This is a genomic window from Streptomyces sp. BK340 (assembly GCF_007827595.1).
Lineage (GTDB): Bacteria > Actinomycetota > Actinomycetes > Streptomycetales > Streptomycetaceae > Streptomyces.
This window is the reverse complement of sequence record NZ_VISR01000016.1, coordinates 57,672-113,713: the sequence shown is the minus strand read 5'-3', so window position 1 is coordinate 113,713 and position 56,042 is coordinate 57,672. Positions and strand designations below refer to the sequence as shown.

The following is a 56,042-nucleotide window of genomic DNA, read 5'->3' as shown; positions in this document are numbered from 1 at the left end:
GAGGTCACCCTGGACGAAGCGCTCGCCATGGCCGAGGCCAAGACCGGAGCTCTGCTGGGCTGCGCCTGCGCGCTCGGCGCGCTGTACGCGGGCGCCGACGCGCAGGACGTGGCGGCGCTGGACGGCTTCGGCCGCCAGGCGGGGCTCGCCTTCCAGCTGATCGACGACGTGATCGGCATATGGGGGGACCCGCAGCACACCGGCAAGCCGGCCGGCGCGGATCTCGCGGTCCGCAAGAAGTCCCTGCCGGTGGTGGCCGCGCTGGTGTCCGGCACCCCGGCGGCCGCGGAACTCGCCGCGCTGTACGGGAAGCCGTATGCGCAGGGGGAGTCCGGGGGCGGCGGGGAGATCGCGCGTACGGCCCTCGCCGTCGAGCGGGCCGGCGGCCGCGACTGGGCGCAGGCCGAGGCGGCCGACCGCATGGCCCTGGCCATGCAGGAGCTGGCCCGCGCCGTGCCCGCGCCGGAGGCGGCGGGCGGTCTGCTGGCCCTGGCCGAGTTCGTGACCCGGCGCAGCAGTTGAGGCCGCGGTGACACGCGGCCGGTAAGGACCCCGGAGCCACCGGGACCGTGCGGCTCCTGACCCCGCACGACCTCCCGGGGGCTCCGGCCGGAGGGCCCCGCACATCCCCACGGTGTGCGGGGCTCGCCCACTGCCCGGTCCGGGGGCGGGCCCTCGCTGCCGGCGCCGGAGGGTGCCGCTCTCCTGGGGGCGGGCTGCTGCGGTGAGCGGTGCGCCGGGCTACCCCTCCGGCACGATCGTCGTCACGATCCTGTCGACCAGCCCCTCCGGCACGCCCACCCCGTCCAGGACTCCGTCCAGGACACCCGGCAGGGTCAGATGCTCCAGGATGAGGCCGAGCATCGCGAGGTAGAGCACGGTGACGGTCTCGTCGCCGCCGGGCAGGCCGGACCGCCGGTGGAATTCGATGCCCTGCTCCAGGTCTCCGCGCACCGACTTGGTGAAGGAGGCCCGCAGTTCGGGGCGCCGGGTGGCCTCCAGCCGCATCTCCAGCAGGGCCAGATAGCCGGTCCGGTCACGGGTGGCCCGGTCCATGATGTCCTGCATGAGGGTCCTGACCAGGGAGCGGTCACGGGGCCGGCGCAGCAGCGCCTCCATCACCTCGGGATCCGGCGCGAGCCGTACGTGCAGCCGGGCGTCGATCTGGCGGAGCAGGTCCTCACGGCTGGCGAAGTAGTTGGACGCGGTGCCGGTGGGCACGCCCGCCTCGCCGTCCACCGCGCGGAACGTCAGCCCGCGCGCGCCCTCCCGCGAGAGCACCTCGATGCCGGCGTCCACCAGCGCCGCCCGCCGTTCCGGATTGCCCGCCATACGGAACCCCTTCTCTTACTTGTCCTCGGTGCCGACAGCATCCCGGAAAAAGCTTGCCACCACTACATCCGGAGTACTACAACTGAAGCACTACAGGCGGAGTGGTTGGTTGATCGCTCCGCAGCCTACGGAAAGAGACCGGCTTGCGAAAGCTCACGTACTTCATCGCCTGCTCGCTCGACGGCTTCATCGGCGACGAACACGGCGACGCCACCGCGATGTTCCGCTTCCTGGACGAGGAGTACATCGACTTCCTCAAGGCGGAGTTCGCGGAGACCCTGCCCACCCATGCCCGCAGGCAGCTCGGCATGGACCACCTGGAGAACCGGCGGTTCGACACCGTCATCCAGGGCCGGGCCAGCTACGAGGTGGCGCTGAAGGAGGGCATCACCAGCCCCTACGCCCACCTGCGCGAGTACGTCGCGTCGCGCACCCTGGGCACCTCGCCCGATCCGAACGTCGAGATCATCGACGGCGACCTGACCGGCCGGGTCCGCGAACTCAAGGCGCAGGACGGCGGGTTGGACATCTACCTGTGCGGCGGCTCCCAGCTCGCGGGGGCGCTGCTCGACGAGATCGACGAACTCGTCATCAAGACCTACCCGATCGTCTACGGCACCGGCATGCCGATGTTCGGCACCGGCCTCGACATCAAGGAGTTCATCCTGGACTCGGTGCGCACCTTCGGCAACGGCGCGCTCGTGCGCACGTACCGCAGGAAGCGCTGAGGCCCCGCCCGCCCTACCCTGGGGTCATGGACAGCGAAGAACACGTCTGTCCCGTATGCGGACAGCCTGTCGACACGGTCGTCCGGCGGCACAAGACGCTGGGCATCTGGGTCCCGCTGTGGGGTCCCGGCCCCTGCTACAACCCGAAGTGCGCGGCCCACGCCGACCTCACCGTCGGCCTGGAACGCCCCGCCCCGCAGGACTCCGCCGCGAAGAAGTCCTGAGCCTGCGGCGAGAATCCGGCCCGGCTCCGACGTCCCCGTGCGAGCCGCCCGCAGGGGGCGGCCCCGAGCCGAAGGAGCGGACCATGAAGTACCTGGTCATGGTGCAGGGCACGCAGGCGGACTACGACGCGATGGCAGGCCGGCCCTCCGAGCACGCCCCGTCCTGGACCGAGGTGGAGCTCAAGGCCATGTACCTGTACATGGGCGCGATCAGCGACGACCTCGCCGAGTCCGGTGAGCTCGTCGAGGCCCAGGGGCTGGCCGAGCCCGCGCGGACCCGGCTGGTCGCGCGCGGCGGGGACGGCCGGACCGTGATCACCGACGGCCCGTACGGCGAGACCGAGGCGCTGATGGCCGGCTACTGGGTGGTGGACTGCGCGAGCCTGGACCGGGTCACCGAGATCGCGGAGCGCGTCACCCGCTGCCCCGGCCCCGAGGGCCTGACCGACTACCCCGTGGTGATCCGGCCCGTCATGGACGGCGCCGGGGACATCCGCGCCGGATGACCGGCCCGAACGACACCGAGGACCGGGCGGCCGGCTGATCCGGTACTGCCCGCAGCCGCGCGCGGCCCGGCCGAGGCCGTAGCGTGGCCGCATGCCGAAGCTTCCGCACATCGTTCACATCACCGAACTGGTGGTGCCGGCCGTGGAGCCCTGGGGGTGAGCGAACAGCGCGGTGCGCGCCGCCGGTTGTGGCGCTGGGTGCTCTGCACCTGGGCCGTGGCGGTGGTCGCCGGGGGCGGGCTCACCCTGTGGCTCCAGGACTCGGTCCGGCCGCAGGGGCCGTACGGGTGGGAGAACGGGGACGGGGCGACGCCGCGGAACGCGTACGGCGGTACGCCCGGCCCGCTCCACACCTCGAGCGGGGACGACGACGCGTGCCCGCCCGGCCCGGAGCCCGGGCCGGCGCAGCGGGCGGGCCGGAGCGCCGTCCTCTGCCTGTACGCGACTACGCGTCACTGACCGCCGACGGCAGCCCGCCCGTCTCGGGGTCCCGGCCGGTCAGGCAGTACGTGCCGCCAGCCGGGTCGCGCAGTACCGCCCAGTGCGGGCCCTGGTGGACGCGGACGGCGCCGAGGCGCTCGTGCCGGGCCCGGGTCGCCGCGATGTCCGCGCAGGCGAGGTCCAGGTGGGCGGAGGCCGGGCGTTCGTCGTCGAGCCGCTGGAGCAGGATCCGGACGGGCAGGCCCGCGGGCGGCCGGAGCACCCGGAACTCCGGCAGGGAACCCGCCAGCAGCTCCCAGCCGGTCAGCGCGGCCCAGAACGCGGTCTCGGCGTCGTACACCGAGGGCGGGACGTCCAGGCACACCTGGTCCAGACGGCTGCCGTCGACCACCGGTGGCCGTACCGTCTCGCCGTTCCAGGCCCCGACGCAGAACGACTGCCCGCCGGGCGAGCGGAGCACGGCCCAGTCGCGGTGTTCGGCGACCGGAGCCGCGCCGAGGCGGGTGGCCGTCTCCACGAACGCTCGCACGTCCTCGACGAAGAGGTCGAGATGGGCCCCGCCGTCCCCGTCGAGGGTGCCCTGGAGCTTCACACAGGGGTCCGCCCCGTCCGGCAGCAGCGTCACGAACTCCTGTCGCTCACCGCGGAATTCGGACAACCTGGTGCCGGTGACGGCCGTCCAGAAGGCGCGGGCCTCGGCCAGGCGGGCGGCGGGGCGGTCGATGAAGGCATACGTCCAGCGGATGGTGTTCATGGCGGGGATCGTAAGCAGCCGTCCCCGCCGCACCGGGGGGAATTTCAGTCCGCGGGCCGCTCCAGGAACCGCAGCATGTTCCCGGCCGGGTCCCGGAAGGCACAGTCGCGGACCCCGTACGGCTGGTCCGTCGGCTCCTGGAGCACGTCGCCGCCGGCCTCCCGGACCCGTGCGTACAGACCGTCGCAGTCCTCGGTGGTGAAGATGACCCCGCGCAGCAGCCCCTTGGCGAGCAGCTCGGCGATCGCCTGCTTGTCGGCGGGGGAGATGTCCGGGCTCGCGCCGGGCGGCTCCAGCACGATCTCCACGTCCGGCTGGAGCGGCGAGCCCACGGTGACCCACCGCATCCCCTCGAAGCCCACGTCGTTGCGGACCTCCATGCCGAGCACGTCACAGTAGAAGTGGAGCGCCTTGTCGTGGTCGTCAACGGCGATGAAGCACTGCTTGAGTTTCAGGTCCATGGCTTCACGCTAGGCGAGGCCCGGCCGGAGTGCTTCAGTACGGGCGGCGGCGTGGACGGGTGAAGGAGCGGGCCACGCAGGACGGGATCACCGCGCTCTCCTCGTGCGGGCGGGCCCGGTAGGCGCTCGGCGTCTCGCCGACCAGCTCGGTGAACCGGGAGCTGAAGGAGCCGAGGGAGGTGCAGCCCACCGCGAAGCACACCTCGGTCACGGTGAGGTCGCCGCCGCGCAGCAACGCCTTGGCCCGCTCGACCCGGCGGGTCATCAGATAGCTGTACGGCGTCTCCCCGTACGCCTTGCGGAAGCTGCGCTGGAAGTGCCCGGGCGACATGTGGGCGCCACGGGCCAGCTCGGTCATGTCGAGCGGCTCGGCGTACTCGCGGTCCATGCGGTCACGCACCCGCCGCAGCCGTACCAGGTCCTCCAGAGTCACCTCCCCAGCTTGGCACAGAGCGCCTCGGGCCCGGCCCGGACGTCCACGGCCCGGCCGGAACGCGTTCACACAGGAACGCCGGCCGCATGGCGGCCGCCTGGCTGATCACGCTGCCCGCGGCCGCGCTGGTCGGAGGGCTCGCCGCGAGCGTGGTCAAGCACGGCGGCAACGCCGGTACGGCCGTGATCGCGCTGGTCGCCGTCGCCCTCGCGACGGTCATCGTGCTCGCCTCGCGCCGCAACCCGGTGCACGCGAACAATGTGAACGACCACCACGAGGTCACCGTCCGCACCACCGTGTCGACCGACGTCGACACGGCCGCCTGAGCCACGGAGAGCCGACATGCATCTGGACTGGACCGCACTCGGCCAGGTCACCGCGGTGAGCATCGTCGTCAGCGTCGCGGTGGTCGCCGTCTTCGCCCTCGGCGTCCTGGGCCTCGCCCGCGTCGAGGCCGCACGTGAGCAGCCCGGCGGCAGCTCGCCCCTGGGCCTCGCCCAGGCGGGGCCGTGCTTCCTCGCCTGTGCGGCCGTGGTGGCGTACGGGATCTTTCTGATCGTGCCTCAGTTCCACTGAGCGGCGCCGAGGGGACGAGACGACACCTCTGATGACGGACGGCCTGCGGGTCGACGACGGGCTTCTGCTCGGACGACGAGTACCGGCGCTTCATGCGCCAGGCACCCCTGTTCGAGCGGATGCTCGTCGACGACGGCGTCGACCTGGTCAAGTTCTGGTTCTCCGTCTCGCAGAGCGAGCAGCGCACCCGCTTCACGATCCGTCAGGTCGACCCCGTACGGCAGTGGAAGCTTCAGCCCTATGGACCTGGCCTCGCTGGACCGCTGGGACGACTACACCGCCGCCAAGGTCGCCATGTTCCGCGAGACGGACACCGAGCACGCCCCGTGGACCGTCGTGAAGAGCAACGACAAGAAGCGCGCCCGGGTCGAGGCCATGCGCAGTGTCCTGGCGCGCTTCGCCAGCACCGACAAGGACGACCAGGACCACCAGGCCCACCAGGCCCGGTCCCAGGGGCGGCCCTGGGGCGGGCGGGCCGAGTCCGAAGGCCGCCCGGCCGGGCGCGGAAAAACCACACCCGGCCCCCGGGCGTGCCGTGTTCGGCGGCCCCGGGACCGGGTGTGGGAAGGCGGGACGCTCAGGCCTTCTTGGTCTCCCAGAAGATCTTGTCGATCTGGGCGATGTAGTCCAGAGCCTTCTGGCCCGTGGCCGGGTCGGTGGACGCCTTGGCGGCCGAGAGGGCCTTCAGGGCGTCGTTCACCAGCTGGTGCAGCTCCGGGTACTTCTCGAAGTGCGGGGGCTTGAAGTAGTCGCTCCAGAGCACGGAGACGTGGTGCTTGGCCAGCTCCGCGCGCTGCTCCTTGATGACGGTGGCACGCGCCTGGAAGTGCGGGTCGTCGTTGGCGGCCATCTTTTCCTGAACGGCCTTCACGGACTCCGCCTCGATGCGGGCCTGGGCCGGGTCGTACACACCGCAGGGCAGGTCGCAGTGCGCGCTGACCTTGACCTTGGGGGCAAACAGGCGGGAAAGCATGGAGCATTCCTTCCTCGTGATCGTCTTCTCAGGTGCGACATTACTCCCTGGGGGACGGGTTTTCGTGAGTGCCCCCTAGGGCTTAGGACAAAAGTCCAGGGTCAGACTGAGACTGGTGGAGGAACGGACCGGGGAGGTGCCGGGGATGCCGGAGCTGTCGCAGGAGACCGAGCGGGGGAGGGCCGGGGCGCCCTTCGGGCTGGCCGAGGTGACCGGCCCGTCCATGGTTCCCACGCTGCATCACGGGGACCGGCTGCTGCTGCAGTACGGGGCCGCGGTCAGGCCGGGGGACGTCGTCGTCCTGCGTCATCCCTTCCAGCAGGACCTGCTGGTCGTCAAGCGTGCCGTGGAGCGGCGCGACGGCGGCTGGTGGGTGCTCGGGGACAATCCGTACGCGGGCGGGGACAGCACCGACTACGGGGTCGTGCCCGAGGAGCTGATCCTCGGCAGGGCGCGGTTCAGGTACCGGCCGCTCAGGGACGGTCAGCGCTCGCCGCTGGCGCTGGCGCGCTGGGTGTTCTCGGCCGTCAGGCCCCTGCTGCCCGACCGGTCGGCCTCCAGGCGCTTGCGGGCGCGGTAGGCGGCCACGTTGGCGCGGGTCGCGCAGCGGTCCGAGCAGTAGCGCCTTGAGCGGTTGGTGGACGTGTCGAGGTAGGCGTTGCGGCAGGGCGTGGCCTGGCACAGGCCGAGGCGGTCGACGCCGTACTCGGTCAGGTGGAACGCCAGGCCCATCGCCGCTATGGCCGCGTAGCCCGCGGTGGCGTTGGACGGGTGGTCGGCCAGGTGCATGTGCCACAGCGGGCGGCCGTCGTCGTCGCGGTAGTCGTGCCCGGAGATCTGCGGGCTGACCGGGAACTCCAGCAGCAGGGAGTTCAGCAGGTCCACGGCGAGCGTCTCGTCCCCCTGGTCCGCCGCCTCGAAGACCGCGCGCAGCCTGCCCCGTACCGAGCGGAAGCGCGTGACGTCGGCGTCGGTGGCGCGGCGGGCCGCGGACGCGTTCACCCCGAAGAGGTCGCGGACGGCCTCGACCGAGGTCAGTGAGTCCTTGCCCCGGACCGGTTCCTCGCTGTTGACGAGGCGTACGGCGTAATCCGAGTAATAGGCCAGTTCCACTTGTAGTCCTTACGGAGGCGCTCTATGGTCATGTCTGCGGTCGGGTAACAGCCGATCGTGCTTCCAGGGTATTACGCATGCATGAGGGGACGGGGAATCCATGACCACCAGCACCGGAACCGACTGGGCCGCCTGGCAGGAGAGCTGGGACCGGCAGCAGGAGTGGTACATGCCGGACCGTGAGGAGCGGTTCCGGATCATGCTCGACATGGTCGAGGCGCTGGCCGGCACCGCCCCGCGCGTGCTCGACCTCGCCTGCGGCACCGGCAGCATCACCGCCCGGCTGCTGGCGCGGTTCCCCGGGGCCACCAGCACCGGGGTCGACCTCGACCCGGCCCTGCTCGCCATCGCGCGCGGCACCTTCGAGGGCGACGACCGCGTCTCCTTCGTCACCGCGGACCTCAAGGACCCCGACTGGCCGGCGCTGCTGCCGTACGACACCTACGACGCGGTCCTGACCGCCACGGCCCTGCACTGGCTGCACAGCGAACCCCTCGCGGCCCTCTACGGTCAGGTCGCGGGGCTGGTCCGCGACGGCGGTGTCTTCATGAACGCGGACCACATGATCGACGAGAGCACGCCCCGGATCAACGCGGCGGAGCGCGCCCAGCGGCACGCGCGTATGGATCAGGCCAAGCGGGACGGTGCCCTGGACTGGGCCGAGTGGTGGCAGGTCGCGGCGAAGGACCCGGTGCTCGCCGAGCCCACCGCCCGGCGCTTCGAGATCTACGGCGAGCACGCCGACGGGGACATGCCGTCCGCGGAGTGGCACGCGCGCGTGCTGCGCGAGAAGGGCTTCGCCGAGGCACGGCCCGTGTGGTGCTCGCCGTCGGACACGCTGCTCCTCGCACTGAAGTAGCCGCACCGGAGCGGGCGCGCCCAAGGAGAAGGGCGGTACGGGGAGCCCGTACCGCCCTTCTCCTGGTGGTGTGTCAGAGCACCTTGGACAGGAACGACTGCGTCCGCTCGTGCTGAGGGTTCGTCAGCACGTCGCGGGGATGGCCGGATTCGACCACCACACCGCCGTCCATGAAGACCAGGCTGTCGCCCACCTCGCGGGCGAAGCCCATCTCGTGGGTGACGACGACCATCGTCATGCCCGACTCGGCGAGGTCGCGCATGACGTCCAGGACGTCGCCAACCAGCTCCGGGTCGAGGGCCGAGGTCGGCTCGTCGAACAGCATCAGCTTCGGGTCCATGGCGAGGGCCCGGGCGATGGCGACGCGCTGCTGCTGGCCGCCGGAGAGCTGCGAGGGGTAGTTCCCGGCCTTGTCGGCCAGGCCCACGCGCTCCAGGAGCTGCATGGCGCGCTCCTTGGTCTCGGCCTTGGAAGCGCCCTTGACCTGGACCGGCGCCTCGATGACGTTCTCCACGGCCGTCATGTGCGGGAACAGGTTGAAGCGCTGGAAGACCATGCCGATGTCCCGGCGCTTGAGCGCGACCTCGCTGTCCTTCAGCTCGTACAGCTTGTCGCCCTTCTGGCGGTAGCCGACCAGCTCGCCGTCCACGTACAGACGGCCCGCGTTGACCTTCTCGAGGTGGTTGATGCACCGCAGGAAGGTCGACTTGCCGGAGCCGGAGGGGCCGATGAGGCAGAACACCTCGCCCGGCTTCACCTCCAGGTCGATGCCCTTGAGGACCTCGACGGGACCGAAGGACTTGTGGACACCCTCGGACTTGACCATCGGGACGGACGAGTGCACGGGGGACGAGTCCGTCTTGCTCAGCTTGTCGGTCATGCCGTGACCTTCCTGCTCGAGAAGGTCGTCAGGTGTGCCCTGACCTTCTGCCACGGGGTGGGCGGCAGGCTGCGGCTGGAACCGCGGGCGTAGTACCGCTCGATGTAGTACTGGCCGACGCTGAGGATCGACGTCATGATCAGGTACCAGGCCGCGGCCAGGAAGTACATCTCCACCGGGGCGCCGGAGTTCTGGCCGATGTCCTGGGCGTAACGGAACAGCTCCGGATACTGGACGGCCGCCACGAGCGAGGTCGTCTTCAGCATGTTGATGACTTCGTTGCCGGTCGGCGGCACGATCACCCGCATCGCCTGCGGGATGACGATCCGGCGCAGCGTCTTGCTGTGGCTCATGCCCAGCGCGTGGGCCGCCTCGGTCTGGCCCTCGTCGACCGCGAGCAGGCCGGCACGGCAGATCTCCGCCATGTACGCGGCCTCGTTCAGGCCGAGGCCGAGCAGCGCCGTCAGCAGCGGCGTCATGAAGTCGGACCACTCGTCCTTGTAGAGCGGACCGAGGTTGATGTAGTGGAAGACCAGGCCCAGGTTGAACCAGAGGAACAACTGGACCAGGACCGGGGTGCCGCGGAAGAACCAGATGTAGAACCAGGCGATCGACGAGGTCACCGGGTTCTTCGACAGGCGCATCACCGCGAGCAGGATGCCGCCGACGATGCCGATCAGCATCGACAGGACCGTCAGCAGGAGGGTCTTGTAGACGCCGGTCATGATCCGGTCGTCGAAGAAGTAGTCCGGTACCGCGTGCCAGTTGATCTGGCCCTGGCCGAACGCGTAGATGATCGCGACGAGGAGCGCGATCGCGATGACGGCGGTGACGTACCGCCCGTAGTGGCGGACCGGGATGGCCTTGATGGCCTCCGGGCCGGCCGGCGGGGTGTCCGCCGGCTCCGCCGTCTTCTCGATGTCAGTCACGGGTGTTGCCTCTCGGTGGCCGCTGGGGTGCCGCGGGTCACTTGCCGCCGTTGATCGCGGACTCCTTGACGGCGCCGTCCTGGGCGCCCCACTTCTCGAGGATCTTCTGGTACTCGCCGTTCTTGATGATCGCGTTCATCGCCGCCTGGAGCGCGTCCCGCAGCTGGGTGTCGTTCTTGGCGACGGCGATGCCGTACGGGGCCGCCTCGACCTGGTCACCGACGATCTGGAAGTCCTTGCCGCCGCCCGAGGTCTTCACCGCGTACGCGGCGACCGGGAAGTCGGAGGAGGCCGCGTCCACGCCGCCCGAGCGCAGGCGCGTCTGGGACTGCTGGTCGTCGTCGAACGCCTCGATGGCGAGCTTCTTGCCGCTCGGACACTTCTTGGCCTCCTGCTTGGCCAGGTCCTCCGAGACGGTGCCGCGCTCGACGGCGATCTTCTTGCCGCACAGGTCCGCCCACGACGTGATGCCCTTGGTGTCGCCCTTGCGGGTGTAGATCGAGACACCGGCGGTCAGGTAGTCGACGAAGTCGACGCCCTCGCCGACCTTCTTGCCGGTGTCCGGGTCGACACCCTCCTGGCGGTTCTTGTTGTCCGTCATCGCCGACATCGCGGTGTCGTAGCGGCCGGAGCGCAGGCCGGTGAGCAGGGCGTCGAAGGTGCCGTTCTCGAACGTGAGCTTCACGCCGAGCTGCTTGCCCATCGCGGCCGCCAGGTCGGGGTCGAGGCCGACGACGTTGCCGGAGGAGTCCTTGAACTCGACCGGGGCGTAGGCGATGTCCGAACCGACCTTGATCTCGCCCTTGTCGCGGATCTCCTTGGGGAGCTTGTCGGCGAGCGGGGCATTGATGGTGGACGCACTGCCGGAGCCGTTGTCCTTGCCCTTGGTCTGGTCACCGCAGCCGGTGAGCAGCAGGGCGCCTGCGACCGCGATCGCACCGGCCGCGGTGAGCCGGGAGTACGCGGCGGTCGTACGACGGGTGGAGCTTGCGGTCATCGTGGTTCCTCCGGCGGATGGGAAGAGGTGCCGATGGGTCGACGGAAACACACACCATCGGGTGTCGCGACCTCGTGGGTTTACCGCATCTTGCCATTCGGACTACGCCATTCAGGGGCGTGACTATGTCAAAATCGCATAACGGGTGACCCCCGAACCGCGTCAGGTCCCGCCAGCACGGGACTTCACGGCCGCAGATCTGCGGAAATCCATCACTCCGGCCGGAAAATCTTCGGGTCATCTCACGATGCGGTCCCCCCGTTGCGCGATGATCGATCAAGTCCGAGTTACCCATGAGTCACATTCGTGTTGTGCTCGTGTCAGCCGCGTGTCATCCACGTGTGGCCTTCTGGTCGCGAGATGTGACCTTGCACCTAATGGACTCGTCGTGAGCGCCGTCCGTCCGGTAAGAAGGTTCTTTACACCCCTCATCCGGGGCTCAGGGCGCGTGTGCGGCGCGCCCGTCGCGTATGCGCTCGTACGAATCAGCAATCGGGCCTTGCGCGGTGCCCGCCCACCCCTCACCAGGAGTGGTCGACCCTCAAACCATGCATACCTAAGGGGTAAAACAAAGTGGCAGCGGAGATCGTCAATCCTCGCAGCGACAGCAGTACGGATCAGGACGGGGCCGAGCCCCTCGATTCCTTCGATCCGGCGTTCGCGCTGCACCGTGGCGGCAAGATGGCCGTGCAGGCCACCGTGCCGGTCCGCGACAAGGACGACCTTTCCCTCGCGTACACGCCCGGCGTCGCGCGCGTGTGCACCGCGATCGCGGAGCAGCCGGACCTGGTCAACGACTACACCTGGAAGTCCTCCGTGGTGGCTGTCGTGACCGACGGTACGGCCGTGCTCGGGCTCGGGGACATCGGTCCCCAGGCCTCCCTCCCCGTGATGGAGGGCAAGGCGATCCTGTTCAAGCAGTTCGGCGGCGTCGACGCGGTGCCGATCGCGCTCGACTGCACGGGCGTGGACGAGATCGTGGAGACCGTGGTCCGGCTCGCTCCCTCCTTCGGCGGAGTGAACCTGGAGGACATCTCGGCACCGCGGTGCTTCGAGATCGAGAAGCAGCTCCAGGAGCGGCTCGACATCCCGGTCTTCCACGACGACCAGCACGGCACGGCCGTCGTGACCCTCGCGGCGCTGCGGAACGCGGCGCGGCTGAGCGGGCGCGAGATCGGGCAGCTGCGGGCCGTCATCTCGGGCGCCGGTGCGGCCGGTGTCGCCATCGCCAAGATGCTGGTCGAGGCCGGCATCGGTGACGTGGCGGTGGCGGACCGCAAGGGCGTCGTGTCCGCGGACCGCGAGGACCTGACGTCGGTCAAGCGCGCGCTGGCCGGATTCACGAACAAGGCCGGCATCACCGGCTCGCTGGAGGACGCCCTCGCGGGCGCCGACGTCTTCATCGGCGTCTCCGGCGGCACGGTCCCGGAGGAGGCCGTGGCCTCCATGGCGGAGGGTGCCTTCGTCTTCGCGATGGCCAACCCGAACCCGGAGGTCCACCCCGACGTGGCCCACAAGTACGCGGCGGTCGTCGCGACCGGGCGCTCGGACTTCCCGAACCAGATCAACAACGTGCTGGCCTTCCCGGGCATCTTCGCGGGCGCGCTGCAGGTGCGGGCCACTCGGATCACCGAGGGCATGAAGATCGCTGCCGCGGAGGCGCTGGCCGCCGTGGTCGGGGACGACCTCGCCGCCGACTACGTCATCCCGTCGCCGTTCGACGAGCGGGTGGCTCCGGCCGTGACCGCGGCGGTTGCCGCCGCTGCCCGTGCCGAGGGCGTTGCGCGTCGCTGACGTTGCGCTGAATGGCCCCGTCCGTTCGGACGGGGCCATTTTTTTTACGCACCCGCCCGCCTGTTCGAGTGCCGCGAGGACGCCCCTGAGGGCGTGGGCTGCGGGCTGCGCCGCACGGGTGCCGTCACGCAAGAGGGCATGTGTCACAGCGCCGTGCAGTTCCGTCAGCTGCACGGCGCACCTATCGTCGAGCCCATGTTCGCTGCCTACGCCGCCCGAATCGACCGCGACCAGCCGCTCTCCGGCCTTGAGTTGGGGGAGCGTCCGGCCCCCGAGGCCCGGCCCGGCTGGAGCACGATCACCGTGCGGGCCGCCTCCCTCAACCACCACGACCTCTGGTCCCTGCGGGGTGTCGGACTCCCGGAGGAACGGCTGCCGATGATCCTCGGCTGCGACGCCGCCGGGATCGACGAGGACGGCAACGAGGTCGTCCTGCACTCCGTCATCGGCCAGACCGGTCACGGCGTCGGCCCCAAGGAGCCGCGCTCCATCCTCACCGAGCGCTACCAGGGCACCTTCGCCGAGCAGGTCGCCGTGCCGACCTGGAACGTCCTGCCCAAGCCGAAGGAGCTGTCCTTCGCGGAGGCCGCCTGCCTGCCGACCGCGTGGCTGACGGCGTACCGGATGCTGTTCACCAACGCCGGGGTGCGACCCGGTGACTCGGTCCTCGTGCAGGGCGCGGGCGGCGGTGTCGCCACGGCCGCGATCGTGCTGGGCAAGGCGGCCGGCCTGCGGGTCTTCGCCACCAGCCGGGACGAGGCGAAGCGGAAGCGGGCCCTGGAACTGGGCGCCGTCGAGGCGGTGGAGCCGGGGGCCCGGCTGCCGCAGCGCGTGGACGCCGTCATCGAGACCGTCGGCGCCGCCACCTGGTCCCACTCGGTGAAGTCCCTGCGGCCCGGCGGGACGATCGTCATCTCCGGTGCCACCAGCGGCGACCGCCCCTCGCACGCCGAGCTGACCCGGATCTTCTTCCTGGAGCTGAAGGTCGTCGGCTCCACCATGGGCACCAAGGAGGAGCTGGAGGACCTGCTCTCCTTCTGCGCCGCCACCGGCGTACGGCCCGTCATCGACGAGGTGCTGCCCCTGGACCGGGCCCGCGAGGGCTTCGAACGACTGGAGTCCGGCGACCAGTTCGGGAAGATCGTCCTGACCAACGGCTGACGTGCCGCGGCCGCCGGGGCGCGGCCGAGGTCACTCCGTCCGGCGGCGTGTCCCGGGTGTCCGGGGCGCGCCGCCGGGTCATCCCGGGCGGGTCAGACCTTCGGGCCGCGCAGCAGTGCCCCGATGTGGGCCGCCGCCGTGGACAGGTGACGGCGGGCGTCGCGGAGCTGGTCGGCGGTGACGCCCTGGTCGCGGGCCGCGTCGCGGATGTCGTCGCGGAAGCGGTCGAGCAGGCGGTCCAGGTCGCGGGTGGGGTCGCCGGTGCCGTCCTCGTGGGCCCAGGACGGCTCGTACTCGGCCGGGAAGTCCTCCGGGCCGGCGGAGTAGTCCGGTCCCGCGGCGGGGGCCGGCTTGCGGGCGGCCCGGCCCGGCCCGCCGGCGGCGCGGCCGAAGCCCCGGTCCCTGCCGAACTCCTTTCCGTAGTCCTTCCCGAACTCGCCGAACTCCTTGGCCAGTTCGGTCAGGCCCTCCCGTACGCCGGTCGGCCAGTCGCCGCGCGTGAAGTGGTCCTGCACCCGCTCCTGGACGTGCCGGGCGATGCGCTGCATCTCCTCCTGGGCCTGCGCCCGTGCCCGCGCCTGGGCCTCCTGGGCCTGGTGGCGGGCCCGCTGGGCCTCCTCGCGGGCCCGGCGGCTCTCGTCCTTGGCGCGGCGGGCCTGTTCCTTCCACTCCTGCTTGACCCGGCGCATCTCCTCCTTGGCGGCCCGCCAGGCCTCCTTCTCGGTGAGGTCGCCGTACTCCGCGAAGGGGCCCGCCTCGCCGCCGTCCGCCTTGGCGCCCCGGCGGGCCTCGGAGGCGGCGGCGCGCATCTCGCGCCGCAGGTCGCCCGCCGCGCCACGCACGTCCGCCTGCATCTCGGCGGCGAGTTCGGCGACGGACTCGCGGATCTCCAGTTCCAGGTCGGCCAGCTCGCCGCTGCGGTCGGCCAGTTCGGCGCGGCCGGCGTCCGTGATGGCGTACACCTTGCGGCCGCCCTCGGTGGTGTGCGTGACCAGGCCCTCGGCCTCCAGCTTGGCCAGGCGGGGGTAGACGGTGCCCGCCGAGGGGGCGTACAGGCCCTGGAAGCGCTCTTCGAGGAGCCTTATCACCTCGTAGCCGTGGCGCGGGGCCTCGTCGAGCAGCTTGAGCAGATAGAGGCGGAGGCGGCCGTGGGCGAAGACGGGGGGCATGTCAGAGCACCTTCTTGTCGGTCGTGCCGTCGGCCGGGTCACCGGGGGCGTCGGGGCCCTGGCCGGAGACGGAATTGTCCCCCGGAGCGGCCCCGGGTCCGGCCGCCGGGTCGGCCGGTGTCCCGGTGGCCGCGGAGCCGGCGGGCGCCGCCGCCTCCCACGGGGCGTCGTGCTCGTCCTCGCCCGGCGGGCGGCGCAGCAGGGCGATGGAGCCGGAGACCGTGGTGGCCCGGAGCTTGCCGTTGCCCGCGCCGAGGCGGCCGGTGATCTTGTGGGCGCCCCACTGGCCGTGCACCCGCAGGCCGTCGAAGGCGTTGGAGATCGTGCCGCTCGCGGTGTTCGCCTCCACGTCCGCGTCCGCCGGATGCGGCAGGCGGATGGCGATCTCGCCGGAGACGCTGGTCAGCCTCACGTCGGTGGGGCCGTTCGGGTCCAGGTCGATGATCATGGAGCCGCTGACGGAGTCGGCGCGGACGGAGGCGCCCGAGCCCTCGACCACCGTCAGGTCACCCGAGACCGAGTTGAACCGCAGGTCGCCCGTGACGGCCTGCGCCTCCAGGTTCCCGGCCACGGTGTCGGCACGGACCGGGCCGGAGAGGCCGACGAGGGTCGTGTCGCCGTTGACACCCTTGATCACCGAGGGCCCGCTGAGGCCGGAGACGACCGCGCCGGCGCCCACCACGCCCACCTCCACGCGCGTGTCGGCGGGGACCGCGAGGGAGACGACGGCGCTGCGCCGCCAGCCCTTGCGGTCGAGCCACTTGAGGAAGCCCTTCCAGGGCAGGTCCTCGTACGCCACCGTGAGGGTGCCGCCCTCCTGCGTGACGGTCAGAGGCGGGCCCTCGATGTCCGAGACCTCCAAACGGGCGGAACCTTCGTCCGTGCCCACGACGTTCACCGTTCCGTTGACGATGCGCACGTGCAGGTCGCTCACGGGGGTGTCGAAGGTGAGCTTCTGCGGCTCGGCGACGGACCACTCGGACATGGGGAGCCTCCTCGGCGGGACACGGTCGCGCTGCCGCGACACGCCATATCGCGTCTTCTGTCAAACACGATATATCGCGGTCGTCGAAAGTCAAGACACCCTTCCGTGACGCTCCGGGCGCACGCGGTGCCGGGTCCCGCGTGTGAAGGGGTGCGCGGGTGCGGGTGGCCCATGCGCCGGGGCGCGGCCCTGTGCGGGTGCACGGGCACGCGGCCGTTCCGCGTTGCATAGGCTGTCCCTGAGCTCCGTACACGCAGGAAAGGCAGCCCATGTACTTCACCGACCGCGGTATCGAGGAGTTGGAGAAGCGGCGCGGCGAGGAAGAGGTCACGTTCGAGTGGCTTGCCGAGCAGCTGCGCACGTTCGTGGATCTGAACCCCGACTTCGAGGTGCCCGTCGAGCGGCTCGCGACCTGGCTCGCGCGGCTCGACGACGAGGACGACGACGAGTAGGCCGCAGCGGCCACTTCCGTCACAGCAGGGGCGATCATCGGCCTTCTCGTCCCATGACCCTCCCCCGTCGCTTTATCCGGAGTTAGCCTTCTCCTCCCATTCAGCGAACGGGGGCGTCATGGGTGGAGGGGTCGAACGTATACGGCTGGACGACGGAACCGTCGTCTGGGCCAGGCTCGCAGCGGCCGACGAGGAAGCGCTGGGCGACGGCGCGTACTGGGACACCGGGTTCGGGGACCGGGTCATCGACATGGCGGGCGGTCTGGCCGGCACGGTCGGGGGCGTCGTGCGCTCTCTGCGCGCCGGTCTGGACACACCCGCACCGGTCGAGGTGTCCGTCAGTTTCGGAATCGAACTGACGGCGCAGGCCGGCAAGATCGTGAGCGCCATCGCGGAGGGCGGCGGCAAGTCCTCCCTCACGGTCTCCCTGACCTGGACCGAACCGCCCGCGACGGCGGACGGCACGGATCCCGCGGCGCCCGGCGGCGCCGTCGTACCGCCCCGGTCCCCTGCCCCCGGCACCGTATGAGCGCCTTCGACGAGATGGTGCGCCCCTCCCTCGCACGCATCGGCGCACCGGGTGACGGGTATGCAACGGACCGTGACCCGTACTGGGGGTCGGGGTTCTTCATGGCCCCGGGCTGGCTGTTGACCTGCGCCCACGTCGTGGGGAAGGGGGGAGCCGCGGTGTGCCGAGGGGAGAGCGCCATACGCGTGACCTGGCAGGAGCGCACCGCTGCCGGCACCTGGGAGGAGCGCACCGGCGCCGGGACGGCCGAACTCCTCGCGCCACGGCCCGAGACCCCCGATTCGTTCCGTGATCCCTGGCCGTTCCCCGACCTCGCGCTCGTCCGCGTCAGCGGCGCGGACGACGTGCGCTGCCTCTGGCTGAGCGACCGCGAGCCCGGCGCCCGCACCCCGGTCGGGCTGTACGGCTGGTCCGTGCAGACCGGCGAGCTGGGCATCCGGCACGGCACCGGCGAGCTGGCGGGCTCCGACGCGCGGGCGCTGCTGCTCGGCGGCAGTCTGCCGGTCGGCGGGCTGTCCGGCGGGCCCGTCCTGGACCTGCGGCACGGTTCGGTCATCGGCGTGATCAAGGGGCGCCGCCGGGAAGAAGGGGTCGCCGTCCCGGTCGGCGCGCTGCACGAGCTGCCGGACCCGCGCGAGGGCCCCGCCGTCCTGCACGCGGTCCTGCGCGCACACGACCTGCACCACCTCCGCCTCCTCGACGACCCGTCGCCGTACGCGAACTGGACCACGCTGCAGGCCGCCCTGCCCGCCCTCGCACCCCCCGCCTCCGGGATCACCGCCGACCTCCGCGCCCGGCTCCACGGCCATCTCGCCGAGCTGCCGCCGCCCGCCGGAGCGGGCGAGATCGTCCACCTCGTGGAGGAGGTCAAGGAACAGGTGCGCGGCGAGCGGCTGCGCTCGCTGGTGCTGCAGAACGTGCGGACGTGGCGCGAGGGCGCCGGGCTGCTGTACGGGCTGCGCACGCTGGAACCGGGCGGCGGCGGCACGCTGGTCGACCTCGACGCCGTCCTGCTGTACGCGGCCAAGGTGGTCCGCAGGTGTGTGCAGGAGCGTCCCGGCGAGGTGGATCCCGCGCGGCTGAGGGCGTTCGCCCGCTGGCTCGGCGGGCAGGCGGACGGCCACCGGAACTGGGCGGTGGGCGAGGCGATCCGGGGGCTGCTGGAGGGTGTGGACGGCCAGGCCGCCGGCGGCCCGGGTGACGGTGGCCGGGGGAACGGCGGTCGGGGTGACGGTGGTCAGGGGAACGGCGGTCAAGGGAACGGCGGTCGCCCCGCCGGGCCCGCGGCCCCGCCCCCCTCGCGGCCGGACGCCACCCGGACCGACGTCCTCGTCAAGGTGGGCCGGCCCATGTACGACGGGCGCTACCCGTGGAGCGTGCAGCTGATCTACGACGGCCTGGACGTCACCCCGGTCGACGCCGACGACCGGGGTGTCCGTGTCGAGGAGCTGGCCGCGGCGCTGCGCGCACCGCTGGCGCAGGCGCTCAGCCAGGGCGACCACGGGGAGCATCTGGCCGCGCTCGAGGTGTTCCTGCCCCGCAAGCTGTTCGATCTGCCGGTGGACGAGTGGCAGTTGCTGCCGGGCGCCGAGGCCATGACGGCCCTGGACACGGACGAGTACGAGGACGAGGAGGACGACGACGGTGACTTCGTCGACGAGCGGTCCATGCCGCTCGGGATGCGCCGGACCGTCGTCATCCGGGACCTGCTGCGCAACGACCGTCCGCCCACGCCGGAGTGGCGCAGGCGCCGGCGCGGCGTGGTCGGCGGCCCGCTCGCGCACGAGCCGCTGCACGGCCGGGCCCCGGACGACGGCCACCCCGCCGCGGCCCGCCCCGCGGGCAGGTACCCGTACTACGGCGCCCTGTCGGCGATGGACGACGCGTGCGTTCCGGTCTACTGCGGTCCCGTCGGCAGCGGGGAGGGGCAGGCGGCGATGAGGGACGCGCTGATGGCCGGCCACTCGGTGGTGCTGTGGCGCCGGGACCGGCACGACCACGACGAGTGCAAGGACTTCCACCGGCAGGCCGCCCACCTGCTGGGGATGGCCCGGAACGCCGAAGGGCTGCACGGCCCGGTGCGTGACCTGCGCATCCGCCTGTACGACCCCGAGTCGGCCCGGGCCCAGGGCCTGCGCGGGAAGCTCGCCGTGCTGTTCGATCCGCCGGACCGGCCGCCGTACGGCACCGAGACGATGCGACCGCCGCCACTGGCCGCCCCCGGCGGCTGACCCGCCCCGCGTCCACTCCGGACACCCAGTCAGTTCCCATGATTCGCAAGGCTGTTCGGCGGGCCGGAAGTGAACGCCGGACCCTCCGAACCCAAGCGGGCACGGCCGCCTGATGGCTATTCTCGTACGGCCGGGCCCGCAGCATGATCACCAGAGCCGGGAGGAGCCCAAGGTGAACGACTGGCGGATCTACCGCGGAGTGGGCCAGCCGCACGACGGCATGCTGCGGTTGCCGGCACCGCCGCCCTGGCGCGACTTCGAGGCCTCCCGGGAGGGCACGGAGAGCGGCCCCGACGACCCCAGCAGTGCCCGCCGGCTCGGTGTCCGCCGCCGTCTGGTCGAGAGCTACGCGCCCCGGCCGGCCGAGGTGGACGCGGTCAACGCGGCCCTCTATCTGCGCCGGCCGCTGCTGGTGACCGGCAACCCGGGCACGGGCAAGTCGACCCTGGCGTACGCGATCGCCCATGAACTCGGCCTCGGCAAGGTGCTTCGCTGGCCCATCGTCAGCCGCACCACCCTCCAGGACGGCCTGTCCCGGTACGACGCGATAGGCCGCCTCCAGGACGTCCAGCTGGAGCGCGCCCGCGGCGCCGAGGGCGCGACGGCCGCCCCCGGCATCGGCTCGTACATCCGGCTCGGCCCGCTCGGCACCGCTCTGCTGCCCGCCGAACAGCCCCGCGTGCTGCTCATCGACGAACTCGACAAGAGCGACCTCGACCTGCCCAACGACCTGCTCAACACCCTGGAGGAAGGCGAGTTCTCGATCCCCGAGCTGGAGCGGCTGGCCGACCGCGAACCCGTCGTCGAGGTGCTCGACCACGACGGCGGCCGGGTCGCCGTGCACGGCGGACGGATCGCCTGCACCGCCTTCCCGGTGATCGTCCTGACCTCCAACGGCGAACGCGACTTCCCCGCCCCCCTCCTGCGGCGCTGCGTCCAGCTGGAGCTGGACCCGCCGGGCGAGGAGCAGCTCACCGCCATGGTCGAGGCCCATCTCGGTGCGGACGGCGTCGAGGCCGGCCCGGATCTCATCCGCAGGTTCCTGGAACGCGAACCCGGCGAGGTGCTCGCCGCCGACCAGCTCCTCAACGCCCTCTTCCTCACCCGGCACGACCCGCGCGCACAGAGCCTCACCCGGGAGCGGATCGCCGAGATGCTCATGCAGCCGCTCGACCGTACGAGGTGATGGCCCGATGCCCGGGATGCGCCTGGACGAGCTGATCGGCAAGCTGCGCCAGGGCGGGCTCGACCTCACCGCGGAGGACGTGGCGGACGCGGTCTGGCTCGCCCGGCGGCTCGGCGCGGCCCCGCCCCGCGACGCCCCCGGACCGCCAGGCACCACCCCGGCCCGCCGATCCGACCCCGACTCGGAGCCGTCGCCCGCCGACTCGGCCGGGACACCGGTCACCGGCCCGGCCCCGGCCCGGACGGACGCCCCCGCCGCCCCGGTCCCGCTGCTCACCCCCGGCCACACGCCGCGCCCGCGGCCCGACTCCGCCGCGCCCGCCGCGTTCCCCGTCCGCGCTCCCGCGGCCGGCGCCCTGCCCGGACTGCTCGGCCTGGAGAAGGCGCTGCGCGCGCTCGGCCGCTACCGGGTCGCCTCCGTACGCTCCGAGGACGACCCGCTCGACGAGGAGGCGACCGCCGACCACGCCGCCGCGAGCGGCATCCTGCTCCCGGTCACCCGGCCCGGCCGCCGCCGGCGCTGTGACGTCCAGCTCCTCATGGACACCGGGCCCGCCATGGCCGTCTGGGGGCAGCTGGTCGAGGAACTGCGCCAGGCCTGCCAGCAGTCCGGCGCTTTCTCCTCCGTCCGCGTCCACCACCTGTACGCCGACGCCTCCGGTGCGCCCCTCGTCGGTACGACCGCGGGCCCCGGCCGGCACACCCGGCTGCGCCCCGCCGACGAACTGCACGACCCGACCGGCCGCCGGCTCACCTTCGTCATCAGCGACTGCGTGGGCCCGCTGTGGCAGAACGGCAGCGCACAGCGCCTGCTGCACCAGTGGCCGCGCACCGCCCCGCTGGCCGTGGTCCAGCCGCTGCCGCCCCGTCTGTGGGGCCGGACCGCGCTGCCCGCCGAGCCCGGCGTGCTGCTGCGCCCCGCCGAAGTCGGCGGCCGCCTCGGCTTCCTGCCCGACGACGAGCCCTGGGAGGAACCGGCGCCGGGCGCCCGGCCCGTACCGGTGCTGCAGCCCACCCCGGAGGCCTTCGAGGCCTTCGCCCGGCTGCTCGGCGGCGCCGGCCCCACCAGCGAGCGTGCCTGGGCGGCCTTCACCGATCCGGGTACGACCCCGGCGGCCACCCCCGCCACGGCGGCACCGCGCAGCGACGACGACCTGCTGCGCGCCTTCCGCGCCGGAGCCTCGCCCGGCGCCCTGCGCCTGGCCGTCTACCTCGCCGCGGCCCCCCTCACGCTGCCCGTGATGCAACTGGTCCAGCGGGCGATGCTGCCCGACACGGGCCCCATGGAACTGGCCGAGGTCCTGCTCGGCGGCCTGCTCCGGCAGCTCCCCGGCACCGAGGACCAGCCCTGCTTCGCCTACTCGGGCCGGGTGCAGGACCTGCTCCTGTCCTCCCTGGACCAGGACACGGCCGGGCTCGTGCTCAAGCACTGCTCGGCCTATGTGGAACGGCACTTCGGCCGGGGCACCCGCAACTTCGCCGCCCTCGCGGCCGCCCGGCTCGCCGACCACGGCCCGGCCGCCGGAGCCGCGCCGCTGCCCGAGGACACCGGCCCGGCGGAGGGCGGCGGCAGCGTCGAGGCCGAGCTGTTCGCCCGTATCCCGGCCCGGGTCCTGCGCTTCTACCTGCCGGACCTGGTCACCCCCGACCCGCTGACCGAGGCCGAGCGCCTGCTCGACCAGTGGCACCACCTGGCCGACCCCGAGGTGCTGCACCGCGCCCGCGAACAGGCCCTCGCGGCAGCCGCTCCCGGCACCGGGACCGTCCCCGGCACCGGCCGGCGGTCGCACCTGGTCCTCGGCCGCATCCTGCGCGCCGAGGCGGGCACGGCGGCGGCGCGTACGGCGGGCCGGCGCGCCGAGCTGCTGCGTGAGGCCGCGGCCGAACTCGCCGCGGCCTACACGGCGGCCCCCGCCGACAGCCGGGAGCGGGCCGAGACCGCCCTGGAACTCGCCTCCTGCCGACGCGAGTTGTGGCAGCTGACGGCCGAGACCGACCACCTCACGGCCGCCCTGGACGTGCTCGACCCCGAGGCGGCTCCCTGGCCGGGGCTGACGGAGCAGGCGCGGTCCTGGTTCCGGGCGCGACAACGGGAGGAGGGGGACACCGAACCGGACGGCTCCGGCGGAGCCGACGCGCGTCAATCCGAACCGGAAGGCTCCGGCGGAACCGACGCGCCCGGATCCGAGCCGGACGGCTCCCGCGCCGGCCCGGGCGATCCCGCGGCGTCCGGACCCGCCCCGGCGGGCTCCGTGGACCGTCCGGGCCACGGCCCGGCGCAGGAAGCGTCCGGTGTACCGCAGGCCGCCGGGGCCGGCCCCGTGCCGTGGCCCGTCGCCGCCCACCGGGCCCGGTTGTTGCTGCGTGGCCGGATTCTGCTCGATCTGCGGCATCCCGGTGCGGCCGTCGGGGAGCTGCGGGAAGCCTGCGGGATCCTGGACGCCGAGGGAGCCTCCGACGCCGTACGCGGGCCCGCGCTGCTCGATCTGGCGCGGGCGCTGCGGGAGTCGGGGGCCGAGGACGGTCAGACGCGGCGGGCGCTGCTGCGGGCCCGGCGGGCCGCCGGGGACGACCCCGAGCTGCTGCTGCCCTGCCTGGCCGCGCTGGCCGCCTTCCACGACGCGGCGGGGGAGGCCCGGGAGACCGACGAGACGTACGAACGGGCCGCGCTGCTCGCCCCCGCCGACGGCGCCCTGCGCTGCCAGCTCCTCACCGCCTGGGGCGAGTCGCTGCTGCGGCGGGCCTCGGCACGGGACGGCGCGGGCATCGTGGACCGGGCCGAGTACGTGCTGCGCGAGGCGCTGAAGTCACTGCCCGCCCGGTCCGCCCAGCGCGGGCGGCTGCAGGGCCTGGTCGGCAGCGCACTGGCCCAGCGCTTCCGCCATCTCGGCTTCCTGCCCGACCTGTTCGAGAGCCGCCACCTGCTCGGCCAGGCCGTGCGCGCGGCGGCGGACGCGGCCGTACGGGCCGAGGCGTGGCTGCAGTTGGGGCGGGTTCGGCTGGAGGGGTGGTACCGGGCCGGAGTGCCTGTGCTCGTCGACGCTCTGCAGGCGTACGAGAACGCGGAGCGGGAGGCGCAGGCGGCACACGGGGCCGCCCCGGGATCCGTGACGGCCGCGCGGGCCCGTCACGGCAGCGGGGCGGTGCTGGTACTGATGGGGCGGCCCGGCGCCGCCCAGGAGGCCTATCGCGCCGCACGGGAGCAGTGGCAGCGGCTGATCGGCGTGTTGCGGGACGTGGACTGGGGGGATGTGGAACTCACCCGGCGGACGGGCGAGGACTTCACGACGGTGCAGCAGCGGGCGGACGCCGGGCGTGGGATGCCCGAGGCGGAGTGGCAGGTGGTGGCGCCGCCCTGGTGGCCGTGGACCGGTGACTGGATCAACATGGTTGATGTTGACCAGAGTTGATCCTCGGCGGGTTTCCCGCGGCGGCTCGTCGGGAAGAACTGGGCAGCCGTTGCGACCGTGCGGGGCGGGCGTGGGCGGGAGGAGGCGAGCGTGGCGGAGCCGAGGACACGGGGGGTCGGCCCCGGCGAGCGTGCCGCAGGGACACTGCTCCTGCCCGACCTCACCGACGTCGACCTGCGGGCCTTGCGGGCCATGGACGACCCGGCACTGATGGCGGCCGTCGGCGAGGTCTTCGCCGACTCGCGGCACGGCACGGAGATCTGGTACTCCGATGAGGGAGGTAGGTTTTCGGCCGGACTCGCCGAAGCGATGCCGGGCGAGGACATCCGGGAGTGACCGCGGCCCCGGCGCTCTCGCCCGAGGTGTTCGCGGAACTCGCCGGCACCCGGCCGCAGCCGACCGCCGACGCGGCACTGCGTGCCGCACTCCACGCGCGTCGCATGCTGCTCGTCAAGTCCCTGCTCGTCCGCGTCGACCGGCGGACGGACCTGCCCGCACCGGTGCGCCGACGCTTCGAGCAGAACTGGACGCTGCTGGAGCGGGCCGAGCGGACCGACGCCGCGGCGGTGCGTGCCGTCGTCGACTATCCGACGACCGGTGCCTGGCTGGCCGTCACCCTCGCCGCCCCCGAAGGGCCGGCCTTCGAACGGCACTTGGCCCACCTCGGCGGAGTGGCCGCAGCCGCCGCCGTCCTGGCCGGCTGCGCCGTCAGGGGAACTCTCGCCGTGCCCACCGGAACCCTCGCCCTGCCGGGCATCGGCGTGCTGCGCTGCCCGTCCGGCCGGGCGCGACTGGACGGGGGAGCCGGCCTGACGCGGATCACGGACGCCCACGGCGGCGACGGCGTTGAGCTGTCGCGGCCGGACGCTCCCGGGGCCCTGTGCGCGCAGCGGAGCCTCGGCGCAGGCGGCGGCTGGTCCGGCTTACGGGCGCTGCCCGGCAGCGCCGTCGTCCTGGACGACCTGGACCCCTACCGGGCACCCCTGCGTGGTGTCGGACCCTCCGCCCTGCCACCGGCCGAACGTCCCCACTCCGCCTACCGGCGCTGGGGCGACGCGTGGCACGAGGTGCAGGCGCTGCTGACGGCGACCGATCCTCCGCGTGCCACCGAGGTCGGAGCCGTCCTGCGGGTCGTGGTCCCGCTCGGCCCGGCGCACCCGCACGCCGAAATGCCGGTGAGCGCCACCCTCAGAGCGGCCCCCGGGGCCGTGCTCACCCAGCTGCCCACGGCCCCGGGGGAGCTGATGGAAGCGCTGGTGCACGAGGTGCACCACACCAAGCTGGCCGTGCTCGACGGCCTCGTGCCGCTGTGCCGGCCAGGCGCCGGCGGTCAGCACCGCGTGGGGTGGCGCACCGACCCGCGCCCGGTTCCCGCGGTGCTGCAGGGCGCCTATGCCCACCTCGCCCTGGCCGATCTCTCCTGGCGCGCGGCGCACGGTCCCGCTGTGCCGGCCGGGTGGCGACGGCGGGCGGAGCACCGCTTCCAGATCTGCCGGCGGCAGGTCGCGGAAGCCTTGTCGATCCTCCGGGAATCAGATGAACTGACCGATGCGGGGCGGGAGTTCGTCCGGCTCATGGCCACACGGCACGCCGGGCTAGGCATGGCGGCGCGAAGTCCGGCGTGACACTCCATGACGGAGCGATTGCGTTACGTTGTGCACGGTCGGCCCGAAGGCGCGGCGGACAGGGGAACAGGAGCGGCGATGGCGGAGCAACGGCGGTCGGGCGAAGAGGGCGCGACGGCACCCGAGCACTTTCTGGTGGTCTTTCCGGGCTACCACCGCTCCTGGGCCGCATGGATCGCGCAGTGCCTGGAACGCCACGGTCACCGGGCCACACTGCAGCGCTGGGACCCGCCGCGCGAGACGGCGCTGGAGGACTCGCTCGGCGACCTGCTGCTGTCCAGCGGCCGGGTGCTCCTCGTCCTGAACGACTGGTTCTTCGAACTCGGGCCGCGGCCCGCCGGTGAGTGGAACGACGTGCTGCGCGGTTTCGTCGCCGCTCACGCGGACCGGTTCGCCGCCGTCAACCTGACCAACCGTCCGCTGCTCCCTGCGACCGCCGTCCTGGAACCCGCCAGCCTGTGGGGCCTGGGCGAGGAGGCCGCCGAGGACCGGCTGCTGAGCAGGCTCGGACTGGAGCGACGCCGCTCGCCCAGGGCGTCCGCCACCCGGCTCCGCTACCCGGACACGCGCTGCGAGATCTGGGGCGAGGTGCCCCGCCGCAACCCCCGGTTCACCGGCCGCGACGACATGCTCACCGAACTCCACCAGCGACTCGCCGACGCGGAGCGCGGGGCCGCCGCATGCACCCTGCTCGGCATGTCGGGCATCGGGAAGACCCAGCTCGCCGCGGAGTACGCGCACCGTTTCAGCACCGACTACGACCTGGTCTGGTGGGTCAACTCCGACGACCGCAGCATCCAGCGCGACCGCCTCGGTGAACTCGGCGTCGAACTCGGCCTGCGCATCGGCAGCGAGCCCGGTGAGCGCATCCGCGCCGTGCGCGACGCCCTGCGCCGCGGCGAGCCGTACACCAACTGGCTGCTGATCTTCGACGGCTGGGACGACACGGACGGAGCCAACCTGCTGCTCCCGCAGGGCCAGGGGCACGTGCTGATCACCTCGCGCAACCGGGGCTGGAACGAGCACACCGACGTGCTGGAGATCCCGGCCTTCCTGCGCCCCGAGTCCACCGCCTACCTGCTGCGCCGCGCGCCCCACATCTCCGCCGCCGAGGCCGACGAGGTCGCCGCCGAGTTCGGGGACGTACCGCTGCCGCTGGTCCAGGCCGCCTCCTGGCTCGGCGAGTCCGGCATGGAGGTGCCCGAGTACCTGCGGATGGTGCGCGAGCGCCGGCTCTCCACGGTCGACGAGCCCGTCACCGGCGACGGCTTCCCGCAGTCCTCGATGACCTCCTGGTCGATACTGCTCAACCGGCTCCGCCGCGCCCAGCCCCAGGCGATCGACGTCCTCGGGCTGTGTACGTCGTTCGCCCCCGGGCGCATTCCGCTGGGCCTGATCCGCGCCTACCCGCGTGCCGACCTGCCCGAGGAACTGCGTTGGATGGCGGCGGACCTGCCCGCCTGGACGCGCGCCCTGGACACGCTGGTCAACTACTCCGTGCTCACCAGGGAGACCCGCGGCCCGGCGGGCGTGGAGATGGGCCCGCACCAGGAGTCGGTCCACATGCACCGGCTCGTGCACGACATCGTGTCCAAGCTGACCAGCGAGGAGAGCCGCGCCGTCCATCGCAAGGCCGTCCGCAACCTCCTCGCCGAGGCGGACCCGGGCAACCCGCTGGACAGCCGGAACTGGCCGCGGTACGCCGAGCTCCTCCCGCACCTGGAACCGTCCGGAGCCCTGAGCAGCGGCAGCGACCGCGTCCAGGAGACGGTCCTGAACTGTCTGCGGTACTGCTTCCGCAGCGGGGAGTACAAGGGCGGCCTGGACCTGGCCCAGCGGATCCGCGGCCAGTGGTCCCGGACCATGGGGCCGCTGGCCCAGCCGGTGCTCGACCTGACCACCCAGGAGAGCAACATCCTGCGGGCGAGCGGCAGGTTCCGGGAGGCCTACGAACTCGACCGCGGCGTCCTGGAGAAGCTGCGGGACGCTCAGGAACCGCACCTCGTGGGCGAGTTGAACACCAAGGGTGCCATGGCCAGCAGCCTGCGCCACCTGGGTCGCTACGCGGAGGCCTACGAGCTGCAGCAGGAGGTCCTGGAGGGCAACTCCCAGCTGCTGGGCGGCGACGAGGTGCCGACCCTGCTGGCCAGGCACAACCTCGGCGTGAACCTGCGGCTCCTCGGCCGGTACACGGAGGCCTACGAAACCGACCTGGAGACGCTCACCCGGCGCGAGAGCGTGCTGCGCGCCCGGCACATCAGCACGCTCAACTCGGCCAGCGCGGTGTCCGAGGACCTCCGCCTGCTGGGCCGCTACCATGACGCGCTCGCCCGGCAGGAGCCGGTGGTCCGGCTGCACGTCCAGGTGCTGGGCCCGCAGCACCCGCAGACGCTGGAGGCACGCGCCCGGCTGGCCATGTGCTACCGCCGGGAGGGCAGTCACACCCACGACGTGGGCCCGCTGCTGGCCAGCCTCCTGGAGCAGCTGGCCCAGGTCCACGGTCGCGACCACTACCGCACCCTGTCGTTCGTCACCAACTACGGCAACTACCTGCGGGAGCACGGAGACCTGAGTCAGGCCCGCGACCTGATCAGCGAGGCCGAGGCCGGGTACCGCAGCCTCCTCGGGCCGGCGCATCCCGTCGCGAGCGGCATGGTCTGCAACACCGGCCTCGTCATGCAGTCAGCGGGCGAACGCGCCGAGGCAATGGCGATGTTCGAAGCCGCCCTCGCCGGCCTCACCGCCACCCTCGGCGCCGACCACCCCTGGGTCCTCGGCTGCGCCCTCAACGCGGCCAGTGCCCGCAACCTGAACGGCCGGATCGCCGACGCCGTCGAGCTGAGCCGGGACACCCTGCGCCGGGCCCGGCACACCCTGGGGCACGAGCACCCGCTCACTCTCTCCGGCCAGGTGGCACTCGCCGCCGACCTGCGGGCCGCCCGTGAACACGAGGAGGCCGGGAAACTGGAGGACGACGGCCTGCTCGGCCTCACCCGTACCCTGGGCGCCCAACACCCCCACACCATCTCGGCCCGCCAACGCTCACGCCCGTACTGGGACTTCGAGCCGTACCTCGGCTGACGGTCGCAGGCGGAAAAGGGCCCGGCCCCGAGTCACTGTGAACTCGGGGCCGGGCCCTGTTTTCGGCTGAACCGCCGGAGGCCTACGCCTCGAAGACCTCACGCACCAGCTGCTCCTGCTCGGCCTGGTGGCGCTTGGCGGAGCCCACCGCCGGGGACGAGCCGTGCGGACGCGAGATGCGCCGCAGCCGCTCGCCGGCCGGGATGTCCGCGCCGACCGCCAGGTCGAGGTGGTCGATCAGGTTGAGCGCGATGAACGGCCAGGCACCCTGGTTCGCCGGCTCCTCCTGGGCCCACAGGTACTTCTCGGCGTTCGGGTACTTGTTGACCTCCGCCTGGAGCTCGGCACCCGGCAGCGGGTACAGGCGCTCGATGCGGATGATCGCCGTGTCCGTGACACCGCGCTTCTGCCGCTCGGCCTCCAGGTCGTAGTAGACCTTGCCGGCGCAGAAGACGACCTTCCGGACCGCGGCCGGGTCGGTGATCGACTCGTCGCCGATGACCGGGCGGAACTGGCCGCTCGTGAACTCCTCCGCCTTCGAGGCCGCCGCCTTCAGACGCAGCATCGACTTCGGGGTGAAGACGACCAGTGGCTTGTGGTGCGGGTTGTGCACCTGCCACCGCAGGAGGTGGAAGTAGTTCGACGGCAGCGTGGGCATCGCGACCGTCATGTTGTTCTGCGCGCACAGCTGCAGGAAGCGCTCCGGGCGGGCGGACGAGTGGTCCGGGCCCTGGCCCTCGTAGCCGTGCGGGAGGAGCAGGGTGACGCCGGAGGTCTGGTTCCACTTCTGCTCGGCCGACGAGATGAACTCGTCCACGACCGTCTGCGCGCCGTTGACGAAGTCGCCGAACTGCGCCTCCCACATCACCAGCGCGTCGGGGCGGGCGAGCGAGTAGCCGTACTCGAAGCCCATCGCCGCGTACTCGGAGAGCAGGGAGTTGTAGACGTTCAGGCGGGCCTGGTCCTCGGAGAGGTACTGCAGCGGCGTGTACTCCTCGCCGGTGCTGCGGTCGATCAGGACCGCGTGGCGCTGGCCGAAGGTGCCGCGCTGGGAGTCCTGGCCCGCGAGGCGGACCGGGGTGCCCTCGAGCAGCAGCGAGCCGACGGCCAGGGTCTCGCCCATGCCCCAGTCGATCGTGCCGTCCTCGACCATGGCCGCCCGGCGCTGCAGCTGCGGCAGCAGACGCGGGTGGACGGTGATGTGGTCGGGGATGTTGACCTGGGACTCGGCGATCCGCTTGACGACCTCGGCGGAGATGGCGGTCGGGACCGCGACCGGGAAGCCGTCCTGCGGCTCCTGGACGACTCCGGCGGACGGCTGCGACGTGGCCTCGCGGACCTCCGTGAAGACCTTCTCCAGCTGGCCCTGGTAGTCCTGCAGCGCCTGCTCGGCCTCTTCCAGGGTGATGTCGCCGCGACCGATCAGGGACTCGGTGTAGAGCTTGCGCACCGAGCGCTTCTTGTCGATCAGGTCGTACATCAGCGGCTGGGTGAAGGCCGGGTTGTCCGACTCGTTGTGACCGCGGCGGCGGTAGCAGATGAGGTCGATCACCACGTCCTTGTTGAAGGCCTGGCGGAACTCGAAGGCCAGACGGGCGACGCGGACGACCGCCTCGGGGTCGTCGCCGTTCACGTGGAAGATCGGGGCCTCGATCATGCGGGCCACGTCCGTCGCGTACATGGAGGAACGCGAGGACTCGGGGGCCGCGGTGAAGCCGACCTGGTTGTTGATGACGATGTGGACCGTGCCGCCGGTGCGGTAGCCGCGCAGCTGCGACATGTTCAGGGTCTCGGCCACCACGCCCTGGCCCGCGAAGGCCGCGTCGCCGTGGATCGCCACCGGCAGGACGGTGAAGTCAGTGCCGCCCTTGTTGATGATGTCCTGCTTGGCGCGGGCGACGCCCTCCAGGACCGGGTCGACGGCCTCGAGGTGCGACGGGTTCGCGACCAGCGACACCTTGATCTGCTCGCCGTCCAGGCCGGTGAAGGTGCCCTCGGCGCCCAGGTGGTACTTCACGTCGCCGGAGCCGTGCATCGACTTCGGGTCGAGGTTGCCCTCGAACTCGCGGAAGATCTGCGCGTAGGACTTGCCGACGATGTTGGCGAGGATGTTCAGACGGCCGCGGTGGGCCATGCCGATGATGACCTCGTCCAGGCGGGACTCGGCGGCGGAGTCGATGACCGCGTCCAGCAGCGGGATGACGGACTCGCCGCCCTCCAGCGAGAAGCGCTTCTGGCCGACGTACTTCGTCTGCAGGAAGGTCTCGAAGGCCTCGGCCGCGTTCAGACGGCGCAGGATGCGCAGCTGCTCCTCGCGCTCCGGCTTGGAGTGCGGGCGCTCGACGCGGTCCTGGATCCACTTGCGCTGCTTCGGGTCCTGGATGTGCATGAACTCGATGCCGGTGGTGCGGCAGTACGAGTCGCGCAGCACGCCGAGGATGTCGCGCAGCTTCATCATCGACTTGCCGGCGAAGCCGCCGACCGCGAACTCGCGCTCCAGGTCCCACAGGGTGAGGCCGTGCTCGACGATGTCCAGGTCGGGGTGCTTGCGCTGGCGGTACTCCAGCGGGTCGGTGTCGGCCATGACGTGGCCGCGGACCCGGTAGGAGTGGATCAGCTCGAAGACGCGGGCGGCCTTGGTGACGTCGTCGTCGTGCGAGGCGTCGATGTCCTTGAGCCAGCGGACCGGCTCGTAGGGGATGCGCAGCGCCTCGAAGATGTCGTCGTAGAAGCCGTTCTCGCCGAGCAGCAGGTTCGCGACCTGGCGCAGGAACTCGCCGGAGGCGGCGCCCTGGATCACCCGGTGGTCGTAGGTCGACGTGAGCGTCATGACCTTCGAGATGCCGAGCTTGTTCAGGGTGTCCTGGCTGGTGCCCTGGAACTCCGCCGGGTAGTCCATGGAGCCGACGCCCATGATCACGGACTGGCCGGGCATCAGACGCGGCACGGAGTGGACGGTGCCGAGGCCGCCGGGGTTGGTCAGGGAGACCGTGACACCGGTGAAGTCGTCCATCGTCAGCTTGTTGTCGCGGGCGCGACGGACGATGTCCTCGTAGGCCTGCCAGAACTCGAAGAAGTTCAGGGTCTCGGCCTTCTTGATGGCGGCCACGACGAGCTGGCGGTCGCCGTTGGGCTTCACCAGGTCGATGGCCAGGCCGAGGTTGACGTGCGCCGGCTTGACGAGGGTCGGCTTGCCGTCCTTCTCGCCGAACGACCAGTTCATCGACGGCATGGCCTTGATGGCCTGGACCATCGCGAAGCCGATCAGGTGCGTGAAGGAGATCTTCCCGCCCCGGGCGCGCTTCAGGTGGTTGTTGATGACGATCCGGTTGTCGAACAGCAGCTTCACCGGGACCGCGCGGACCGAGGTGGCCGTCGGCAGCTCCAGCGAGGCGTTCATGTTCTTCGCGACCGCGGCGGCCGGGCCGCGCAGCGTGATCAGCTCGGGGCCCTCCGGGGCCGGCGCGGCCTTGGCCTGCGGCTGAGCGGGCGCCTGTGCGGGCGTCGCCGGCTTGGCCGGGGCAGGGGCCGCGGCAGGTGCCGCAGGAGCGGGGGCCGGAGCCGCGGGAGCGGGGGCCGGAGCCGCGGCGACGGGCTTCGGGGCCACAGGGGCGGGCGCGGGGGCGGCCGGGGCCGCGGGCGCGCTCGGGGCCGGAGAAGCCGTGGTGGTGGTCCCTGCGGCCCCCGCGGCCGCAGTACCCGCCGGAGCCGCGGCGGCAGGAGCGCCCGGCTTGTAGTCGGCGAAGAAGTCCCACCAGGCACGGTCAACCGAGTTCGGGTCCTGGAGGTACTGCTGATAGATCTCGTCGACGAGCCACTCGTTGGGACCGAACGCGGCAGCGGGGTTCTTCCCGGCTTGGTCGTCGGTCGAGATGCTCGAGTTACTGGGGGACTGTGGCGACACGGCGGCAACCGCCCTCTTCCGCTTCACAAGGTTATGGACAGCGGAAATAAAGGCTACGCCCCCAAGAGGGCGAAGGTCAGGTCGGGCCGGTTCATCGTCGCGTAAGTCACATCAGAAATCTTGTTTCAGGGCTTGATATGGCGGGAAACAAGCGTGGTTCCGGATGTGAGCCGGGGTGCGCGGGATCGCCGAGCGGGGCCCGGCGCGACCGACTGCGGTGCGTGTCGCGGGCCTGTGCCTGATCACACGTGTCCCACTGCGGGGACGCACGTGGATCTTGTGGCTCCGGTTCGGACTTTACGTCAACTTGGGACGGAAGTCAGTCCCGGAAGAGTGACGATGATCCTGCAGCCCCGGTCGGATTCGGCCACACCGATTCGGCCGTTGTGCAGATCGACCGCCCACCGGGCGATCGCGAGGCCGAGCCCGGTGCCGCCGTCGCTGCCCGGACCGTGCGGCCGGGTCACCGAGCCGCGGTTGAACCGCTCGAACACGCGGTGCCACTCGGACCTGGGGATTCCGGGCCCCTCGTCCAGCACCTCGAGCTCCAGCGAGTCCGGCTGCGGCCCGCGCCGCGCCTTCACGGTGACCCGCCCGTGCGGCGGGCTGTGCTTGACCGCGTTGTCGATCAGGTTGGCGACGACCTGGTGGATGCGCTCGGGGTCCGCGTGCGCGGTCAGTTCCGGCGGGGAGACGTCCAGGTGCAGGTGCACGTCCGTGCGCGTGTGGCTGCCGGAGCCGGAGGCCATGCCCGCGCGCGCGGAGGCGACCATGTTGGCCTCCTTCAGCACGCCCGACAGGTACGGCCACACCTCGAAGCGGCGCAGCTTCAGCGGTACGACGCCGTTGTCGAGCCGGGAGAGGTCCAGCAGGGTCTCGACGAGCCGGCCGAGCCGCTCGGTCTGTTTCAGAGCCGTCCGCATGGTCTCCGGGTCGGCCTCGGTGACCCCGTCGACGATGTTCTCCAGCACCGCGCGCAGGCCCGCGATCGGGGTGCGCAGCTCGTGCGAGACGTTCGCCACCAGCTCCTTGCGCTGGCGGTCCTGCGCCTCCAGCTCGTCGGCCATGACGTTGATCGTCTGGGCCAGGTCGCCCAGCTCGTCGCGGCGGTTCTCGCGGACCCGGCGGGTGTAGTCGCCCTGCGAGATCGAGCGGGCCACCAGATTCATCTCGTCCAGCGGCGCGGTGAGTGAATGGGCCACGAACTGCGTTATCAGCAGTGTGGCGATCATCGAGAAGACCGTGATGAAGCGAAGCTCCGTCTTCGTGTGCACCGCGACGATCGAGAGACCGGTGGTGATCAGCACCGAGATGACGACGAGCGCGCCCAGCTTGGTCTTGATCGAGAACGGGCGTACGCCACCCCAGGGGTCCTCCCCGGGGCTCCTCCGTGCGGCCTCCCGCCCCTCGCTCATGGCGTCGGTGTCTCCAGCGCGTAGCCCACGCCGTGCACCGTGCGGATCCGCTCGGCGCCGATCTTCCGTCGCAGGGCCTTGATGTGGCTGTCCACGGTCCGCGTGCCCGACGCGTCCGCCCAGTCCCACACCTCGGCCAGCAGCTGCTCCCGGGAGAGCACCGCGCGCGGCGTGTTCGCCAGGCACACCAGCAGGTCGAACTCGGTGGGCGTGAGGTGGACGTCCTCGGACTTCACCCGCACCCGGCGCTGCGCGTGGTCGATCTCCAGCTCGCCGAGGCGCAGGATGCCCGAACGGGGCGTGGACGCGGCGATGGCCGCCCGCTCCACGCGCCGCAGCAGGACGTGCACCCGCGCGGCCAGCTCCCGCATGGAGAACGGCTTGGTCATGTAGTCGTCGGCGCCGACGCCGAGCCCGACCAGCATGTCCGTCTCGTCGTCCCGCGCGGTGAGCATCAGCACCGGCACCGGGCGCTGGGCCTGTACGCGCCGGCAGACCTCCAGGCCGTCGAAGCCGGGCAGCATGATGTCGAGGATCAGCAGGTCGGGCTGCCAGGCCTCGGCCGTGTCGACCGCCGCGGGGCCGTCCGACGCGGTCTGCACGAGGAATCCCTCGGCGCGGAGCCGGGCCGCGATGGCGTCGACGATCGTCGGATCGTCCTCGACGACCAGCACACGGCGCTGCGCGCCCTGGGTCGTCGTGGCCGCGCCGGTCTGGGAGGTGTGTGTCTGCTCCATCGCCCGCCCCTGTTGCTTTCCGGAATCCGTGGGGTGATCCCATGACTGCGATTGACGCTTGAATGATCGGCGTCAGGGCAGCACATTACGGGGACTCACCGCGCCGTCGCTATCCAGGTCGGACGGCGAGATGTACGGCGTCCGGAACGCCCCGGGCAACGGGGACCTCTTCGGTACGCACCTGACGGAACCCGGCATTCCGCATGGTTCCTTCAAATTCCGGAGAGGGCTCGGCAGACCATACCGCCAACACCCCGCCCGGCCTCAACACCCTTGCGCACGCGGCGAGTCCGGACGACGAGTAGAGATCGTCGTTGTCCTCGGTGACGGTCCAGCCGGGACCGTTGTCGATGTCGAGACACAGGGCGTCGAACGTGTCCGATGTCTCATTGACGTAAGTGACGAGATCGGCTTCGACGATCTCGGTACGGGGATCGGCGAGCGCGTGCGCGGAGACGGCCGACAGCGGTCCGTCGCCCCGGTGCCAGTCCACGACGGCCGGCTCCCGCTCGACGACCGTGATCCGGCCCCACCTGCCGGGATCCGCCGCGGCGTGTGCGAGCGAGAATCCCACCCCCAGTCCGCCGATCAGCACGTCCGGCGCCGGGCGCCCGTCCAGGGCGGCGTACGCGGCGTCGACCAGCAGCCGCTCCGAGCGGCCGTCGGAGGTGTCCATGAGGAAGCACCCATTGGCGATGATCTGCAGCAACTCGCCGTGCCTGCGCAGCACCACCTCCCCGTACGGGCCTTCGCGACGGTCCAGGACCACAGGAGTGTCGTAGACGGCAGTCATGCTCCCATCCTCCTTGAACGGGGCCTTGCGTTCACGGGAATTGACCACGAACCCGCGGGTGACACAGATGGCACGGGTGGCGGGGCGGTGCGGACCGGCTGCCGTCGCACGCCGCCACCGCGTGCCCCGCGCGCGCCGGCCGGACTCGTCCTGGAGTTCGAGGAGTGGCGGGTGCGGGCCGCGCACGCGGGGGACGTGAAGCTGCTGAGGCCCCGAACCCGGCGGGGCGGACGCGTCTGGAGCCTCTGAGGTTGCTGTGAATCCGCACTCGCGTGGCGTCGGTCATAGACAGCGGCTGCGGGAACACGAAGGGTGGGGCGCGACGGAAGGAGTGCCTCAGCGTGGAACGGACCGTGACCGGGCCTGCGACGGCCGCGTCCCCGCCCTCGGGCACGCCCCTTCCCGCCGACTCCCTGCCGGATGTCGCCGGCCTGCTCGACGGGGTCCCGCGCCAACGCGAGCTGCCCGCCCCGGTCGCGACGCCGGCCCCGGTGACTGCGGCGCCCCGCCCCTCCTTCCGGTCCTGGTACCTCCTGCCGACCCCCACCGGCACCCCGTTCACCTTCTCCTACGCGGCCCTCCTCGCCCTCACCTCGCTGGTGGCGGCCTGGGCCGACCCCGCCCTGATGCACACGCTGTACCAGGCCTCCAGCACCGACGTCGCCCACCTGGTGCGCACACCGGTGCTGGTGCTGCTGGCGAGCGCGCTGTGGATCGCGGGCGGCGTCGTGTCGCCGTACGCGGGTGCGTTCGTACTGGTGCTCACCGCGCTGGAGCGGCGGATAGGAGGCGCCCGGGCGGCCTGCGTGTTCCTGGCGGGCCACGTCCTGGCCACCCTCGCGACCGAGGTCCCGGTGGGCCTCGCGGTCCTGTTCGGCCACCTCCCGGCCACCTCCCTGCACCGCCTCGACTACGGCATCAGCTTCGGCGTCGCCGGCAGCATCGGCGCCCTGTCCGGCCTGCTCACCCCCTGGGTCCGCTGGCCCCTCCTCGCCCTGGTCGCGAGCACGCTCCTCGACGACCTGATCGCCTTCCGCGACCCGATGACCAACTGGGGCCACCTGATCGCCCTGGCCATCGGCATCGCCGGCTGGCCGCTGGTGCGGCGCTGGCGCCTCCAGGCGCATTCCCCGGTTTCCGTATGACCGATGCGGTGACACGGATCGAACGGGCGGTCGAAGTGAACGGCGTTACCGACGCCCACAGAATGCGGGCGTCTTCGGTCCGCAGGCCCCCGCTCCGTCGGATGCACCCCCGCACATCCGCCTGCCGGCCTTCCTGGGCCGTACGGTCAGTACAGGCTGAGCTGTTCCCCCTCCGGGGGCGGCAGGAGCAGGCGGCGCATCCGTTCGACGCCGGACCGCCACGGGCCGCCGCCGGAGTCCTCCCACAGGTCCAGCAGCTCGGACGGCTCGGTCACGACCCGGTCGAGGGCTCGTAGCGCGAGGGGCCGCAGGGCCGCCAGACCGGGGAGGGGTTCCTTCGGCCCGTAGTGCGGCGAGGGGATGCCGCCGCCCGGAAGCCGGGCGGTGACCAGCGCGGCCGCCGCGACGGCCTCCTCCGCTGCGGGTGCTTCGAGGTGGCCGTCGGTGTCGACGGCTCGCACCAGCGCGTCGCGAACCATGTGCGCGCGCTCGCCCGCTGACGCGTCGTCGAGACCGTCGCGCCAGTCCGCAGCGGTGTCGTTGTCGAAGGGACCCGAGTCCCAGGTGCCCATGCGGCCTCCCCGTTCGTGCCGATGTCCGGGCATCCTGGCAGGCCCCGCCGACATCACCTCTGGCCTGCGACGACACCACGGTCGCCGGTCGATCGCTCACAGCGAACAGGAACCCGGGAACATTGGCGGAGCGCCGTGCATTGAGTCGGCATAGCTCAAGTTGACTGCCTAAGGGGAGATCATGGCTGCTGAGTCCACGGCGTTCACGCTCGTGTTGCCCGTGCTGCCGCTCGACGACGAGGTCGTGCTGCCCGGGATGGTGGTTCCGCTGGACCTGAGCGACGCCGAGGTGCGGGCCGCGGTGGAGGCCGCGCAGGCCGCCGCCCGGTCGGAGCCCGGGAAGCCCAAGGTCCTGCTGGTGCCGCGCATCGACGGCACGTACGCCAGGACCGGTGTGCTGGGCACGGTCGAGCAGGTCGGCCGGCTGGCCGACGGCGACCCGGGGGCCCTGATCCGCGGCCGCGGCCGGGTGCGGATCGGTGCCGGTACGACGGGTCCCGGTGCCGCGCTGTGGGTCGAGGGCGCGCGGGTCGACGAGACCGTGCCGGACCCGCTGCCCGGGCATGCCGCCGAACTCGTCAAGGAGTACAAGGCCCTTGCCACCAGCTGGCTGAAGAAGCGCGGCGCCTGGCAGGTCGTGGACCGCGTCCAGGCCATCGACGACGTCTCCGCGCTCGCCGACAACTCCGGGTACTCGCCCTTCCTCACCACCGAGCAGAAGGTCGAGCTGCTGGAGACCGCCGACCCGGTGGCCCGCCTCAGGCTCGCCGCGCAGCAGCTGCGCGACCACCTCGCCGAGCAGGACGTGGCCGAGACCATCGCCAAGGACGTCCAGGAGGGCGTCGACAAGCAGCAGCGCGAGTTCCTGCTGCGGCGTCAGCTCGAGGCCGTCCGCAAGGAGCTGCGCGAGCTGAACGGTGATCAGGACGGCGAGGAGTCCGACGACTACCGCGCCCGTGTGGAGGCCGCCGACCTGCCGGAGAGGGTCCGCGAGGCCGCCCTCAAGGAGGTCGACAAGCTGGAGCGGTCCTCCGACCAGTCGCCCGAGGGCTCGTGGATCCGCACCTGGCTGGACACGGTCCTGGAGATGCCGTGGAACGAGCGGACCGATGACAGCGCCTCCGCCGACATCCAGGGCGCCAGGGCGATCCTGGACGCCGAGCACGCGGGCCTGGAGGACGTGAAGGAGCGCATCACCGAGTACCTGGCGGTGCGCAAGCGGCGCAGTGAGCGCGGCCTCGGTGTCATCGGCGGGCGGCGCGGCGGGGCCGTGCTGGCTCTGGTCGGGCCGCCTGGCGTCGGAAAGACCAGCCTGGGCGAGAGTGTCGCCCACGCCATGGGGCGCAAGTTCGTCCGGGTCGCCCTCGGTGGCGTCCGGGACGAGGCGGAGATCCGCGGTCACCGGCGTACGTACGTCGGCGCGCTGCCCGGCCGGGTCGTGCGTGCCATCAAGGAGGCGGGGTCGATGAACCCCGTGGTCCTGCTGGACGAGATCGACAAGGTGGGGTCGGACTACCGGGGCGACCCGGCCGCGGCCCTGCTGGAGGTGCTGGACCCGGCCCAGAACCACACCTTCCGGGACCACTACCTGGAGGTCGAACTGGACCTGTCCGACGTGGTCTTCCTCGCCACCGCCAACGTCCTGGAGGCCATCCCGGAGGCGCTCGCCGACCGTATGGAGATCGTCCGGCTGGACGGCTACACCGAGGACGAGAAGGTCGTCATCGCCCGTGACCACCTGCTCCCGCGCCAGCTGGAGCGGACCGGCCTGGCCGAGGACGAGGTCACCATCGACGAGAGCGCGCTGCGCAGGCTCGCCGGCGAGTACACCCGCGAGGCGGGCGTGCGCACCCTGGAGCGGTCCATCGCACGGCTGCTGCGCAAGGTCGCGGCCCAGCACGAACTCGGCGAGCGGAAGCTGCCGTTCACCGTCCGGGACGAGGATCTCCGCGCGCTGATCGGGCGTCCGCACCATGTGCCCGAGTCCGCCCAGGACCCGGCCGAGCGCCGTACGTCCGTGCCGGGCGTGGCGACCGGTCTCGCGGTCACCGGCGCCGGTGGTGACGTCCTCTTCGTCGAGGCGTCCCTCGCCGACCCGGAGACGGGCGCGGCGGGCCTGACCCTGACCGGTCAGCTGGGCGACGTGATGAAGGAGTCGGCGCAGATCGCGCTGAGCTTCCTGCGCAGCCACGGCGCCGAACTGGAGCTGCCGGTGGCCGACCTGAAGGACCGGGGCGTGCACATCCACTTCCCGGCGGGCGCGGTCCCGAAGGACGGACCGAGCGCGGGCATCACGATGACCACGGCCCTCGCGTCCCTGCTCTCCGGCCGGCTGGTCCGCACCGACGTGGCGATGACCGGCGAGGTCTCGCTGACCGGCCGGGTGCTGCCCATCGGCGGCGTGAAGCAGAAGCTGCTCGCCGCCCACCGCGCCGGGGTGACCACCGTGATCATCCCCAAGCGCAACGAACCCGACCTGGACGACGTCCCGGCCGAGGTGCTGGACAAGCTCGACGTCCACGCCGTGACCGACGTCCGTCAGGTCCTGGAGCTGGCGCTCGCGCCCGCCGTGAACGGCGCGGAGCCGGAGGTTCCGGTCGCGGCGTGACGGACGTGACCGGATGAGGCGAGGCCCGGGTCCCGTGAGGGAGGCCCGGGCCTTCGCCGCGCCGTGGACGAGTACGACCCTGGACGTGCGCGACCGTGAACAAGCGCATATATAGGTCAACTGGATAGAATTCAGGCGTGAGTGGGCAGGTGGTGCAACCCTCCGGCCCGATCGGGACGGAGATCGCCGGCTACCGCGTGGAGCGCGAGCTGGGCCGCGGCGGGATGGCCGTCGTCTACTGCGCCCAGGACCTGCGCCTCGGCCGTACCGTCGCCCTCAAACTCCTCGCCCCCGAGTACACCCGCAACGATGCCTTCCGCCGCCGCTTCCACCAGGAGTCACGGGTCGCCGCCGCGATCGACCATCCCCACATCGTTCCCGTCTTCGAGGCCGGCGAGACCGACGGGATCCTGTACATCGCGATGTGCTTCGTGCACGGGATGGACCTGCGCGCCGTGCTCGACCGCGACGGTGCGCTCCCCGTGCCGGCCGCGCTGCGCATCGCCGCCCAGCTGGCGTCCGCGCTGGACGCGGCCCACGAGCACGATCTGGTGCACCGGGACGTCAAGCCCGGCAACGTCCTGGTCACCAAGGGCGTCGACAGCGACCACCCCGAGCACGTCTACCTCACCGACTTCGGGCTGGCGAAGAAGTCCCTGTCGCTCACTGGGTTCACCACCGCGGGCGAGTTCGTCGGCACCCTCGACTACGTGGCGCCTGAGCGGGTCGCGGGCCGGCCCGTGGACGGCAGGTCCGATCTCTACAGCCTGGCCTGTGTCGTCTACGAGACCCTCGCGGGCGCGCCGCCCTTCCGCCGGGACGACGACCTGGAGCTGCTGTGGGCGCACCAGTACGACCCGCCGCCCCTGCTGAGCGAGGAACGGGCCGGGATCCCGGCGGCCGCCGACGACGTCCTGTGCAGGGCGCTCGCCAAGGCCCCGGACGACCGCTACGGCACCTGCCTGGAGTTCGTCGCGGCCCTGCGCGCAGCCCTGGCCGACTGCGGCCCGCAGCGCCGTACGCCCACGCTGGTGGACGCCCGTGCGACCGACGCCCTCCCCGCCGCCGACCCGGTGCCCGCCCCGCCGGCCCCGCCCGGCTGGGCCGGCCCGGTCCTCGGGGGACCGGCGTCCTGGGCGCGTCGCGCTTAATACCCGGCGCTTTCCTCCTCGTCAAGTCCCGAGTCCTCGGAACATGACCGCGTGCCGGCATTCCGGCCTACTTGAAGCACGGCCCCACCGGAGAAACCGGAAACCGAAAAGGGCCCCGAATCAAGTAGGAGAAAGTCATGAAGCGCATCAACGAGAACCGTGAGTCCGTCCGCACCAAGCGCGGTGTCCGCCTCTCCACGATCGTCGCCTCGGCCGTGGTCGTCGCCGGCGGAATCATTCTCCCGGCCACCGCCGCCTCGGCCGCCCCGGCGCACGAGTCGTCGGCCGTCACGCTGGTGGCCAAGCACCACGACAAGCACGAGGGTAACCACCACAAGAAGGCCAAGAAGGGCAACGCGACCGGTGGTAATGGCGGTAATGCCACGAGTAAGGGTTCTGGCGACGCGACTGGCGGTAATGGTGGTGACGCCACGACCAAGGGTTCCGGCGATGCGACCGGTGGTAATGGCGGTAATGCCACGAGTAAGGGTTCTGGCGACGCGACCGGTGGTAATGGTGGTGACGCCACGAGTAAGGGTTCTGGCGACGCGACCGGTGGTAATGGTGGTGACGCCACGACCAAGGGTTCCGGCGATGCGACCGGTGGTAATGGTGGTGACGCCACGACCAAGGGTTCCGGCGATGCGACCGGTGGTAATGGTGGTGACGCCACGAGTAAGGGTTCTGGTGACGCGACCGGTGGTGATGGTGGTGACGCCACGAGCAACGGTTCCGGCGACGCGACCGGCGGCAACGGAGGTGACGCCACTGCCGGCTGAGGCCCACATCGCTGACAGCAGCGAGTGAGCGACGGCAAATCCGGGTGGCGCGGTCATCGGCCGCGCCACCCGACCCTCCCGGCCACGAGCTCCCAGCCTCCCCGTAACCCCCGACAGCCCCCCTCAAGAAACGGCACACCCCACTCATGATCCGCAACGTCCGCAAGAGCAGCCTGGCCGTGGCCGCCGCCTCCCTCCTGTTTCCCCTCGGCGCAGTCCTGATCCCCGCAGGCGCCGCCTTCGCCGCCCCGGCGCCGAACAGCCTGACGGCTTCGTCGACCCACGCCGACCACGGCAGCAAGGACCACAAGAAGAGCGACGAGCACCACAAGGTCAAGCACGGCAAGAAGCACGGCGATCACGGGGACGGGCACCACGGCGACCACGACACCTGCAGCGCAGGCAACGCCACGGGCGGCAACGGCGGCAACGGCACCGGCGGCGACGCCACGGTCTGCACGGCTCCGGGCGGTACCGGCACCGGCGGCACCGGCGGCCGCGGCAGGGGCTCGTGCGGCGGCAAGGGTACGAACGGCCGTAACGGCACCGGCACCAACGGCAGCGACGGTCCGCCCTGCCCCGACCACAAGCCGGACCCGTCCGGCGGGGACACCGGCAGCACATCCTCACCGCAGACGCCCGCCCCGCCGGATCACCCGGCCGACCCCGGACCCGCGGCCCCGGACCACGGTCAGGACAGTGGCGGTACCACCGGTCAGGACAGTGGCGGCACCACCGGTCAGGACAGTGGCGGCACCACCGGTCAGGACAGTGGCGGTACCACCGGCCAGGACGCGCCCGCTCCGCCGGACGTGGTCGTCAACTGAGGACAGGGAAGATCGCCGACCGAACCTGGAGAAGACAAACACAGAGCAGGCCGACCTCTCACTGCCCCGCCCCTCCCCGGCGGGGCAGTCCCATGTCAGCTCGGGGTCAGTGACTGCTCCGCCCACACGGTCTTGCCGACCCGGTCGTGCCGGGTGCCCCAGCGCTTGGCGAGCTGGGCGACCAGCAGCAGGCCCCGGCCGCCTTCGTCGAAGATCCGGGCGCGCCGCATGTGCGGGGTGGTGCCGCTGGAGTCGTAGACCTCGCAGATCAGGGTGGAGTCCTGGTGGATGAGCCGGAGCTGGATGGGCGGGCGGCCGTAGCGGATGGCGTTGGTGACCAGCTCGCTGACCATCAGCTCGGTGGTGAAGGCGGCCTCGTCGAGTCCCCAGCGGCTCAGCTGGTCGCTCGTGTGCTTGCGGGCCCGGGCCACCACGGAGGGATCGCTGTCCAGCTCCCAGGCGGCGACCCGGTCGGCGTGCAGTGCCCGGGTGCGGGCGACGAGCAGGGCGATGTCGTCGTCGGGGCGGTGGCTCAGCAATTCGGTCAGCACCCGGTCGCACACCGCGTCCAGCGTCGGCGCCGGGCGGCCGAGCGCGCCGAACAGCTTGTCCAGCGCCTCGTCGATGTCGTGGTCGCGGGCCTCCAGCAACCCGTCGGTGTAGAGGGCGAGCAGGCTGCCCTCGGGAATTTCGGTCTCGAAGGCCTCGAAGGGCAGGCCGCCGAGCCCCAGCGGCGGACCGGGGGGCACGTCGATGAAGCGGACGGTGCCGTCCGGGGTGACCACGGCGGGCGGCGGATGGCCGGCCCGGGCGAGCGTGCAGTGGCGTGAGACCGGGTCGTAGACCGCGTACAGACAGGTGGTGCCGATGCCCCCGGCGGTCTCGGCCGCCGGGTCGGCGCTGCCCTCGTCGGCGGCCAGCCGCAGGACGAGGTCGTCGAGGTGGGTGAGCAGCTCGTCGGCGGGCAGGTCGACGTCGGCCAGGGTGCGCACGGCGGTCCGCAGCCGGCCCATGGTGGCGGAGGCGCGGATGCCGTGGCCGACGACATCGCCGACGACCAGGGCGACCCGCGCCCCGGACAGCGGGATGACGTCGAACCAGTCGCCGCCCACACCGGCCTTGGTGGCCGCGGGCAGATACCGGGTGGCGACCTCCAGGGCCGCCTGGTCGGGCAGCGTGTGCGGGAGCAGACTGCGCTGCAGGGACATGGTGGTGGTGCGGGCACGGGAGTGCCGGCGGTCGCTGTGCAGGCCGGTGGCCGCTTGCGCCGTGAGGTCCTCGGCGATCCGCAGATCCTCCGGGCCGAACGGCTCGGTGCGCCGGTGGCGCCCGAAGAGGGCGACCCCGAGGGTGCTGCCCTCGGCGAGCACCGGCACCAGCATCAGCGAGCGCGTGCCGTACGCGCGCAGCCACGCGGCCGCCGGGTCCACGGCCGCCCACGCCGCGACCACCGGGTCCGAGGTGTCGTAGAGGACGGCGTTGCCCGAGGCCAGGCAGTCCGCCGGGGGCGAGCCCGGTTCGTAGACGATCGCCTGGCCCACCCCGGTCCCGGAGGAACTCACGGCGTCGTCCGGGACGGCGCGCAGCGCGGCCCGGCGCAGGACCAGCGGGCCCATGTCGACGGGGTCGGCCGCGGAGCGCGGGGCGTCGAGCAGGTCCACGGCCATGAAGTCCGCGAGCCGGGGGACCGTGGCCTCGGCCAGCTCCTGCGCGGCCCGCCCGAGGCCGGGAGCCGTGCCCGGGTGCGCGCCGGTCTCGTCCCCGGTGCCCCGGCGGGCGGACTCCGCGGCGCGCCGGTGCGCCGCGAGGCAGACGGCGCGCACCCTGCCGGTGCCGTCCTTGAGCGGGGTCAGAACGGTGGGCAGGTCCAGATCCGGGACGAGGCCGGTCCGTACCTCCTGGGGCTCGCCGGTCTCCAGCACCTGGTGCATCGCCCGGTCGGCCTCCGCGCTCGCGGGACCGGGTGAGATGTGGGCCAGGCGCAGCCCGCGCATCGCCGCCTCGGGCAGGGACAGGGCGCGTTCCAGGCGGCGGTTGGCGCGCATCAGGCGCTGCTCGGTGTCGAAGATCGCCAGTGGGAAGGGGGACTGGATGAACGTCCACTCCTCCAGCGGTTCACCCCGGGGCTGCTGGGGCCGGTCCGCCACGGCGGTCACCACGAGCCAGTCGACGGCCCCGGTGTCCGACGTCCGGCGGTGGGCGAGGAGCCCCTGCTCCAGGCGCCGGCCGTCCTGGTGCCGCAGGGGCACGGTGCCGTTCCACCGGTCGCGCCCGGCCAGGGTCCGGCGGACCGATCCGGCCTCCGCGGCGAGCAGCGCGGACGCGGGCCGTCCGACGACCTCCGAAGCCTCGTGGCCGAGCAGCCGCTGGGCGCCTTCGCTCCAGCCGGTCAGGATGCCCTGCTCATCGATGGTGGCCGTGGCCGTGTACGTCGACTGTCGCTCCATCGCCGCTCATCTCGCCCTTGCTCGGCAGGCTCCTCTCCTGACCAGCATGATCCCGGCCGGCGCGGAGCACCAACGCAGCGCACGGCGGCCGCCCGCGGGGGACGGCCGCCGCACCCGCTCGGCGGCGGCTAGCCGTTGGCCAGCGCCACCACCCGGTCCAGCGCTCCGTTGAACTTGTCGTGGTCCCCGACGGTCGGGCCGGAGGAGGTGTACTGCCACATCGTGTAGTACGACCAGCCCGCGGGCAGCGTCCCCGGGTCCGAGGCGTAGCGGGCGATCCACAGCGGGTTGTTCACGGCGAAGCCGCCGTAGTTGCCGGTGCACTGGGTCCACCAGCTGGTGGCCGTGTAGATCACGGGGTACCGGCCCGTCCGCGCCTTGTACGTGTTCAGGAAGTCGGCGATCCAGCTGACCATCGCACTGGCGGACTTGCCGTAGCAGGCGGCGCCGTACGGGTTCCACTCGATGTCGAGGGCGCCGGGCAGGGTCTTGCCGTCGCGGGACCAGCCGCCGCCGTGGTCGGCGAAGTAGTTCGCCTGGGTGGCGCCGCTCGTGGTGTCCGGGGTCGCGAAGTGGTACGCGCCGCGGATCATGCCGACGTTGTACGAGCCGTTGTACTGCTGCGCGAAGTAGGGGTTCGTGTAGTACGTGCCCTCCGTGGCCTTCGTGTAGGCCCAGCGGACGCCGCTGTTCCACAGCGTGCTCCAGGCGACGTTGCCCTGGTAGCCGGCGACGTCGACGCCCTCGGTCTGGGTGGCGTCGCCGGTGGAGGGGGTGCCGTTCTGTCCGTCGTGGGCGAGGACTCCCATGCCCATGTACGCCGAACCGCGGCTGGGCGTGCTCGCGGCCTGGGCGGTGGTGAGGGGGAGGGCCAGGGAGACCGCCGCCAGCACGGCGGTGACCCAGACGGCGAGGGGACGCGGGCGGGGGGAACCGGGTCTGCGCACGGGCATGACGTGCCTCCGAGGAGTGAGGTGGGGGGGGACCGTGGAGTGACCGCTGATCCACTGGCGTGGGCATGCCATTGATTGCCTGATGAAGAAGCTACGCACGTAGATGACGGCGTGGGAAGGGGGTCCGGAGGCTGCCGTTGGTCTACGCCTGCGAAATACTTACGGAGCTGCGGCAACTGCGGCGTTCGACGGAAACTTTCAGGACAGCGAAACCGATCAGGGGTGCTGACGTGCACGAGGACGGAAACGGCGGCGGGCATCGGGCCACCGGCCAGGTGACGCCGAGTGGTGCAGACCAGGAGTTCCTGGCGCTGGAACGCGAGTTGACCGTGCTGCTCCGGCGGGCCCGGGCGAACCAGGGCGAGATGGCCCGCGAGGTCCACCCGGACCTGGAGTCCTCCGCGTACGGCCTGCTCATCCGCCTCGACGAACTCGGCGGCCAGCGCGCCACCGAGCTCGCCGCCTACATCGGCGTCGGCAAGGCCACCATGTCCCGCCAGCTGCGCGCCCTGGAGGAGCTGGGTCTGATCGCCCGCGAGCCCGACCCCGCCGACGGCCGTGCCTGGCTGGTGACCCTGACCGACGAGGGCCGCGGCCGCGTCGGCAAGGTCCGCGAGGCCCGCCGCGCCCGGTACGTCAGCCAGCTGGCCCACTGGGACCGCCTGGAGGTGGCCGAACTGGCGCGCCTGCTGCACCAGTTGAACACCGTCATGGAAAAGTAGCCGGCGCTCCGGAGGCCCTGGGGCCTGCCTGGCAGTCCCTAGAGCTCGACGTACACCGCCGTCGCGTCGTCGTGCGTCTTGCTGCGGCCGAGGAACGCCCGCTCCTCCCGGTCCGCCAGCTCCAGCTCCCGTACCCGCTCGACCAGGGCGCGGGTGCCCTCCTTGGCGAGGAGGTCGAGCAAGGCCGTCCAGTCGCCCTCGTGGAACTTCTCCGTCCAGCGGGTCGCACCGTCCGTCAGGGCGACCAGGGCCCGCACCTCGTGCCGGGGGAGAGCGCCGGTGACCGCACGGGAGGCGACCGAGGGGTCGGCGGCGGCCGTGAAGAAGCCGCCCTCCTTGTTGCGCAGATGCGCGTCGATCAGGGCGTCGGTGGCCAGCGCCGAGCGGGGCAGCCGGTCGAGCCGGTCGTCCAGGACCGGGGTGACCGCGCCGTCGGGGGACTGCAGGAGCAGGACGGAGTCGGACAGGACCAGGTACTCCACGGCCTCGTCGGACCAGCGGGTCAGGACCACCGTCGCCTGGGGGGTTCGCGGGTGAGAAAGCTCACAGGTGTGCGCGTGGGCCTCGGCGGTCCGGGCGATCGCCCCCGAGAGAATCTCCGGGAGCGTCAGATCTCGCCCGGAAACGGTCAGTTCGGTCAGTGCGCCGCCGAGCCGCGCCGTGAACCAGGGGACCGAATGCAGACACCCCGTCCCGTCCCGCGGTGGTGTCACTCCGTCCAGCAAGATCACACAACCCCCCTGACCGGACGCGGGTAGTCCGAGTCCGGCGAAGTCCTCGTTGGGTCGGGTCGGGTCGCCGGCTTCCGAAACGAGATCAGTGCGCATTCGGCCAGTCTGCACGACCCCTTCACAGGCTTCGCCAAAGGCTGGCAAGCACCGCCGAATTGGCACGGCTCCGCAGGTCAGGCGCCTGGTTTGGGGGTATATGACACGCTCTGGAAAGACGTGGTGGCGAATACTGCCAAAGCCTGACCCGTGCGTCCAACCGGCCCACCGTGCAAGGGCCCTGCACACGCCACAGGAACTTGCCCGTCAACTCCCCTCCGATGTTCACTCCTTCGGGTGGCGGGTCAGGTGATGCACGGACCCTGCCCACCGGCGCTGGGAGGGTCGGGAACCGTACGAACCGGGGGTGTACGCACCACTTGGTACCGAGATCACGGGGCGCCACCCGGGCCCTTGGGTAGACGAGTTCAGGAATGCGAGCACCGGTGCAGATGAAGCGGCCTCGGCGCACAGACAAGCAGACGGCCCCCGAGGGGGTCGCCGAGCAGACCCCCGTGGGCGCCGGCCGCCCCACTCATGTGCGCACCCGGCTGATCGTCGCCGTGGCCGTGGTGGCCGCGGCCATCGCGGGAGCGGGAGCGCCCGCGCTGCTGACCGCCTCCCAGGACCTCAGCGACTCGCAGGACCTGGTCACGCTGGCGGCCCGCACGCAGGACGCGCTCGCGCTCGCCCACTCGCTCGCCGACGAACGCGACGAGGTCACGGCCTACATCGCCGCCGGCCGCCCCAAGGCCAAGGCGCCCTCCGAGCAGCGCAGCGCCCGCGTCGACCGCCAGGTCGACGACCTGCGCGCAGACACCGACACCCCGGCAGCGCTGCGCACCGACCTCGACGCCATAGCGGCCGTCCGGCGCGCCGCCCTCACCGGCAAGACGAACGCGCTGCAGACCCACCAGGCGTACTCGGCCACCGTCAGCGAACTGCACCGGCTCGCCGACGACCTGGCCGACCAGCTGCCCCCGCGGGCCGGTTCGGGCGCCTACTCCCTCGCCGAACTGGACTCCGCCGTCCAGCAGTCCGCGGCCGCCCGCGGCCTGCTGCTGGCCGCGCTGAACATCCCGTCCACCACCCAGACGGTGATCAGCCCCACCACCGGTCTGCCCGTCACGACCACCACCACGAACGAGGCGGACCGCAAGCAGCGCGACGCACTCACCGCCGCCGCCCAGCAGGCCCGCCTGCGCGCCGACGCGGCCCTCGCCGACTTCCGCGAGACAGCCCCCAAGGCGGCGGTGGCCTCGTACGACTCCACGGTCACCGGCCCCGAGGTCAACTCGGCGGAGAAGTACCTGGCCGCCCTCACCGACCAGCCGACGTTCACCGGCAGCGACTCGACCACCAGCGTCAAGAAGCTGGACGCGGCCCTGTCCGCCCGTGTCGACCTGATGCGGGGCGCCGAGTCGGCCCTCTACGACCACCGCACCAAGGACCTCGCGGGGCTCCGGGACGACGACGTCACCGCCCTGGAGATCCGCATCGCCGCCCTCGGTGTCCTGATGCTGGTCGCCGTGGGCATCGCCACCGCCATGGCTCGCACCCTCACCCGCCCGCTGTCGGTCCTGCGCCGTGGCTCGGCCCGGCTGGCCGAGGCCGAGGACCCGGTCACCCAGGAACCGATCGCCTTCACCGGCCGCAACGACGAGTTCGCGCAGGTCGTCCGCTCGGTCAACGCCCTGCACGCGCACGCGGTCGCCCTGCACGAGCAGACCGCCGCCGCGCACGAGCGGGTCACCACCCTGGAGACCGACCGCAAGCACCTGGTGGGCCAGCGGCAGAAGATGGCCGACGCCCGCGAGGAGCTGCGCGCCGAGCTCGACGAGTCGGCCGCCCAGCTGCAGCGGCTGCGCGGCAGCATCGGCGGTACGTTCGTCAACCTCGCCCTGCGCACCCTGGGTCTGGTCGAGCGCCAGCTGGCGGTCATCGAGGGCCTGGAGGAGCGGGAACAGGACCCCGAGCGGCTCGCCACCCTCTTCAAGCTCGACCACTTCGCCACGGTGATGCGCCGCCACAGCGAGAACCTCCTGGTCCTCGCCGGCACCGAGCACGTCCAGCAGCACCACGGCCCGGTCCCGCTGGTGGACGTCGTACGGGCGGCGGTCAGCGAGATCGAACGCTACGAGCGCGTCCGTATCGCCGCCCTGCCCCCGCACGCCCATGTGGCGGGTTTCGCGGCCGACGACCTCTCCCACCTGCTCGCGGAACTCATGGAGAACGCCACCTCGTTCTCCCCGCCGGACCTGCCCGTCGAGGTCTCCGGCTGGCTCCTCGAATCCGGCGAGGTCATGCTCTCCGTCCAGGACGAGGGCATCGGCCTGGCGGGCGACCGGCTCGACCGCCTCAACGCCCGCCTCACCGACTTCGACCCCGCCTCGCCGTACGACCAGGAGGGCGAGGCCGGCCTCGGTCTCGGCCTGTACGTCGTGGCCCGCCTCGCCCACCGGCACGGTGTCCGCGTCCAGCTGCGCGAGCAGAAGCAGGGCGGGGTGGCGGCGGTCGTCGTGCTGCCGCAGTCCCTCCTGACCGAGGCCCCCACGGCGGCGGTCCCGCCCGCGGCGGGACTCTCGGACTCCACCCAGACCGTCTCCTTCCCCGGCGCGGACGCCGAGGCCAACTCCAACGTCCTGCCCGCCCGCGCCAAGGACCCGGACAAGGACACGGACCCGCTGGTGGCGCTGGCGGAGAAGCTCGCCCGCGAAGCGGAGGACCTGGAGGCCCAGGCCCACACCAGGCCGGAGCCCGACGAGCAGGCCACCGGGGAATCGGTGACCCGCCCGAAGGAGCCGGTGGAAACCTTCGCCGAGACGACGATGGAGCTCCTGCTCCCGGACACACCGCCCGACTCCGAGACCCCCCATGCCACCGAGCCGCCCGAGGCCGCCGACGCGCCCGTGGCCCACGGGGCACCTGAGTCCCGCGGCGCCCGCGCGGCCTCCCCCGCACCAGAGTCCGACGAGCCCGCTGCTCATGGCGCACCTGAGGCCCGCGGCGCCCGTGTCGCCTCCCACGCGCCAGAGTCCGACGAGCCCGCGGCTCACGGCGCACCTGAGCCCCACAACGCCCACGCACCCCAGTCCGACGCGCCCGCGGCTCACGGCGCACCCGAGGCCCGCGCCGTACGCGCGGCCTTCCACGCACCCGCCGCCCACGACGCGCCCGCGGTCGCCGACGGCGGGTACGCCCAGCCGGGGCCACCCGCGGTCGACGACGAAAGCCGCACGGGTGGTGCGGGTGGGAGCGAGGGCGCCGAAGGCGAAGCCGAGGCGCTCACCAGCAAGGGCCTCCCCAAGCGCACACCCAGGATCACCGCGCCCACAGCCGCGCCCCGCCAGCGCAGCGCATCCGTGGACGCCGAAGCCCTCCGCCGCAGACTCGGCGGCTTCCGCCAAGGAGCACAGGCCGGCTACAGGGACGTAGAGACAGAGATCGCCGCACACACCGAACACGCCACGGGGGGCACAGCCGAGGAGGCAAGCAGTTGACCGCGCCCAGTACCTACGGCCTGAGCAGTGAAGCCCGCAACCTGCACTGGCTGCTGACCAACCTGGTCGAGGAAGTACCCGGCATCCAGTCCGTCGCAGTCGTCTCCTCGGACGGCCTGCTCCTGCTCTCCTCCGACCCCGCCCGCACGGCCGAGTCCCGCCGGAAGAAGGCGGCGAAGGGCCCTCGCGGCTCCTCCGCCGACCTGGCGACCATCGTCTCCGGCATCGGCAGCCTCACCATCGGCGCCGCTAGCCTCATGGAGTTCGGCGGCGTCAGGCACACGATGATCGCGATGGACGAGGGCAGCCTCTTCGTGATGTCGATCAGCGACGGCTCGCTGCTCGGCGTGCACGGCTCCGCGGAGTGCGACATGAGCGTGGTGGCCTACCACATGGCGCTCTTCGTCGGCCGCGCCGGCCACGTCCTGACCCCCGAACTCCGCAGCGAGCTGAGGAAATCCCTGGAGGCCGAGTCGACGGGGAGCGCCCGATGAGCGGCCCGGCCGATAAGCGGCAGCTCCCGGTCCGCGGCGGCGACCGCAAACCCGCCCGCGTCCGCCCCTACTCGCTCACCGGCGGCCGTACCCGCTTCGGCCACGTCCTCCTCGTGGAGACCTTCGTGGCCGCCATCGAGGCCCCCGAGGAGCGCAAGGAACTGACGAACGGCTCTCTCGCCACCCGGGTCATGCCGGAGCTGCGGGCCATCGTCGAACTGTGCCGCCGTATGCGCACGGTGGCCGAGATCGCCGCGCTGCTGAGGATGCCGCTCGGTGTGGTCCGCGTCCTGCTGAGCGATCTCGCGGACCAGGGAAAGATCCGTGTGTACGGCACCGGAACGGGGCACGGCACCGGCCGCCCGGACCGCGTTCTGCTGGAAAGGGTGCTGAGTGGACTCCGCCGTCTCTGACGTCACCGGCGTCACCCCCCTCGTCGCCGGTTTCGCCGAGCCCGACGAGGATCTGAAGGCCTGGCAGAAGGACCGGGACCGGGCCCCCGTCGCGACGAAGATCGTGGTCGCGGGCGGCTTCGGCGTCGGCAAGACCACACTGGTCTCGACCGTCTCGGAGATCACCCCGCTGCAGACCGAGGCACTGATGACCGAGGCGAGCGAGGGCACCGACGACCTCTCCGCGACGCCCGGCAAGCTGACCACCACGGTGGCCATGGACTACGGCCGCATCACGCTCGACGACGACCTGGTGCTCTACCTGTTCGGCACGCCGGGCCAGCAGCGGTTCTGGTTCATGTGGGACGACCTGGTGCGCGGCGCGATCGGCGCCGTCGTCCTGGCCGACACCCGCCGCCTGAAGGACTGTTTCCCCGCACTGGACTACTTCGAGAGCTGCGGACTGCCGTACGTCGTCGCGGTCAACCACTTCGACGACAGCGAGCTGTTCGAGCCGGAGGACGTACGCGAGGCGCTGACCGTCCCCGCGCACATCCCTGTCATGATCATGGACGCGCGGCGCCGGATCTCGGTGATCGAGACCCTCCTGGCCCTGGTGGGCCACGCGCTGGACGAAACCCCCGAGTAGTCCCCAGCCCCCGTAGGAGACACACCCGCATGCGGAAGATACTCGTCGTCGGAGCCGGTCAGTCCGGACTCCAGCTCGCCCTCGGTCTGCAGTCGCACGGCTACGAGGTCACCCTGATGTCGAACCGGACCGCGGACGAGATCCGCTCCGGCCGGGTCATGTCGACGCAGTGCATGTTCGACACGGCACTGGAGCACGAGCGCGATCTCCAGCTGAACTTCTGGGAGTCCCAGGCCCCGAAGATCGAAGGCCTCGGCGTCTCCGTCGCGGCCCCCGGCTCGCACGACCCCGGTCCGACCCAGCGGGCGATCGACTGGGTGGGCAGGCTGGACGGGTACGCGCAGTCGGTCGACCAGCGGGTGAAGATGGCCGGCTGGATGGAGACCTTCGCCCAGCGCGGCGGCCAGCTGGTCATCCACGGCGCGGCCGTCGGCGACCTCGACTACTTCTCCCGCACCTACGACCTCGTCCTGGTCGCGGCGGGCAAGGGCGAGCTGGTCTCGATGTTCGCCCGTGACCCGGAGCGCTCCCCGTACAGCGAGCCGCAGCGCGCGCTGGCCGTCTCGTACGTCCACGGCCTCGGCCCGCGCCCGGAGCACCCGGAGTTCGACGCGGTCCGCTGCAACCTGGTCCCCGGGGTCGGCGAGCTGTTCGTCATGCCGACGCTCACCGTCTCGGGACGCGCCGACATCCTGTTCTGGGAGGGCATACCCGGCGGCCCGCTCGACGTCTTCAAGGGCGTCAAGGACCCGGCGGAGCACCTCTCCCTGACCCTGGAACTCATGGAGAAGTTCACCCCGTGGGAGTACGCGCGGGCCACGAAGGTCGAACTGACCGACGCCGGCGGCACGTTGGCCGGCCGTTACGCCCCGACCGTGCGCAACCCCGTCGGCCGGCTGCCCTCCGGCGGTCTGGTCCTCGGCGTGGCCGACGTGGTCGTCGCCAACGACCCGATCACGGGACAGGGTTCGAACTCCGCGTCCAAGTGCGCGGCCGCGTACCTCGCCTCGATCCTGGAGCGGGAGGACAAGCCGTTCGACGAGGAGTGGATGCGGGCCACGTTCGACCGGTACTGGACCACGGCTCAGCACGTCACCAAGTGGACCAACGCCATGCTGGCGCCGCCGCCGGAGCACATCCTGAACCTCATCGGCGCGGCGGGGCAGCTGCAGCCGGTGGCGGATCGATTCGCCAACGCGTTCAACGATCCGGCCGACTTCGAGAACTTCTTCTACGAGCCGGAGAGGACTGCCGCCTATCTGGCCTCGGTCGCCGGCGCATGATGGGGCTCTGACCTGCGGTCGCGCTGTCGGTGACTGTCGTTGTTGGTCGTCGTCGGCCATTCTCGGACGGCCCAGAGACGGCCCGTGCTCCCGGACTTCAGGTCCGGGAGCGGTCAGGCACCCGCCGTTGCCGCGTTCCGCTGGTGCCTCGGCGCCTGAAGGATGGGGCCGAGGCATGGTTGCGCTGCCGGAACCCCCGGTGCCATGAGGTCACCGGGGCTTTGGTGTCGGCCGCTTCTCAGCAGTTGGTTGCGCCGGGCTGTCCGGGGCCGGGGTTCATACAGGTGTTGTGGCCCGGGCCGCCGTCGTTGGTGTCGGTGCCCTGCCGGCCGTCAAGGGTGTCGTTGCCGTCTTCGCCGAAGCAGTTGTCGTTGCCGGTGCCGCCGAGGATGGTGTCGTCGCCCTCTCTTCGCGGCCTTCTCGGCGGCGGCCTCGCGCACGATGCGCAGCCGAGCCGGAGAAGGCGCAGGCCTACCTGGCTTCGGTCGCCGGAGCCTGAGCGCGGGTGTCGTCAGGGCGTACGGCACCGAGTACGGGATTGGACGCCAACGGGGAGACCTTGATCTTCTCGCCCGGTCTCGGTGCCTGGACGACCTTTCCGTTCCCCACGTACATGGCCACGTGCGTCGCCTCCGGGAAGTAGACCACCAGGTCGCCCGGGCGCAGTTCGGTCAGCGGGATTCTCTTCAGGCGGTCCCACTGTTCCTGGCTGGTGCGGGGGATGGGGGTGCCCGCGTGGTCCCAGGCCTGGGAGGTGAGACCCGAGCAGTCGTACGACTTCGGGCCCGCCGCTCCCCACTGGTACGGCTTGCCGATCTGGTCCATGGCGTAGCGGACCGCCCGCTCGCCCTCGGCCGAGGAAGGGGCCGCGGCCCTGCCGAGGGCGCCCGAGGTCACGAGCTTGTCCTGGGCCTTTGTGACCCCCTGCTGTTCCAGCCGGGCGATCGCGCTCAGCTGGTCCGGGGTGAGGGTGGCGAGGAGCCGTTCGACGCCGGCGAGCCTGGTCGTCACGTCGTCGCGCTGCTTCCTCTGCCGCGCGGCGAGGGTCTGCCGGGTGTCCAGGGCCTTACGGGCCGCCCTGGCCAGCGCGTCCTTCTCCCGCTCGGTGCCGGCCAGCCGGTCCACCGTCTCGGCGCGCTCGCGGGCCAGCTGTCCGATGACATGGCCCTCGTCGAGGGCGTGCTGGGGGTCCGGGGCGAGCAGCAGACGTACGTAGGGGGAGAGGTCGCTGCGGTTCTGGTACTGCTCCCGGGCCAGGCGTCCGGCGGCGGTCCGGCTGCTCTGCAGGGCGAGCCGGGTCCGGGCGAGTTCGCCGTCCAGGCGGTCCACCTCGGCCTGCTGTTTCCTGAGCTGCTCGGCCGTGGCGTTGTAGGTCTCGGTGGCCTGTTCGGTCTGCCGGTAGAGCTGCTGAAGATCCGTCAGCAGCTCGGAGACGGGCCGCTGCGGATCGGGTGCGGCCACCGCCGCCGACGGCGCGAGGACAGCCTGGGCCGCCACCGCGGCCGTACAGGCCAGGCGCAGAAGCACTCCTGACATGTCATCACCTCCGGTGCGGAACGGGCGGACCTTCCACCCGTCGTCGCACGGCGATAATCAGACATGTAGGGAGATGTGTGTGCCCTGCCTACGCGGTTCGGAGCAACCCTGTCACCCGGAGGTGTCACCCGGCTTGCGGGACGGGCTCTCGTCCGGCTTGGACCAGGGCCACCTGACCTTGCTCGCCGGCTTCCCCTGCGGGGCGTACTGGTACTTCCACCCCTGAGTCAGCCCGAGCCTCTTGCTGTGCCCCCTCGGCACGCGGAGGTACACGAGCACGGTGGGCGGTCCGCCGGCCGCGTCCGGGACGGGGATGCGGTACGTCTTCGGAGGGTGGCCGGTCATGCCCAGCAGGACGGGCAGCACGCGCCCGTCCATGGGGCCGCCCTCGAAGGGGGTGTCCTGACTCTTCACGGTCTCAGTCTCGGCCATCCTCGGCGAGCGCGCCGACGAGGTCCGCCGTCTGCGGATCGCGCCCCGCGGTCACCGTGAGCATGGCCACGAACTGCTCGACCAGCCAGTCCCGCAGCTCCTCGACCG

At 72.0% G+C, this 56,042-nt stretch carries 53 protein-coding genes and 1 pseudogene (2 of these 54 cut by a window edge); 31 read left to right on the top strand and 23 right to left on the bottom strand.

The genetic code is table 11. The annotated features are described in order from the left end of the window. A protein-coding gene (locus tag FB157_RS26255; RefSeq protein ID WP_186581683.1) for a family 2 encapsulin nanocompartment cargo protein polyprenyl transferase crosses the window boundary here: on the top strand, positions 1–522 show its final stretch. 609 nt of this gene lie to the left of the window's left edge; the window shows 522 of its 1,131 coding nt (coding positions 610–1,131); its start codon lies off the left edge, out of view; the stop codon is at positions 520–522. A 219-nt stretch (positions 523–741) separates the two neighbouring features. Here FB157_RS26255 and FB157_RS26250 read toward each other — a convergent pair whose 3' ends face one another. After that, entirely contained in the window at positions 742–1,332 is a 591-nt protein-coding gene (locus FB157_RS26250; RefSeq protein ID WP_145883105.1) for a TetR/AcrR family transcriptional regulator, read from the bottom strand. 143 nt (positions 1,333–1,475) lie between these two features. On the opposite strand from FB157_RS26250, the gene FB157_RS26245 reads away from it, so the two are divergent. From FB157_RS26245 to FB157_RS26230, 4 genes are all read left to right on the top strand, one after another. Beyond that, positions 1,476–2,060 (top strand): dihydrofolate reductase family protein, encoded by a 585-nt coding sequence (locus tag FB157_RS26245; RefSeq protein WP_145883104.1) that lies wholly within the window; start codon positions 1,476–1,478, stop codon positions 2,058–2,060. A gap of 26 nt (positions 2,061–2,086) precedes the next feature. Continuing rightward, complete coding sequence (locus FB157_RS26240; RefSeq protein WP_145883103.1) at positions 2,087–2,284, top strand: hypothetical protein; 198 nt, start codon at positions 2,087–2,089, stop codon at positions 2,282–2,284. A gap of 83 nt (positions 2,285–2,367) precedes the next feature. Next, a complete protein-coding gene (locus tag FB157_RS26235) occupies positions 2,368–2,790 on the top strand; it encodes a YciI family protein (RefSeq protein ID WP_145883102.1) in 423 nt (140 codons plus the stop codon). Positions 2,791–2,946: 156 nt separating this feature from the next. Further along, positions 2,947–3,249 (top strand): hypothetical protein, encoded by a 303-nt coding sequence (locus FB157_RS26230; RefSeq protein WP_145883101.1) that lies wholly within the window; start codon positions 2,947–2,949, stop codon positions 3,247–3,249. Here the strand turns inward: FB157_RS26230 and FB157_RS26225 are convergent. The 3 genes from FB157_RS26225 to FB157_RS26215 are packed head-to-tail and all read right to left on the bottom strand — an operon-like array spanning position 3,236 to position 4,879. Continuing rightward, positions 3,236–3,985: a VOC family protein gene (locus FB157_RS26225; protein ID WP_145883100.1), complete on the bottom strand. Its 750-nt coding sequence runs from the start codon at positions 3,983–3,985 to the stop codon at positions 3,236–3,238. The two genes, FB157_RS26230 and FB157_RS26225, sit on opposite strands and share 14 nt — an antisense overlap. A 44-nt stretch (positions 3,986–4,029) precedes the next feature. After that, the gene (locus FB157_RS26220; protein ID WP_145883099.1) at positions 4,030–4,446 is read right to left on the bottom strand and encodes a VOC family protein; all 417 of its coding nucleotides are present in this window, start codon (positions 4,444–4,446) and stop codon (positions 4,030–4,032) included. A 34-nt stretch (positions 4,447–4,480) separates the two neighbouring features. After that, entirely contained in the window at positions 4,481–4,879 is a 399-nt protein-coding gene (locus tag FB157_RS26215) for a helix-turn-helix transcriptional regulator (RefSeq protein WP_145883098.1), read from the bottom strand. An 86-nt stretch (positions 4,880–4,965) separates the two neighbouring features. On the opposite strand from FB157_RS26215, the gene FB157_RS26210 reads away from it, so the two are divergent. The 3 genes and pseudogenes from FB157_RS26210 to FB157_RS26200 all read left to right on the top strand — a co-directional run. Next, positions 4,966–5,205, top strand: coding sequence for a hypothetical protein (locus FB157_RS26210; RefSeq protein WP_261386542.1), 240 nt, complete (start codon positions 4,966–4,968; stop codon positions 5,203–5,205). Between the two features lie 16 nt (positions 5,206–5,221). After that, positions 5,222–5,455: a hypothetical protein gene (locus FB157_RS26205; protein ID WP_145883097.1), complete on the top strand. Its 234-nt coding sequence runs from the start codon at positions 5,222–5,224 to the stop codon at positions 5,453–5,455. 59 nt (positions 5,456–5,514) lie between these two features. Further along, a pseudogene (locus tag FB157_RS26200) lies at positions 5,515–5,878 on the top strand (polyphosphate kinase 2); the annotation flags it as partial. 154 nt (positions 5,879–6,032) lie between these two features. Here FB157_RS26200 and sodN read toward each other — a convergent pair. After that, positions 6,033–6,428: a superoxide dismutase, Ni gene (gene sodN, locus FB157_RS26195; RefSeq protein ID WP_020123534.1), complete on the bottom strand. Its 396-nt coding sequence runs from the start codon at positions 6,426–6,428 to the stop codon at positions 6,033–6,035. A 145-nt stretch (positions 6,429–6,573) separates the two neighbouring features. On the opposite strand from sodN, the gene sodX reads away from it, so the two are divergent. Beyond that, complete coding sequence (sodX, locus tag FB157_RS26190; RefSeq protein WP_145883206.1) at positions 6,574–7,008, top strand: nickel-type superoxide dismutase maturation protease; 435 nt, start codon at positions 6,574–6,576, stop codon at positions 7,006–7,008. Here the strand turns inward: sodX and FB157_RS26185 are convergent. Next, positions 6,912–7,541 (bottom strand): ABATE domain-containing protein, encoded by a 630-nt coding sequence (locus FB157_RS26185; protein ID WP_145883096.1) that lies wholly within the window; start codon positions 7,539–7,541, stop codon positions 6,912–6,914. The two genes, sodX and FB157_RS26185, sit on opposite strands and share 97 nt — an antisense overlap. A 100-nt stretch (positions 7,542–7,641) precedes the next feature. On the opposite strand from FB157_RS26185, the gene FB157_RS26180 reads away from it, so the two are divergent. Next, positions 7,642–8,400 carry a trans-aconitate 2-methyltransferase gene (locus FB157_RS26180; RefSeq protein ID WP_145883095.1) on the top strand — a complete coding sequence of 253 codons (759 nt, stop codon included), beginning with the start codon at positions 7,642–7,644 and terminating at the stop codon, positions 8,398–8,400. Between the two features lie 73 nt (positions 8,401–8,473). On the opposite strand, the gene FB157_RS26175 is transcribed toward FB157_RS26180, so the two are convergent. From FB157_RS26175 to FB157_RS26165, 3 genes are read right to left on the bottom strand one after another with little or no spacing between them, the layout of a single operon-like run. After that, positions 8,474–9,226, bottom strand: a complete 753-nt coding sequence (locus FB157_RS26175; protein ID WP_145883205.1) for an amino acid ABC transporter ATP-binding protein — start codon at positions 9,224–9,226, stop codon at positions 8,474–8,476. A gap of 50 nt (positions 9,227–9,276) precedes the next feature. Further along, positions 9,277–10,209 (bottom strand): amino acid ABC transporter permease, encoded by a 933-nt coding sequence (locus FB157_RS26170; RefSeq protein ID WP_145883094.1) that lies wholly within the window; start codon positions 10,207–10,209, stop codon positions 9,277–9,279. A 37-nt stretch (positions 10,210–10,246) separates the two neighbouring features. Then, on the bottom strand, positions 10,247–11,206 hold the full coding sequence (locus FB157_RS26165; protein WP_145883093.1) for an ABC transporter substrate-binding protein: 960 nt from the start codon (positions 11,204–11,206) through the stop codon (positions 10,247–10,249). Between the two features lie 573 nt (positions 11,207–11,779). Between FB157_RS26165 and FB157_RS26160 the strand changes: the two genes are divergently transcribed. Together FB157_RS26160 and FB157_RS26155 are read left to right on the top strand one after the other, a co-directional pair. Then, positions 11,780–13,000, top strand: a complete 1,221-nt coding sequence (locus tag FB157_RS26160) for an NADP-dependent malic enzyme (RefSeq protein ID WP_145883092.1) — start codon at positions 11,780–11,782, stop codon at positions 12,998–13,000. A gap of 195 nt (positions 13,001–13,195) precedes the next feature. Further along, a complete protein-coding gene (locus FB157_RS26155; protein ID WP_145883091.1) occupies positions 13,196–14,161 on the top strand; it encodes a zinc-binding dehydrogenase in 966 nt (321 codons plus the stop codon). Positions 14,162–14,253: 92 nt separating this feature from the next. On the opposite strand, the gene FB157_RS26150 is transcribed toward FB157_RS26155, so the two are convergent. After that, positions 14,254–15,330, bottom strand: a complete 1,077-nt coding sequence (locus FB157_RS26150) for a PadR family transcriptional regulator (protein WP_145883090.1) — start codon at positions 15,328–15,330, stop codon at positions 14,254–14,256. Position 15,331: 1 nt separating this feature from the next. After that, positions 15,332–16,315, bottom strand: a complete 984-nt coding sequence (locus FB157_RS26145; RefSeq protein ID WP_145883089.1) for a DUF4097 family beta strand repeat-containing protein — start codon at positions 16,313–16,315, stop codon at positions 15,332–15,334. 269 nt (positions 16,316–16,584) lie between these two features. On the opposite strand from FB157_RS26145, the gene FB157_RS26140 reads away from it, so the two are divergent. From FB157_RS26140 to fxsT, 8 genes are all read left to right on the top strand, one after another. Further along, complete coding sequence (locus FB157_RS26140; protein ID WP_019075209.1) at positions 16,585–16,767, top strand: DUF6104 family protein; 183 nt, start codon at positions 16,585–16,587, stop codon at positions 16,765–16,767. Between the two features lie 118 nt (positions 16,768–16,885). After that, positions 16,886–17,296 (top strand): CU044_2847 family protein, encoded by a 411-nt coding sequence (locus FB157_RS26135; protein WP_261386537.1) that lies wholly within the window; start codon positions 16,886–16,888, stop codon positions 17,294–17,296. After that, positions 17,293–19,527: a trypsin-like peptidase domain-containing protein gene (locus FB157_RS26130; RefSeq protein ID WP_315903841.1), complete on the top strand. Its 2,235-nt coding sequence runs from the start codon at positions 17,293–17,295 to the stop codon at positions 19,525–19,527. The genes FB157_RS26135 and FB157_RS26130 overlap by 4 nt, the downstream gene beginning before the upstream one ends. Before the next feature lie 172 nt (positions 19,528–19,699). Next, positions 19,700–20,713, top strand: coding sequence for a MoxR family ATPase (locus FB157_RS26125; protein ID WP_145883202.1), 1,014 nt, complete (start codon positions 19,700–19,702; stop codon positions 20,711–20,713). Positions 20,714–20,720: 7 nt separating this feature from the next. Continuing rightward, the gene (locus FB157_RS26120) at positions 20,721–24,122 is read left to right on the top strand and encodes an SAV_2336 N-terminal domain-related protein (RefSeq protein ID WP_145883088.1); all 3,402 of its coding nucleotides are present in this window, start codon (positions 20,721–20,723) and stop codon (positions 24,120–24,122) included. Positions 24,123–24,212: 90 nt separating this feature from the next. Then, positions 24,213–24,458, top strand: coding sequence for a hypothetical protein (locus FB157_RS26115; RefSeq protein ID WP_261386536.1), 246 nt, complete (start codon positions 24,213–24,215; stop codon positions 24,456–24,458). Then, complete coding sequence (locus FB157_RS26110; RefSeq protein WP_145883087.1) at positions 24,455–25,747, top strand: aKG-HExxH-type peptide beta-hydroxylase; 1,293 nt, start codon at positions 24,455–24,457, stop codon at positions 25,745–25,747. Before FB157_RS26115 ends, FB157_RS26110 begins: the two co-directional genes overlap by 4 nt. A 78-nt stretch (positions 25,748–25,825) precedes the next feature. Beyond that, on the top strand, positions 25,826–28,828 hold the full coding sequence (fxsT, locus tag FB157_RS26105; RefSeq protein ID WP_145883086.1) for an FxSxx-COOH system tetratricopeptide repeat protein: 3,003 nt from the start codon (positions 25,826–25,828) through the stop codon (positions 28,826–28,828). A gap of 82 nt (positions 28,829–28,910) precedes the next feature. Here fxsT and FB157_RS26100 read toward each other — a convergent pair whose 3' ends face one another. The 4 genes from FB157_RS26100 to FB157_RS26085 all read right to left on the bottom strand — a co-directional run bounded on the left by FB157_RS26100 (position 28,911) and on the right by FB157_RS26085 (position 35,677). Next, the gene (locus FB157_RS26100; protein WP_145883085.1) at positions 28,911–32,732 is read right to left on the bottom strand and encodes a multifunctional oxoglutarate decarboxylase/oxoglutarate dehydrogenase thiamine pyrophosphate-binding subunit/dihydrolipoyllysine-residue succinyltransferase subunit; all 3,822 of its coding nucleotides are present in this window, start codon (positions 32,730–32,732) and stop codon (positions 28,911–28,913) included. Between the two features lie 302 nt (positions 32,733–33,034). Continuing rightward, a complete protein-coding gene (locus FB157_RS26095; RefSeq protein WP_145883084.1) occupies positions 33,035–34,147 on the bottom strand; it encodes an ATP-binding protein in 1,113 nt (370 codons plus the stop codon). Beyond that, entirely contained in the window at positions 34,144–34,884 is a 741-nt protein-coding gene (locus FB157_RS26090) for a response regulator transcription factor (protein WP_145883083.1), read from the bottom strand. The genes FB157_RS26095 and FB157_RS26090 overlap by 4 nt, the downstream gene beginning before the upstream one ends. 109 nt (positions 34,885–34,993) lie before the next feature. Then, a complete protein-coding gene (locus FB157_RS26085) occupies positions 34,994–35,677 on the bottom strand; it encodes a spermidine synthase (RefSeq protein ID WP_145883082.1) in 684 nt (227 codons plus the stop codon). Between the two features lie 341 nt (positions 35,678–36,018). Between FB157_RS26085 and FB157_RS26080 the strand changes: the two genes are divergently transcribed. Beyond that, entirely contained in the window at positions 36,019–36,822 is an 804-nt protein-coding gene (locus FB157_RS26080; RefSeq protein ID WP_145883081.1) for a rhomboid-like protein, read from the top strand. A 146-nt stretch (positions 36,823–36,968) separates the two neighbouring features. On the opposite strand, the gene FB157_RS26075 is transcribed toward FB157_RS26080, so the two are convergent. Next, entirely contained in the window at positions 36,969–37,394 is a 426-nt protein-coding gene (locus FB157_RS26075) for a DUF4259 domain-containing protein (RefSeq protein ID WP_145883080.1), read from the bottom strand. 181 nt (positions 37,395–37,575) lie between these two features. Between FB157_RS26075 and lon the strand changes: the two genes are divergently transcribed. From lon to FB157_RS26055, 4 genes are all read left to right on the top strand, one after another. Then, a complete protein-coding gene (gene lon, locus FB157_RS26070) occupies positions 37,576–40,002 on the top strand; it encodes an endopeptidase La (RefSeq protein WP_145883079.1) in 2,427 nt (808 codons plus the stop codon). Between the two features lie 137 nt (positions 40,003–40,139). Further along, positions 40,140–41,153, top strand: coding sequence for a serine/threonine-protein kinase (locus FB157_RS26065; protein ID WP_261386535.1), 1,014 nt, complete (start codon positions 40,140–40,142; stop codon positions 41,151–41,153). 137 nt (positions 41,154–41,290) lie between these two features. Beyond that, on the top strand, positions 41,291–41,932 hold the full coding sequence (locus FB157_RS26060) for a hypothetical protein (protein WP_145883078.1): 642 nt from the start codon (positions 41,291–41,293) through the stop codon (positions 41,930–41,932). Between the two features lie 146 nt (positions 41,933–42,078). After that, the gene (locus tag FB157_RS26055) at positions 42,079–42,759 is read left to right on the top strand and encodes a hypothetical protein (protein ID WP_145883077.1); all 681 of its coding nucleotides are present in this window, start codon (positions 42,079–42,081) and stop codon (positions 42,757–42,759) included. Between the two features lie 95 nt (positions 42,760–42,854). On the opposite strand, the gene FB157_RS26050 is transcribed toward FB157_RS26055, so the two are convergent. Next, positions 42,855–45,206: a SpoIIE family protein phosphatase gene (locus tag FB157_RS26050; RefSeq protein WP_145883076.1), complete on the bottom strand. Its 2,352-nt coding sequence runs from the start codon at positions 45,204–45,206 to the stop codon at positions 42,855–42,857. 128 nt (positions 45,207–45,334) lie between these two features. After that, complete coding sequence (locus tag FB157_RS26045) at positions 45,335–46,159, bottom strand: lysozyme (RefSeq protein ID WP_145883075.1); 825 nt, start codon at positions 46,157–46,159, stop codon at positions 45,335–45,337. Between the two features lie 230 nt (positions 46,160–46,389). On the opposite strand from FB157_RS26045, the gene FB157_RS26040 reads away from it, so the two are divergent. Then, positions 46,390–46,881: a MarR family winged helix-turn-helix transcriptional regulator gene (locus tag FB157_RS26040; RefSeq protein WP_145883074.1), complete on the top strand. Its 492-nt coding sequence runs from the start codon at positions 46,390–46,392 to the stop codon at positions 46,879–46,881. Positions 46,882–46,919: 38 nt separating this feature from the next. Here the strand turns inward: FB157_RS26040 and FB157_RS26035 are convergent, their stop codons facing one another. Then, the gene (locus FB157_RS26035; RefSeq protein ID WP_145883073.1) at positions 46,920–47,708 is read right to left on the bottom strand and encodes a protein phosphatase 2C domain-containing protein; all 789 of its coding nucleotides are present in this window, start codon (positions 47,706–47,708) and stop codon (positions 46,920–46,922) included. A 386-nt stretch (positions 47,709–48,094) separates the two neighbouring features. Between FB157_RS26035 and FB157_RS26030 the strand changes: the two genes are divergently transcribed. Genes FB157_RS26030 through FB157_RS26010 form a run of 5 tightly spaced genes read left to right on the top strand, consistent with a single transcriptional unit; the run spans position 48,095 to position 53,966 of the window. Next, positions 48,095–51,148 carry a nitrate- and nitrite sensing domain-containing protein gene (locus tag FB157_RS26030; protein WP_186581696.1) on the top strand — a complete coding sequence of 1,018 codons (3,054 nt, stop codon included), beginning with the start codon at positions 48,095–48,097 and terminating at the stop codon, positions 51,146–51,148. After that, entirely contained in the window at positions 51,145–51,642 is a 498-nt protein-coding gene (locus FB157_RS26025; RefSeq protein ID WP_145883072.1) for a roadblock/LC7 domain-containing protein, read from the top strand. Before FB157_RS26030 ends, FB157_RS26025 begins: the two co-directional genes overlap by 4 nt. Next, a complete protein-coding gene (locus FB157_RS26020; protein ID WP_145883071.1) occupies positions 51,639–52,055 on the top strand; it encodes a DUF742 domain-containing protein in 417 nt (138 codons plus the stop codon). Before FB157_RS26025 ends, FB157_RS26020 begins: the two co-directional genes overlap by 4 nt. Beyond that, positions 52,036–52,683: an ATP/GTP-binding protein gene (locus FB157_RS26015; RefSeq protein WP_145883070.1), complete on the top strand. Its 648-nt coding sequence runs from the start codon at positions 52,036–52,038 to the stop codon at positions 52,681–52,683. The genes FB157_RS26020 and FB157_RS26015 overlap by 20 nt, the downstream gene beginning before the upstream one ends. 29 nt (positions 52,684–52,712) lie before the next feature. Then, on the top strand, positions 52,713–53,966 hold the full coding sequence (locus FB157_RS26010) for a styrene monooxygenase/indole monooxygenase family protein (RefSeq protein WP_145883069.1): 1,254 nt from the start codon (positions 52,713–52,715) through the stop codon (positions 53,964–53,966). Between the two features lie 238 nt (positions 53,967–54,204). Here the strand turns inward: FB157_RS26010 and FB157_RS47455 are convergent, their stop codons facing one another. From FB157_RS47455 to FB157_RS25995, 4 genes are all read right to left on the bottom strand, one after another. Beyond that, complete coding sequence (locus FB157_RS47455) at positions 54,205–54,435, bottom strand: hypothetical protein (RefSeq protein ID WP_186581695.1); 231 nt, start codon at positions 54,433–54,435, stop codon at positions 54,205–54,207. A 2-nt stretch (positions 54,436–54,437) separates the two neighbouring features. Next, positions 54,438–55,502 (bottom strand): NlpC/P60 family protein, encoded by a 1,065-nt coding sequence (locus FB157_RS26005; RefSeq protein ID WP_145883068.1) that lies wholly within the window; start codon positions 55,500–55,502, stop codon positions 54,438–54,440. 111 nt (positions 55,503–55,613) lie between these two features. Next, a complete protein-coding gene (locus FB157_RS26000; protein ID WP_145883067.1) occupies positions 55,614–55,916 on the bottom strand; it encodes a hypothetical protein in 303 nt (100 codons plus the stop codon). A 4-nt stretch (positions 55,917–55,920) separates the two neighbouring features. Further along, positions 55,921–56,042: the 3' end of a TetR/AcrR family transcriptional regulator gene (locus FB157_RS25995; protein ID WP_145883066.1), read on the bottom strand. The gene runs 535 nt beyond the window's last position; the window shows 122 of its 657 coding nt (coding positions 536–657); its start codon lies off the right edge, out of view — the gene reads right to left on this strand; it ends in the stop codon at positions 55,921–55,923.

Bases quoted from the DNA above. Each gene is read 5' to 3' on its own strand.
- lon (WP_145883079.1), top strand. From the start codon at position 37,576: ATGGCTGCTGAGTCCACGGCGTTCACGCTCGTGTTGCCCGTGCTGCCG.
- FB157_RS26085 (WP_145883082.1), bottom strand. From the start codon at position 35,677: ATGACTGCCGTCTACGACACTCCTGTGGTCCTGGACCGTCGCGAAGGC.
- FB157_RS26240 (WP_145883103.1), top strand. From the start codon at position 2,087: ATGGACAGCGAAGAACACGTCTGTCCCGTATGCGGACAGCCTGTCGAC.
- FB157_RS26225 (WP_145883100.1), bottom strand. From the start codon at position 3,985: ATGAACACCATCCGCTGGACGTATGCCTTCATCGACCGCCCCGCCGCC.
- FB157_RS26220 (WP_145883099.1), bottom strand. From the start codon at position 4,446: ATGGACCTGAAACTCAAGCAGTGCTTCATCGCCGTTGACGACCACGAC.
- FB157_RS26210 (WP_261386542.1), top strand. From the start codon at position 4,966: ATGGCGGCCGCCTGGCTGATCACGCTGCCCGCGGCCGCGCTGGTCGGA.
- FB157_RS26135 (WP_261386537.1), top strand. From the start codon at position 16,886: ATGGGTGGAGGGGTCGAACGTATACGGCTGGACGACGGAACCGTCGTC.
- FB157_RS26235 (WP_145883102.1), top strand. From the start codon at position 2,368: ATGAAGTACCTGGTCATGGTGCAGGGCACGCAGGCGGACTACGACGCG.
- FB157_RS26050 (WP_145883076.1), bottom strand. From the start codon at position 45,206: ATGGAGCGACAGTCGACGTACACGGCCACGGCCACCATCGATGAGCAG.
- FB157_RS26010 (WP_145883069.1), top strand. From the start codon at position 52,713: ATGCGGAAGATACTCGTCGTCGGAGCCGGTCAGTCCGGACTCCAGCTC.
- FB157_RS26155 (WP_145883091.1), top strand. From the start codon at position 13,196: ATGTTCGCTGCCTACGCCGCCCGAATCGACCGCGACCAGCCGCTCTCC.
- FB157_RS26145 (WP_145883089.1), bottom strand. From the start codon at position 16,315: ATGTCCGAGTGGTCCGTCGCCGAGCCGCAGAAGCTCACCTTCGACACC.
- FB157_RS26090 (WP_145883083.1), bottom strand. From the start codon at position 34,884: ATGGAGCAGACACACACCTCCCAGACCGGCGCGGCCACGACGACCCAG.
- FB157_RS26140 (WP_019075209.1), top strand. From the start codon at position 16,585: ATGTACTTCACCGACCGCGGTATCGAGGAGTTGGAGAAGCGGCGCGGC.
- FB157_RS26120 (WP_145883088.1), top strand. From the start codon at position 20,721: ATGCCCGGGATGCGCCTGGACGAGCTGATCGGCAAGCTGCGCCAGGGC.
- FB157_RS26165 (WP_145883093.1), bottom strand. From the start codon at position 11,206: ATGACCGCAAGCTCCACCCGTCGTACGACCGCCGCGTACTCCCGGCTC.
- FB157_RS26175 (WP_145883205.1), bottom strand. From the start codon at position 9,226: ATGGTCAAGTCCGAGGGTGTCCACAAGTCCTTCGGTCCCGTCGAGGTC.
- FB157_RS26045 (WP_145883075.1), bottom strand. From the start codon at position 46,159: ATGCCCGTGCGCAGACCCGGTTCCCCCCGCCCGCGTCCCCTCGCCGTC.
- FB157_RS26150 (WP_145883090.1), bottom strand. From the start codon at position 15,330: ATGCCCCCCGTCTTCGCCCACGGCCGCCTCCGCCTCTATCTGCTCAAG.
- sodX (WP_145883206.1), top strand. From the start codon at position 6,574: ATGCCGGAGCTGTCGCAGGAGACCGAGCGGGGGAGGGCCGGGGCGCCC.
- FB157_RS26075 (WP_145883080.1), bottom strand. From the start codon at position 37,394: ATGGGCACCTGGGACTCGGGTCCCTTCGACAACGACACCGCTGCGGAC.
- FB157_RS26035 (WP_145883073.1), bottom strand. From the start codon at position 47,708: ATGCGCACTGATCTCGTTTCGGAAGCCGGCGACCCGACCCGACCCAAC.
- FB157_RS26020 (WP_145883071.1), top strand. From the start codon at position 51,639: ATGAGCGGCCCGGCCGATAAGCGGCAGCTCCCGGTCCGCGGCGGCGAC.
- fxsT (WP_145883086.1), top strand. From the start codon at position 25,826: ATGGCGGAGCAACGGCGGTCGGGCGAAGAGGGCGCGACGGCACCCGAG.
- sodN (WP_020123534.1), bottom strand. From the start codon at position 6,428: ATGCTTTCCCGCCTGTTTGCCCCCAAGGTCAAGGTCAGCGCGCACTGC.
- FB157_RS26130 (WP_315903841.1), top strand. From the start codon at position 17,293: ATGAGCGCCTTCGACGAGATGGTGCGCCCCTCCCTCGCACGCATCGGC.
- FB157_RS26095 (WP_145883084.1), bottom strand. From the start codon at position 34,147: ATGAGCGAGGGGCGGGAGGCCGCACGGAGGAGCCCCGGGGAGGACCCC.
- FB157_RS26060 (WP_145883078.1), top strand. From the start codon at position 41,291: ATGAAGCGCATCAACGAGAACCGTGAGTCCGTCCGCACCAAGCGCGGT.
- FB157_RS26250 (WP_145883105.1), bottom strand. From the start codon at position 1,332: ATGGCGGGCAATCCGGAACGGCGGGCGGCGCTGGTGGACGCCGGCATC.
- FB157_RS26005 (WP_145883068.1), bottom strand. From the start codon at position 55,502: ATGTCAGGAGTGCTTCTGCGCCTGGCCTGTACGGCCGCGGTGGCGGCC.
- FB157_RS26180 (WP_145883095.1), top strand. From the start codon at position 7,642: ATGACCACCAGCACCGGAACCGACTGGGCCGCCTGGCAGGAGAGCTGG.
- FB157_RS26205 (WP_145883097.1), top strand. From the start codon at position 5,222: ATGCATCTGGACTGGACCGCACTCGGCCAGGTCACCGCGGTGAGCATC.
- FB157_RS26055 (WP_145883077.1), top strand. From the start codon at position 42,079: ATGATCCGCAACGTCCGCAAGAGCAGCCTGGCCGTGGCCGCCGCCTCC.